This window comes from Ruminococcus flavefaciens 007c (assembly GCF_000571935.1).
GTDB classification, from domain to species: domain Bacteria; phylum Bacillota; class Clostridia; order Oscillospirales; family Ruminococcaceae; genus Ruminococcus; species Ruminococcus flavefaciens_F.
The window spans coordinates 57,672-115,342 of sequence record NZ_ATAX01000016.1 but is presented as its reverse complement, the minus strand read 5'-3'; the positions used below and the strand labels follow the sequence as shown (position 1 = coordinate 115,342).

Here is a 57,671-nt window from a genome sequence, read left to right as displayed (position 1 = left end):
CTGTAATCGTGCTTATCGTCAATATCGAAGAACTCCTGTATCTTTTCGGGTGGCATGGGTTTGCCGTAGAGGAAGCCCTGTGCGTAGTCACAGCCTGCCATACGCAGGATCGACTCCTGTACGTTGTTTTCGATACCCTCTGCGATAGTTTCTATCTTCTTTGACTTTGCTATTCTGATAACTGCCGAAACGATCTCATATGCGATATTGTCATGCTCGATGTCTGTTATGAAGGAGCGGTCGAGCTTCAGCAGAGTTATAGGGAGTATCTGCAGATAGCTCAGTGATGAGTAGCCTGTGCCGAAGTCGTCCATAGCGAGCTTTACTCCAAGATCACGAAGTTTGTTCATCTGATCTACGGCGAAGTCTATATCGCTGAGGGCGAGAGTCTCGGTGAGCTCCACCTCAAGCCACTGGGGATCCAGTCCCGAACGTGCCAGAGCTTCGAATACCTTTTCCTTCAGGTCGTTCTGATAGAAGTCGGATGAAGCAAAGTTGATGGACATAACGATAGGAGGAAAGCCCATTTTCTGCCAGAGTTTGTTCTGGCGGCAGCCCTCGTTGAGTACGAATTCGCTTATCCTGCCTATGAGGTGTGAGCTCTCGGCGATAGGTACGAAGACGTCGGGCTTTATTATGGTGCCGTCGGGTTTTATCCAGCGTATGAGCGCTTCCACGCCCATTATCCTGCCCGAAGCAAGGTCGATCTTGGGCTGGTAAAAGAGCTGTAGCTCGTTGTTGTCGATGGCAAGAGCCAGTGACTTTTCAAGCTCGGTATTGCCGATAATAGAGTCGTGCATACTCGGCTCATAGCCGCATACGCTGCCCTGAGTGCCGTCGCTGGACTTCAGTGCGAATTCGGCGTGCTCCATTACGTCGAGGAAGGAGTTTCCGTCCTCGGGCATTTTTGAATAGCCCGCCGAGCAGGACAGATTTATGGAGGCAAGCTCGTCCACAGCCAGCTTTGAGAACTCTTCCTGAATGGATTTTACGGTTCTCGTTGGCATTTCCTCATCGCCGTAGTCCCTGAGGAGGAGCGCGAAGTTGTCTCCGCTGATCCTTGCGGCAAGACCGCCTGGAGTAACGAATTTATAAAGGATATGTGCGAAATTCTTCAGTACATAGTTTCCGTTGCTGTAGCCGATAGTATCGTTGATGATGTGGAAGCGGTCGATGTCGAGGACTATGATCCAGAAGGAGTAGTTGAGCACCTTGCAGGAATCGTATATCTCCTGACCTGTTCCCACCAGCTTATTGCGGTTTGCGATGTCTGTGACCTCGTCGATATACGCAAGACGCTCGATGAGGATGTCCTTCTCATGCTCCTGTGTGACGTCGATAATGGCACCGCCGAAGAGGGGCAAGGTATTGCCTGTACCCGGGATAGACTTGAAGCGGTAGGAGAACCAGCGGTAAGAGCCGTCTGCGCTCTTGATCCTTATCTCGATATTCCTTATTTCCGAAAGATCCTTGCTGCGGATAGCGCCGTCAAACTGGATCCTGTCGTTGGGATGTATGAGCGAGCGGAACTCGTTAATATTGATTGAGCCCGTTTTCAGTCCAAGCATACGCATCAGCTCGGGAGAAGCACGGAACAACTTCCTGTCTGTACTCATAAGGAGTCCGATCTCGGCGAGCTCCATGGATGCGTGGAAAAAGTCGTTGGCGCTGGCAAGGTTTACCCTCATTTTCTTCAGCTCTGTGAGGTTGAATCCCGTACTGAGGTACACGGACTGTTTGCGGTACTTCTTTACGGGAGAGGTGCTCCATGCTATGGAGACCAGTGTGCCGTGGGGATTGCGGAAGCTTGATTCGTAGGAATTGCTGCCCGCAATTTTCATAAGGGCATTCTCGTCTGAAGAATTTATGCCGAAGGCTGTCCAGACAGCTTCCTTTTTATCCGAACGGTCAGCACTTATGCCCAGAAGATCCCTGAGCTTCTTGTTTATGAAAACATATGAGAAGTTATCCGACCAGATTATCATTTCGGTATTGAGATCCTCGATTATCTTAGTGATGTCCTTCTCGTCGATGGAAGTACGCTTGCTTTTATATATATAAGTAGAAATGGCAAGGATAAGTGTAGCGCATACCAGTGTACATACATATATAACAAGTGTTATCATTGCATATTGCGGCCTGAGTATACAGTAACCTATGACCAGAGAGCTTGCGGCAACTATGATAAGGGCAGCAGCAAGCGGATTGAAGTGACGTCTGAAGCCTGATCTTTTCTTCATAGAAACCGCCTCCCTTCTTATACAATTATCCAAAATTATTATAGCAAAAATAGCCTAAAAAGTCAATCGAAAATTAAAGAGCCCTAACAAATTTGATAAAATTGACGGAAAATAACAAGAAAATTTCACAGAATATACACTTTTATGTGATAAGATGTTATAATATAAAAGGAGTAAGGTTGACGACCGGCTTCATGTTTATTTATTATAAATATCAAGAAGATATTGAAATATCTTAACGGAGGTTTTTGTATGGCACATATTCTGGTTGTAGATGATGAAATAAATATAAGAAAAGTTGTACGCGAATATGCCGAATTTGAAGGCTTTGAGGTAACAGAGGCGGAGAACGGCATGGAAGCTGTGAATCTCTGTCATGACAATGATTACGACCTGATAATCATGGACGTAATGATGCCAAGACTGGACGGCTATTCCGCCTGCAAGGAGATACATAAATCAAAGAATATACCTGTTATCATGCTCTCTGCAAGAGGAGAGGAGTACGATAAGCTTTTCGGCTTTGAGATAGGCGTTGACGACTACGTTGTAAAGCCTTTTTCTCCAAAGGAGCTCATGGCAAGAGTCAAGGTGGTTCTCAAAAGGAATACAAGACAGGATGAACAGGTACAGCCCGATAAATATGAATTTGAGGGACTGGCAGTGGATATTGCCGGACGTGAGGTCTACGTAAACGGCGAAAAGGCTTCTATGACTCCCAAGGAATATGATCTGCTCTTCTATCTTGTAAAGAACAAGAATATCGCACTTTCACGTGACAAGCTCCTTGAAGAGGTATGGGGCTATGATTTCTTCGGCGATGACAGAACTGTTGATACACATATAAAAATGCTCCGCAACAGCCTCGGAGAGTACCGTAAATTTATCGTTACACTGAGAGGAATGGGATATAAGTTTGAAGCAGCAAATCAATAAGTTCCGTCACGTCGGGAACAGAATGCCGCTGAAATTCAAAGTGTGGCTGTATTTTATGCTGTTTATCGTGGCAGTATTCGGCCTTCTGTGGTTTTTTCAGATATTCTTTCTGGAAAATCTGTACGAGACAATGCGTGTATCTGCGTCAAGGAAAAGCATGGAGATCATTGACGATGCTTATGACAAGTACTGGCCGAATGACAAAGCTGCATTCTACAAGACTATGGACAGCGTTGCATCAAAGAATGATGTCTGCATAGAGGTTCTGGACAGGTACGGCAGAGAGATCAAGCCGAGCCATGTTCTGGGAGAATGTGTGCTCCACGGCAAGATGAATAAGAATCTGTACCTTATCAGCAAGATCAACGAGACAAATGACGGCGTTGTCAGCGGAACTATAATCAATCCGAAAACAAATGCGGATATGCTGGTATTCGGCTGTGTTCTTGGGGATACGTCTTCTCCTGACGGATATCTGCTCATAAATTCGGCTTTGGTGCCCGTAGGCGCTACCACTGACCTGATAAAGCGTCAGCTCCTGCTGATCACTGTGATACTGATACCTCTTGCATTTGCTATCTCGATATATCTTTCAAGGCGTCTGGCTCTTCCTATCGACAGAATAACTGCCTCGGCGGAAAACCTTGCAAAGGGCGATTTCAATACGAAATTTGACGGCAGGGGCTATCTGGAGACAAAACAGCTGGCAGATACCCTTACATATGCCGAAAAGGAGCTCTCAAAGGTGGATACCATGCAGAGAGACCTTATTGCCAATGTTTCCCATGATCTTAGGACACCGCTGACAATGCTGAAGGCATATGCGGAGATGATACGTGATCTTTCGGGAGATAATCCCGTTAAGCGCAATGAGCATCTTGAAATAATCATCAGCGAAACGGACAGACTTGCACTTCTTGTAAATGATATGCTGGATCTTTCCAAGCTGGAAAGCGGCAAACAGAAGCTCAATCCCTCTGAGTTCGGCATAAGCTCAAAGCTCAGCGAGATAATGGACCGCTTCAGGGGACTGTCCGAGAAGAACGGCTACAAGATAACCTTTACTCCCGATGAGGAACGCACCGTATACTGCGATGTGGTTAAGATAGAGCAGGTAATATATAACCTTATAAATAATGCTATCAACTACACGGGCAAGGATAAAAAGGTGTTTGTACGTCAGATCAATACGGAGGACGGCGTTATTGTGGAGGTGGAGGACACCGGCGACGGTATCGAGGAGGACAAGATAAAGCTCATCTTCGACAAGTATTACCGTTCCGAGAACCACAAACGCGAGGTTGTCGGCACAGGTCTGGGACTTTCCATCGTCAAGGCCGTGCTGAAAATGCATAATTATGACTACGGCGTGAGAAGTACTCTGGGAAAGGGGTCTACGTTCTGGTTCAAGATCAGTGATGTGAAAAAGCAGTGATAAAAGCAATATGGATAAATCGCAGCGGCAGGGAAGTACCTGAGTGCGTGACTGCGGTACAGGTTTTGACGGAACTGTTTCCGTTCCTTTGAACCTCATAAGAGTTATCCCAAAACCTGAAATGTAATAACAGGCGATAATTCGTAGGGGCGAATTTACAGAGAGTAGATTTTGGGTGGACAAACTCAAGATATATTATGCAATATCCATATAAAAGTACAAAAACTGTTGATAATATTGTTTACTGCCCGTTTAGATTTTTCACAAAAAATACATAATCCTATGCTATAATATAGTTGCTGAGGGAGAATATCCCGAAGCTGATTTTCATGGTAGTTTAATGTTTACCCCAACATTAAATTATTAAATCCCCAATAATCCCTATATCATGGCAGATGAGCTTCCTGAAAAGGAGGCTCATTTGTTTTGTGTACGTTTTTTTCCTGTATATGAGAAAATTCCTATTGACAAATATTGTCGAAGGGTGTATAATACATTCATAACCTTATCAAGAGCGGCGGAGGTAACAGGACCTGTGAAGCCGCAGCAACCCGACCTTTGAGTCGAAGGTGCTAATTCCTGCGGTTTTATCCGGAAGATGAGGAACGTTATGTTATCATGGCTTCTCGGATTGAGGAGCCTTTTATTTTTCAGGAGGTATTATTAATGAGTAAGTGCTTTTTTACATCCGAATCGGTTACTGAGGGACATCCCGATAAGATCTGTGACCAGATCTCCGATGCTGTTCTCGACGCTATCCTTGAGCAGGACAAGCTTGGACGCGTTGCCTGTGAGACTTGTGTGACCACAGGCATGGTGCTCTGTATGGGAGAGATCACAACATCGGCTGATATAGATATCCCGAAGATCGCTCGTCAGGTAGTTATTGATATCGGTTATGACAGAGCCAAGTACGGATTTGACGGCCACACCTGCGCTATTCTTACTTCCATTGATGAGCAGTCACCTGACATCGCTATGGGTGTAAATGAGGCTTTTGAATACAGAGAAGAAAACAGCGAGTCGGACGGTCTTTCCAATGGTGCGGGAGATCAGGGTATCATGTTCGGTTATGCCTGCAATGAGACTCCCGAGCTCATGCCCCTCCCTATCTCACTTGCTCACAAGCTCTCACTGAAGCTTACTGAGGTGCGCAAGGACGGTACTCTCCGTTACCTTCGTCCCGACGGTAAGTCACAGGTAACTGTTGAGTATGACAACGGCAAGCCGGTAAGAGTTGATGCAGTTGTTGTTTCTTCACAGCACTCTGCCGATGTATCTCTCGATCAGCTCCGCAAGGACATAGAGGAGTACGTTATCAAGGCTGTTATTCCCGCAGAACTCATGGACGGCAATACAAAGTTCTTCATCAATCCTACCGGACGTTTCGTTGTAGGCGGTCCTCAGGGAGACAGTGGCCTTACAGGACGTAAGATCATCGTTGATACATACGGCGGATATTCACGTCACGGCGGCGGAGCTTTCAGCGGAAAGGATCCTACGAAGGTTGACAGAAGCGCTGCTTATGCTGCAAGATATATTGCAAAGAACATTGTTGCTGCCGGTCTGGCTGACAAGTGTGAGGTACAGCTTTCATACGCTATCGGCGTTGCTAAGCCTATCTCGATCCTTGTTGATACCTTCGGCACAGGAAAGGTTGACGAGGAGAAGCTCTCAGATGCTGTTGCAAAGGTATTTGACCTTCGTCCCACAGCTATCATCGAGATGCTCGACCTCAGAAAGCCCCAGTACAGACAGCTTGCTGCATACGGTCATATGGGACGTGAGGATCTTGGCGTTGCCTGGGAGAAGACAGACAGGATCGACGCTCTTAAGGCTGCTCTTTCATAAGGAGGCTCATTATGACTGAGCTTGAGAACTATGCTGAGCTGAAGTTCACAAATGCCATGCTTCTCGATATTTTCAGCAGATATGCTACAAATTCCGAGCTGGCTGAATTCGTGGCTGATGACGGCTCTGTTGATATGAAATTCAAAATGATAAACGGAGTCATGGAGACTCCAAAGAGCTGCGAGCACGTGCTCAGTCTTATGTTTGCTCTCTTTGAGAGCAATCCCCAGTCTGCTGTGGGACGTATATATATGGCTCATCAGACGGAGATCCTCCGCGAGGTAGTATACCGCCTTTCGATGGTGCTTGAAAGCTTCAGCGACATCAGGCTGACAGTACATTCCGTGGCCCCTGATGAGGATGATCCCTCAAAGAAAAGGGCGACTCATACCGAATTCAAGCTCATTCAGAATAAGACTAAAACGGAGATAAAACAGTAAAATCAAAGCCCGAAGGCAGTTTGCGCTGCTTTCGGGCTTTTCGGTTTATTGTACATTGAACTTTTAATATTTCAATTCTTTCGAGAATACTTCCTTCTCTTATATAAATTATACAGGACCATTGTTAAAATGATACAAAAAAGCATATTAAAAATTCAAAACTGCATACGCTTATGCTTGACTTGATTTATTCACGGTGATATAATTACTATAGATAATTATGCGTACTTTGTACGGAATTGGAGGAGTAATATGAAATTCAGAAAACTTCTTGGCGGACTGATCTCCCTGACATTCTCTCTGTCAGCCTTTGCCGGTCTTGAAAATGTTGAACGGATAAAACCTTTGCAGGCTGAGGCAGCTCAGTCAGATTGGAAATTCGATTTCGGAGGCAGCGGAGCTGCCGGCGGGTTTACGGGAGTATCTGCCTCGGATGGATATAATTCTGGCAGAGGCTACGGCTTTGCACAGACATGGAACGTGGAAAATGTCAGCGCCGGAGGCAGCGGAGTGGTGGCAGATGCTGTAAAGTTCAAGGACGGCAGTTCGGGAAATACCTTCAATGTGGACCTTCCGAAGGGACTTTACGAGGTTAAGGTCACTACCGGAAATGCTCCGAGAACTACCATAAAGCTCGAGGGCATGGTTCAAATGATGAACCTCACAGGAAGAGGTGCTGTTGAGACTGTAAAGATTCCCGTTACTGACGGCCAGCTGAATATACAGGCTGTTGAGGGCATGAGCAACAGGGAACAGTCCATTGCCGCAGTTGAGATAACAAAGCTCAATGATACGGGAACTATGCCGCCTACGGTTTGGATATGCGGCGACTCCACCGTTGCCAATTACTATAACTGTGCGGATACCTCTCAGCACGGGTGGGGACAGTTCTTTGGCAGCCAGCTTCCCGCAGGAAGCTATGATGTCCGTAATATGGCTACCAGCGGACAGTACGCCAAGGGCTTTGTGGACGCCGGACAGTTTGCTCCTATTGAGACCTACGGCAAGGCAGGGGACTACTATATCATTTCTATCGGAATAAATGACGGAAATTACTCCAATAAGGAAGAATACTATGCGACAGTGACAGATATGGTCAAAAAGTGCAAGGCAAAGGGCATGGAGGTCGTACTTGTCAAGCAGCAGGGCAGACGCGGCGACCTTACCCGCAGTCCCTTGCTTACGGGACGATGGTTCGGCGATAAGCTGGATCAGGTCGGCAGCGAACAGAATGTCAGGGTCGTGGATCTCTTCACAAAGTGGCAGGATTTTGGACTATCTGTGGGATATGACGGTATGGCTTCATACTACGCCATAAAGGCTGACAACACAGGAGATGATCTTCATCAGAGCAAGATGGGCGCTCAGAAGATCGCCGAGATAATGCAGCAGGAGCTTCAAATAGGTGAAAGAGATTATATCCACCCAAAGGAAGATGTCAGCTATATGTTCAGGAACGTGAACAGCGGCCTTTATATGGAAGTGGCTGACGGCAGCACAGCAAGCGGCGCCAATGTTCAGCAGTGGGGAGCATCATCGTCTCAGCCCCATAATACATGGAAATGCGAACAGGCTACGGGAGATTACTTCTATATCAAGCCTTCGAACGCTGATCTTTACCTCTATGTGGACAACGGCAGCAAGGATAACGGTGCAAATATTGTAGTTGCCGACAAGAACGGCTACAGCGACCAGTTCTTCAGATTTCGCGACAACGGTGACGGCACAGTGAGCATTCTTACAAGAGCTACAAGGGACGCTTCCGCAGTGGAGGTCGCCAGCGCTTATACAAATAACGGTGCAAATATCCAGCAGTGGGAGGTAAACGGTCATAACTGCCAGAAATGGGAAATGATCGAGGTACAGGATGTTGTCGTTACCACCACTACCACTACTGCTACGGTCACCACAACTACAACTGTCACGACCACTGTGCAGTCTCAGGAGCCTGTTCTCGTTCGTTATCCCGGAGACGCAAATCTCAGTGATTCCGTAGATCTTTCGGACGCTATCCTCATTATGCAGGCGCTTGCAAATCCGAATAAATACGGCGTTGATGGAACGGATCCCATGCATATCACCAGACAGGGCTATTCCAACGGCGATGTTGACAAGGACGTTGTGGGACTTACAGCCAATGACGCTCTTTTCATACAGAGATACCTGATCGGTCTTGAGACTCTGCCTCCCAAGGAGTATGAGCAGCCTGCACAGACCACAACAGTCACGGAGACCACAACAGTTCCCGCGACTACAGTTTCCACCGAGCCTGTGAAGTATTTCGCAGCGGATCAGCAGTGGAACAAAGGAATTACAGAGACTGTCAATGCAGGCTATACAAGGCCGGACGGTTATGTGAACCTTGATAATACCATAGAAAGCAATATCTCCTTTACAGTCAATGTACCGCAGGACGGCAACTATATGACGCATATACGCTTTGCAAACGGTGTTGAAAGCGACCGTAAAATGAAGATATTCGTAAACAACGATATAGATATCTGCTGGATGCAGTCCTTCCCCGGAACAGGTTCATGGTCCGACTGGAAGGAATACGGAATAGTTCTTCCCCTTAAGGCAGGCACCAACAGTATAATGTTCCAGTCGGCTATGTCTGAGGGCGGACCGAATTTCGACTACATCGAGCTCATTCTTACGGACGAGCCCTATGCTGAGATATATGATCCTTCAAAGGAGCCACAGACCGTAAGCGGTCAGCATATGCTCTATATCGCAGGCGATTCAACTGTACAGAACTACAGTGCGAGATATGCTCCTCAGCAGGGCTGGGGTTATTATCTCCAGAACTACTTCAACAGCAATCTGACTGTTTCAAATCACTCAATAGCAGGAAGAAGCACCAAGAAGTTCTACAATGAGGGAAGATGGCAGACCATTGCCGACAGTCTCAAGTCGGGCGATTTCGTAATGATACAATTTGCCATAAACGATGCGGACAAGACGAATGAGGACAGATACTCTCCTTTGTGCGGTAATGTGGATAATCCCTCGTACGGCTCATACGAGTGGTATATGACAGAGTTCATCAAGTCTGCGAAGGAAAAGGGCGCAACTCCCATACTTGTTACTACTACCATCGGTATGAAGGCTTATTCAAATGGCAGATTCGTGAACACCTATACCGACTACAACTCTGCCTGCTACAATCTTGCAAGGAAGTACAGCATACCCTGTATAGACCTGAATACCCTTATGGTAAACCATTACAACTCCGTAGGATATGATACAGCCAAAAGCTATCACCTTATGGGAGCTGTTGCGGGTTCCACAGACGGTACTCATTTCTGTGAAAAGGGTGCGGATGTAGTTGCGGGACTTGTTGCGGGAGAGGTAAGAAATCAGAATATCAGCGGACTTGCCGCATATCTGAAGTAAACGATATAAAAACAAAGGCTTCACATTCGTGTGAAGCCTTTTCTTTTCGGGATATTCTCCCGTATTATTCGATGGTTACTTTCTTCATTACCTGAGGAGTCGTGGGCTTGTCGTTGTAGTCTGTGGGGCACTCTGCGATCTCGTCAACAACGTCCATTCCCTCTATTACCTTACCGAATGCAGCATAATTGCCGTCAAGGTGAGGAGCGTCCTCGTGCATAATGAAGAACTGTGAGCCAGCGGAATCAGGCATCATTGAACGAGCCATTGAGAGTACGCCTCTTGTGTGCTTGAGGTCGTTCTTTACGCCGTTTGCTGCGAATTCACCCTTGATCTGCCAGCCGGGACCGCCTGTGCCGGTGCCGTTGGGGCAGCCGCCCTGGATCATAAAGCCGGGGATAACTCTGTGGAAGGTGAGTCCGTCATAAAAGCCCTGCTTTACCAGTTTTTCGAAGTTTTCGCATGAGATAGGCGCAATATCGGGATAAAGCTCTATCTTGATCTTCTTTCCGTTTTCCATTTCGATGATTACCATGTTTTTTTCCTCCGTAAATTTATACTTGCAGCTTTGTCAGTCAATGACAAGCGTAACATCATATTTCGGCTCTACATATTCGTATGTAGTGGTCTGTACCTCAGAGCTTGGCGTTTCTCCCTTGCTTTTAGCGTATTCTTCAAGTATTGACAGGGTAGTAGTAGGCATATTTGCTTCTTCGGGAGAAGTAACGGGGATAGTCTCAACGACCTCTCCGAGCATATTTGTAACAGTTTCATACTCTATCTCTGTGGACTCCTCCGAGGATAATTCTTCTGAGTAGTAATCGGTATAATTATCCGTAAATGCCTGATCTGTAACAGGATGTGTGGTCACGAGATTGTTTCTGTTTTCGTTTTTTCTTGTCTCTGCAACGCTTTTGGCGCAGGATCTGCTTGCCATGAGCACCATTATAAGTGCTCCGAAGCCTATTGCGATAGCAACCAATGTGCTGAATTTCATAACATTCTCCCTTCGTCGGCATAAGCCGGGAACAGTTTACACATATTATAATCCAAACGGGACGAAATGTCAAGTGAGCCTCAGGCTGTTTTTATCAGCTTCAGACTGTAGATAGTGACGCTGGTATAGTCCTTGCCGCCCATGAACAGAGCAAATTCGCCGTCGGAAACATCATCGGGACAGATGAAATCAGCTTCGAAGGGAGTTTTTTCTCCCTTGGATACAAAAGTTCCCCTGAAGTAAATCCTTGAGCCGTCCTTGTTTCTTACCTCCACTGGAAGGCTGCTGCCCTCGGGAGCTGTGGCGCTGAAGGAGAGGTTATACTTTCCGTTCTTTTTCAGGCCGATGGGGGAGAGAACTGCCTGTACATCATTGGCATCACTGCCGCCTGTCACCACGTTTACCCAGAAGGAACGGTCATATTCCGAGAAGTATGTTGCTGCGTCGGCGCCAACCTTCTTGTCAAGAGCTGCGGTGAACTCTGCATCTGCCGAAACGTCGAGACCTACCTGGTCCGACTCTCTGCCGATCATACGGCATATCTTATCGGCAAGTACTGCTGCGGCCTTCTGCTGAGTAGTGTATGTGGGGTGCCAGTCGGAGCCGAGGCCATCGCTGTTCATATCCTGAGTTGCGGAGAGATAGGCGGTTATCCTGTCACCCATGCTAGAGGTTCTGCGGAATTGCTCCACTGCGTCTTCGATATATGGGAACATCTCCGAACAGCCCATAGTGCCGACAGTACAGATTATAGCTGCTTCGGGCTGAGCCTTATGTATCTTTGCAAGGAGTTCAACGTACTTTTCCGTGAACTCGGGGCCTCTCTTTTCGTAGTCCTTGCTCACATAGGTATTGTCGTTGGTTCCGAGATTAACCACGACCACGTCAGCGGGGCGGGAGCTGTGATTCCAATGCACCTTGAAGCTGCCCTGAGCCGCTGCATAGTCGTAGCAGTCGCCAAGAAGGCCGCTTGTATTCCTGCTGCCGTCTGAGGAGTATGCCGAGACGACTCCGTAGCCGCTGTAGCAGGCTGTACTGTATTCTGCGCCCAGCTTTTCGGCAGTAAGGTAAGCATAGGACTTCATAAAGTTTTCAGTGGAGGTCTTGAAGCCCTCATACTGATCCTTGCCCTCTACGCCGTATGCACAGGTTATGGAGTCTCCCACGAATTCAATATAAAGATCTTTTTCCGGAGTGGGTGCAATGGGAGTGACAGAGTCTGAATTAACCTTTATTGAGCTCACGCCCACAGCTCCGTTATTGGCTTCGGAGAGATGTATTACCTTTATTTCTGCGTCTATGGGAGTATCAATGTCAAAGACGGTGATCTCCTTTTCGCTTTCCGAGAGACATTCTGTCATTACAGGATCGTTATTTACAAGTATGGCATAGCGCGGACGATGGTCGGCGTCGTTCTTTTCTGAGCCGTCACCCTTGAGGGTTATAGTTACGGATCGTGCACGGCTTACGTTGAATTCTACTGCTCCGCCGCTCTGTACCAGCCATGCCGTGCCCTCCGAGAATACATTGCGGTTGACCATATTAACGTATTCCTCTGTGGGAGCGACAACTGTATCCTTGAATTCACCCGAGGAGAATGTGAAAGAGCGTCTCATGGCTACCATGTCGAATATGTCGCATACACTGTCGCTGTTGAGGTCAGCACTTCCCACGGCGGACTTGCCCAGCAGGAAGCTTCCCAGAGCATTAAGCTCCTCGGGGGTGTATCTTATAGCTGACGAAGAGGTATTTCCCGCGGCTGTAACAGCCAGTGCGGCCGTGAGGGCTGCCGCAATGCTTTTTTTCATATTCCCTTCTCCTTTACTATGTATTAATTCAATTATACAATGCGGCAAGTGGATAGTTCAATAACATTTTGTAAAATCGCGGCCGGGCGGAGCGGCTTGTTTAAAGATGAGGAATATTATTGTAGAATAGCGGTTACTGTTGACATATCATTAAAAAACGAACAGCTGCGTAAAGAGCATAAAATACAGGAGCATCGCATATGCTTTATCGGGAGGAGATATTATGCAGAGCAGAGATATGGATACAGAAAAATACAAGCAGGAGCTTATGAAGCTCTATGGCATGCGGAACGTTGCTGATAAGCCCGTAGAACAGAACAGACAGACCGCTGACGCTCCCGATGATACGGCATATTCCGAGTTTACTGATGAAAATGGCACTGAGGATTACAACAGCCGCTATCCCGAGCCGGATCTTTCGGGACTTGACACGGATGCGGGAACTGTCACAGAGGAGGACAGCGTGCCTCCTGAGTATTATTCTGAAGCATTTATAGACAGTGAAAAGGGCTATATACTGGTGAATGTGCGTACCGGAGAGGATTCCTCGGCGGTGTCGGGGGCTGCTGTGAGCGTAATTGCGGTAGTTGACGGGAAAAGACTCATCCTTGCTTCGGGACTCACCGACGAGAGCGGAGTTTCTCCGCGATTTGAGCTGCCTGTACCTGACAGCGTTCATTCCGGTACTCCCGATCCCTCTGAGAGACCTTACGCACTCTTTGATGTCACCGTTACCGCGGAGGGCTTTTTCAGGGCGAGAAGTGTTGATGTTCCTGTGTTTTCCGGCATAACCTCAGTCCAGAACTTCAACCTTATCCCCCTGCCGCTTATGATGAACAGCGCCGACGATACGGTGACATATTACAATGCTGAGCCGAGCTTCGGCAGCGGAAAGGAGTGAGATATGCTCACAGGCACTCCGTTTATACCCGAGACCATAACCGTACATCTGGGCTATCCCGATTCGGGAGCGCCCGATGTGACGGTGGGCTTTGCTTCATATGTGAAAAATGTGGCTTCCAGTGAGATATACCCCACATGGCCCGAAAATGCTCTCCGTGCAAATATTTATGCCATTGTTTCTTTTGCGCTGAACCGTATTTATACGGAATGGTACCGCTCAAGGGGCTATGATTTCGATATTACCGCGACAACTCAGTTTGACCAGAAGTTCATCAACGGCAGGGAGTATTTCGAGAATATCAGTTATCTTGTTGATGAGCTTTTCAACGACTATATAAGGAGGAGCGGAAGTATCGAGCCTCTTTTCACGTCCTTCTGCAACGGCACTACCACTACCTGTGCGGGACTTTCCCAGTGGGGGACTGTGAGTCTTGCCAACAGAGGGCTTACTCCGTATGAGATACTTCAGTATTACTACGGCGAGGATATAGACATAGTGAAGAACGCTCCCGTGCAGACAGCTATGCCTTCATATCCCGATATAGAGCTGAAGAACGGCTCCTTCGGCAACGAGGTGAAGTATATACAGGTGTGGCTCAATCGTATATCACGGAATTATCCTGCTATACCAAAGATACCTGCGGCAGACGGCGTGTTCGATACTCCCACTGAGGCTGCGGTGAGAAAGTTCCAGCAGGTGTTCGGCCTTGAAGTCACGGGAACAGTGGACGCTGCCACATGGTACAGGATAACCTATATCTATACCAGTGTGAAGCGGCTGGCTGAGCTTGATTCCGAGGGAGTACGTTTCGATGAGATCTCGCCTCAGTTTGCAGAGGATCTGCACATAGGTATGCAGTCGATAGAAGTGAGTATGCTGCAATACTACCTTGCGGTCATCGGAGCTTATTACGAAGCGGTTATACCCGTGGAAATAACAGGCTATTTCGGCGAGCAGACGGAGCGCTCGGTGAAGTCCTTCCAGAGGGTGTTCGGGCTCCCTCAGACGGGCATTGCCGACAGAGCAACAAGAAATGACCTTTACAGAGCTTATCAGGGTATAGTCGAGAGCGTTCCGCCTCAGTATACCTCCGTTGCACTGTATCCGGGCACAGTTCTCCGTGAGGGAGCCAGCGGAGACTCCGTGAAGATAATACAGCAGTACCTGACCTATATAAACAGGAGCTATTCCGATATACCTGCCGTAAGTGACACAGGCTATTTCGGACCTCTTACCAAGCAGTCCGTGACAGCTTTTCAGCGACAGTTCGGTATAGATCCTACGGGTATAGTCGGCGCTGTAACATGGGACAGCATAGCGGGAGTATATTCCGATTTACGCTATGGCTTTGACAAGCGTCCATATCAGAACCCCGGCTATACCATTAAGTAAAATGCGGAGCGCATGACGTAATGATTCTGCGTTTATCAGAGGGAGTGAGCTTATGCCATATACAGAGGAACAGAAAAAGGAACATATCCGTGAGCTGCGCACCATGCTCTACGGGATATCACTGTGCAACAGCAGGATACCGTATGTGCTGCCCTACGGCAGCTATGACAGCGAAACCCGCATGGCTGTGGAGGCTTTCCAGAGGGAGTACGGACTTCCTGTAACGGGAGATACCGACTCCGCCACATGGAACAGGATAGCATCGGTATACAGAAACTGTCTTGACGGAGCTCCTGCGGCCTATCATGCATTCCCGTCGCGGAGCTTCAGTACAGCAGAAGGTGACAGCGGTGAGCTGGTATACATTATACAGGCAATGCTCGGCAAGGCTGCCGAGTGGTATGACAATATGCCGAAAGTATCGGTATGCGGAGAGTTCAATGACAGTACGGCTGCTGCGGTAAGAACCTTTCAGGGCTTCTGTGGGCTTGACAAAAGCGGTTGTGTAGACTGTGCTACATGGAATATGCTGGTGCATTTTCTTGAGGCTAAGGGCTGAATTATGGCTGAAAATCGGGAGAAAACGGAATTTACAAAAAGTTCATACTGTAGATTTATCTTTGAATATACGTTAATTGGGTGAATGTGTACCTGTAATTTGTTGACAATAAGTATTGACAATTGGTGAAAGATGTTGTATTATGTGGAGTATAAGATCAACAGATCTTAAATTTATAAAGAAGGAACTGATACCAATGAACAAACATTTCAGAAAAATACTCTGCACTGCACTTTCTGCCGCTACATTATCTGCCTGTGTAGTAATGCCATCGGCTATCAACGATCCCGCTTCCCGATGCTCTGTTGTTAATTCCGTAGAAGCTAATGCAAAAACTATTGCTGTAAAATTCAAAATATTCACCAAGAGACAGGTTACAGCTAAAAGCGGTCTCAATATCAGAGAAGGCGCAGGTACGAATTATAGAGTGGTCGGAGCTCTTAATTACGGTGAGCAGATCATAACTATGGGTAATGACAACGGCTGGGGCTATATTCCCGGCAGAGGCTGGATATATCTTTATTACACAATAGAAATATAACAGATTAATACAGGATCAGAATAAGGCCGCAGTTTCGGCTTAAAATGTTATAGTAAAGGAATTGATATAAATGAAAAAAGCACTTAGAAAGATCTCCGCATTCGCTCTGGCAGTTGCTATTTTCGGTGCTGGTTCGGGAATAACAAAATATGATAAACCGCAGAAGAGCCCAAGGCTTTTAAAGGCTTATGCTCAGTGCCACGGCTGCAGCTACCACATGACCAGAAGAACGCTGTATTCAGGTCCCAACGGTGCATTGTATGAGAGATACTGTGCCCTCTGCGGACAGTCCTACGGTACATATTATCAGTCATATTGACAGAAAAGTTCCCCTTGTTATGAGGGGAGCTTTTTTATGCATTGTCGGATTTGACATTATTGTTATATTATGATATAATTATTTAAATGTTGTCTGTAAACAGATACCGGCATAAAAATAACGAAGGATTGATAATATGGACTATAAGGCACTTGCAGAACTTCTTTTTCCCGACGTAAAGGAAACTCCCGAGGATATAGAGGTGCGTTTCCCCGAAAGGCAGCTCCCGGAGGGCGCCTGCGTTACACGTATAGGACCGAGCCCAACGGGCTTCGTTCACCTGGGTAATCTCTATAATGCTATCATTGGAGAGCGTATCTCACACCAGTCTGATGGCGTTTTCTATCTGAGAATAGAGGATACCGACAATAAGCGCGAAGTTGAGGGCGCTGTTGAAACTGTGATCAACGCCATGAACTATTTCGGCGTTCACTTCGACGAGGGAGCTACAGCCGAGGGCGACAACGGCAGCTACGGTCCCTACCGACAGCGTCAGCGCAAGGATATATACCATGTATTCGCAAAGCTCCTCACAGAGAGAGGACTGGCTTATCCCTGCTTTATGACTGCAGAGGAAATAGAGGCTGTCCGCGAGCAGCAGACTGCCAACAAGGAAAATCCCGGAGTTTACGGCAAGTATGCAAAGTGCCGCGATCTTAGCATTGACGAGATAAAGGCCAATATTGCCGACGGCAAGGAGTGGGTCCTCCGTTTCAGAGGTCAGGAGACAGGTGAGAATATCGTTGTTGAGGACGCTATCCGCGGAAAGCTGGAAATGCCCCGCAACAATATGGACTTTGTGCTCCTCAAGAGCGACGGAATCCCCACATATCACTTCGCGCACGTTATCGACGATCACTTCATGCGCTCAACTCACGTTGTAAGAGGTGAGGAGTGGATCTCGTCTCTTCCCATGCACGTTGAGCTTTTCAATACTCTCGGATGGAAGCAGCCTATCTATTGCCATACAGCCACACTGATGAAGATGGACGGCGCAAGCAAGAGAAAGCTCTCAAAGCGCAAGGATCCCGAGCTTGCACTGGCTTACTACCAGCAGGAGGGTATCAGCAAGGACGCTATCTGGGAGTTTCTGCTCACTCTGCTCAATTCCAACTATGAGGAGTGGCGTATCGCAAATCCCGAGGCTGACTATCACGAATTTCCCTATACACTGGAGAAAATGTCTGTTTCTGGAGCTCTTGTGGATCTGGACAAACTCCGCGATATATCCAAGAACGTTATATGCCGTATGCCTGCACAGCAGGTCTATGACGGCTGGCTGGAATGGTGCAATGAGTACGACAAGGATTTTGCAGCACTCATAAACAAGTACCCAGAGAGAACTCTTGCAGCTCTCAATGTAGGCAGAGGCGGTGCAAAGCCGAGAAGAGACATTGAGACATGGAAGCAGGCCTGTGACTTCATGAGCTTCTATTATGATGAGAAGTTCACAGTATCAGATCCTATGCCCGAGGAGTGCGGCGAAGCTATAGTGAAGGAGTTCTTCGGCAAGTACCTTGCAAGCTATGATCATAACGACGACAGTGCCGCATGGTTCGATAAGGTAAAGGCTATCACCGAGGAAATGGGCTTTGCAGTAAAGCCCAAGGACTACAAGAAGAATCCCGACCAGTTCAAGGGAAGTATAGTCCACATCACAAATATGCTTCGTATAGCTCTCACGGGACACGCAAATGCTCCCGATATCTGGGAGGTCAGTCACGTTCTGGGCGAGGAGATCACACGCAAGCGCCTTCAGGCGTTCGCCTGATAAGCCATTAGCTTGTAGGGGCGGATATTATCCGCCCGCCAATAACTCACAAATTATATATGACCAATTGTAGGGAACGCCGCTCTTGGCGTTTCGTGGTAAACAATTATGTTTTGTAGGGGACGGCGTCCTCGACGTCCCACCCGAAATATAAACGAATAATGTTAAGAGGAAAATAAAATGTCAGACAATAAAGAAAAGAAAAATTTTGAGATACCCCGTCCTGTGTTCCCTAAAAGGGCAGTAGTCACAGGCGGTATGCCCTACGGCAATAAAGAGCTCCACTTCGGTCACGTTGGCGGTATGCTGGTATTTGCTGATACCTATGCTCGCTTCCTGAGAGACCGAATCGGCAAGGAGAACGTCATCTTCGTCAGCGGTACGGACTGCTACGGTTCGCCTATTGCAGAGGGCTGGCGCGTAAAGGTCAAGAACGGCGAGTTCGAGGGCTCCCTTGAAGACTTTGTACAGAGAAATCATAACAAGCAGAAGGAGACTCTTGCCGCTTACGGTATAGCTCCCAATCTGTTTGCAGCTTCGGGACTGGGCCGCTCCAAGGATATACACGCTTCTGTTACAGACCGTTTTATCAGCTCTCTCCATAAGAAGGGACAGCTGAATCAGATAACCACCATGCAGTTTTTCGATGAAAAAGCAGGTGTGTTCCTCAACGGCAGACAGGTAATCGGCAAGTGTCCTGTTGACGGCTGTACCTCCGAAAAGGGCTACGCAGACGAGTGTGACATGGGACATCAGTATATGCCCGAGAACCTCATAAATCCTGTCAGCACCCTTACAGGCGAAACTCCTACCATGAAGCCCGTTACTAACTGGTACTTCAAGCTCAGAGACTATGAGCAGCTCATGAAGGACTGGGTTGAGGAGCTGAAAAAGCGCAAGGATATCCGTCCTGTTGTATGGAAGACCATCGACGAGTTCTTAAAGAAGCCCGTCATCTACATAAAGCGTGAATTTGAGGAAAAGTACATGAGCCTGAAGGATAAGATGCCTGCTCATAACTACCTTGAAGAGCCTAAAAAGCCATCATTCACCATTGAGTTCGACAAGCTTTCCGACTGTGACGAAGCCTGCCGCGTACTTACCGAGAATGGCATTCGCTACAGAACAGGTAAGACCCTAGTTCCTTTCCGCCTTACAGGTAATATCGAGTGGGGAGTACCTGCTCCCGTTATGGACGGCGTTGACGGTCTTACCGTGTGGGTATGGCCGGAGTCGCTCTGGGCTCCTATCTCCTTCACAGAGACATACCTGGAATCTATCGGTCACGATAAGGAAGAATGGCGCGATTACTGGTGCAGCAAGGATTCTACCGTTTACCAGTTCATCGGTCAGGACAATATCTACTTCTACGGCATTGCCGAGCCTGCAATGTGGATGGCTCAGCAGGAGAGCGATACCAAGACCGCTTCACCTGCCGACGGTGAGCTTCAGCTCCCTGTTATCGTGGCTAACCACCATATCCTCTTCCTTGACAAGAAGGCTTCAAGCTCCGGCGCAGTAAAGCCGCCTATGGCTGACGACCTGCTCAATCACTATACTCCCGAGCAGCTCCGTATGCACTGGCTGGGACTCGGTCTGGGACAGCGTTCCGTAAGCTTTATGCCCAAGCCGTATAATCCCGACGCAAAGCCTGATGATGCAGATCCCGTAGTCAAGGACGGTCTGCTCCTTTCAAACGTTTTCAACCGTATGATACGTACCGCTTTCTATACCACTCAGAAGGAGCTGGACGGCGTTATGCCCAATAACGCTCCCGAGGAGAAGTTCCGTGAGGACGCAAAGAAGGCTGTGCTTGAATACGAGAGGCATATGTCCAAGTTCGCATTCCACCAGTGTACCTATGTTCTGGACAGCTATATCCGCAACGGCAGCAAGTACATGGCAAAGGCACTTACAGGTGAATATCCCGACAAGGAAGCTCTGAAACAGGCTCTTGCCAACCTGTTCTACATGATAAGGATAACAGGCGTGCTCCTGCACCCGATGGCTCCCTTCGGCACAGAGAAGCTACGCGAGTATCTGGAAGTCGACGAGCGTATCTGGTCATGGGATACTATTCTCGAACCGCTGACGTACTTCACAGGAGAGGATCACAAGCTGAAGTTCCTGCCTCCGAGAACGGACTTCTTTACCCGTCATGAGAGCCAGTTTGCTTCTGCTGAGGAATAAATCTGACAACTGAATGAAAAAAGCCCCTTATAAGGGGCTTTTTCTTTTATCTGCGTCTGAGTCCTCGCTTTTTCTCATCTTTGCGGATCTCCTCCGCCCAGTCCTCGCAGAGCTTTCCTGTTTTTCTCAGAGAGGTGACTGCACAGGCTGCTGAGCAGTACATGGCCTCAGTACCCATGGAGTCAGAGGTGTAGTTCACTGCATTGGCGGCTTTTATTCCAAGGTCTCCTGCGGCAGCAGCTGCGTCGATATTGGCGCCGAGAAATATGAACTCCCAGGCATACTTTTCCTGCTGACGGCTGATAAGCTGCTTTACTTCCTTGTATGAGTATCTGCGACTGGCATTTTCCATGCCGTCTGTGGTTATGACGAAAATAGTCTTTTCGGGAACGTCCTCTTCGCGGGCGTACTTATGGATATTGCCGATATGCTTTACAGCGTCGCCGACAGCGTCCAGTAGGGCAGTGCAGCCTGCGGGGACATAATCCTTGTCGGTCATGGGAGCAATCTTATCAAGTGGGACTCTGTCGTAAAGTACCTCTGAGCTGTCGCTGAAAAGCACAGCTGATACAAGAGCTTCACCTTCCTCGCCGCGCTGCTTCCTGATAAGTGAATTGAAGCCGCCTATGGTGTCTTTTGTAAGGTCTGCCATTGAACCGCTCTTGTCAAGGATGAATACCATTTCTGTAAGATTCTTTTTCATAAAAATACCTCCGTTCTGATGTTTCGGGAGCCTTTCCCTTTCTGTAATTACAGTATACATCAACACGGAGGAAGTGTGGTCGTTTCTGAAGCGACATTTTATGCGCCTATGAGAGTCTGGTCAAAGGCAAAGAGCGCTTCGTTTATCTCATAGATATTGTAGTTGTGGTTTTCGATGAAATATCTTATGATAAGATCAAATTTAAGGCTTCTTGAAAGGGCATAGCCTGCTTTTTCGAGAAGATCTTTGGTATCCGGGAGATCAAGCTCAAGTGCTATTGCAAAGGCAACAGCAGTCTGTTTCTTGGGCTTGTAGTTTTTGTCCGAGCGTATCTTTGAGAAGAGCTTGCGGTCGATATTTGCCTTTTTATATGTCTCCACGTCTGTCATGCCCTTGATGTCGATAAGTCTGAGCAGAAACTCCGAGAAGGTCTCGTCAGGCTTTTCAACAATATCCTGAAGACTGGCTGCGGGTAAGGTCGTGTTACCAACAAGTGAATAATTCTGAGCCTCGGCTGCCTCGAACATATCCTCGATATGCATCTCGGATACTGCGGCAGCGGCAGCGTGACCGCCCTTTCTTTTGCCGAATATAGCTATTTTTCGTTTGCGTGAATCGTCCTGCTCGACTGCGAACCTGTCGTTGATGTACTGCTGAATGACGCCGAATTTTTCAGTGCTTGCCACAAGGGCTTCACGGTCAAAGACAACCAGTGTCACATCCATATCGTTCTCGCTGAGAAACTCTGAAATAACCGATACGGCCACTTCGAGAGCCTTATCCTTGGGATAGCCGTAAACACCTGTGGATATGAGCGGGAAAGCGATGCTCTTGCACTTTTTTTCCTTTGCGATGGAGAGAGAGTTCCTGTAGCATGTTTTCAGGAGCTCGGGCTCACCCATGCTTCCGTCCTGCCATACGGGTCCGACGGTATGTATTATCCATTTGCAGTCCATGTCATAGCCCTTTGTGAGCTTTGCATCTCCCGGCTCACAGCCTCCGAGAAGTCTGCATTCCTCAAGGAGCTTAGGCCCCGCTGCACGGTGGATAGCACCGTCAACGCCTCCTCCGCCGAGGAGAGAGCTGTTAGCGGCATTGACTATTGCGTCCGCAGTTACTTTGGTAATATCGTTCCTGATAATAGTAAACGGCATATAAGCCACCTCCGAAAAACTGCCTGATTAATTACTGTATATATTATACGATATTTGAGCAGAAACGTCAAGAAAAATATTTCTTGCATTTTATAAGAATATATTATATAATAGTAATGCTAACGCGATTACGGGACGATGTTCCGAATAAGGAGAATGACATGATATATAATAATGTTTTGGAAGCTATTGGTCATACGCCGATGATCAAGCTCAACAAGATGAATAAGAAGGGCAGCGCTGATGTGCTGGTCAAGTTCGAAGGTCTGAACGTAGGGGGTTCAATAAAGACTCGTACTGCTTATAATATGATACGTCATGCCGAAAAGGAAGGCAAGATACACGAAGGGACCGTTATCGTAGAGCCTACAAGCGGAAATCAGGGCATCGGACTTGCTCTGGTAGGCGCAGTAAAGGGATATAAGACCATAATCATAATGCCTGATTCCGTCAGCGAGGAGCGCAGAAAGCTGGTAAATCACTACGGCGCAGAGGTCGTGCTCATACATGATGACGGCGATATAGGCAAGTGCATACAGGAGTGCCTTGATACCGCACTGAGAATGGCTGAGGAGAACGAGAATGTTTTCGTTCCGCAGCAGTTTTCGAATATCAATAATATAGGCGCTCATAAGTACCACACCGCTCTTGAGATACTTGAGCAGACCTCTGTCAGGATAGACGGATTCTGTTCGGGAATCGGCACAGGCGGTACCATAACAGGCATCGGAGAGACATTAAAGGCTCAGTATCCCGATATGGTTATATGGGCAGTGGAGCCTGAGAATGCTGCCATACTTGCAGGAGGAAATATCGGTACACATCTCCAGATGGGAATTGGCGACGGCATTATCCCGGATATACTCAATCAGAATATATATGACGATATTTACATAGTTACAGATGAGGAGGCAATACAGACCGCAAAGGATCTGGCTTCCAAGGAGGGCATCATGTGCGGTATCTCAAGCGGCACCAATGTTGCAGCAGCACTGAAGCTGGCAGAAAAGCTGGGCGAGGGAAAAACTGTTGTTACTATATTGCCTGATACTGCTGAGAGGTATTTCTCCACACCGCTCTTTGAAGAATAATAATAAACGCGAAAAGCGTTCAAGGAGGTTTATATCATGAGTAAAATTTACGATTTTCTGACAGAAGCAAAGTTTTTCTTCATCGCAACAAATGACGGAGATCAGCCAAAACTCAGACCGTTCGGTTCGCATATTGAAATGGACGGAAAGATAATGTTCGCCGTTGGCGATCAGAAGGCTGTTTACAAGCAAATGCTCGCAAATCCTCTTTGTGAGATAGCTGCCTGCAAGCCTGACGGTGTATGGCTTCGTTACACAGGAAAGATCGTTTTCGATGACGAGCCTGAGTATCTTGAAGCAATGTACGCTACAAGTCCGCTTCTAAAGGAGATATACAACGAGAAAACAGGCTTCAAGATGAAGATATTCCACCTTGAAGACGCTACTGCTTTTATCATGCCGCCTATCGGTGAGCCTGAGAAGTTACTGTGATAATTTGGCGCTGTCTGAATTGCTTCGGACAGCGTTTGTTTATCTTCAATTAGTTACAATTTGGTTATAAATTACGATTTTTATTGCTTTTTGACAAAAAATAATATATAATATATGGTATGAGATTATTTTTTCTATGAAAGGAAGAGATTTTACCATGAAAAAAATATTAAGCGTTTTGTCTGTCGGAGTAATTTTTGCTGCTTGTCTTACAGGCTGCGGAACACCAAAGAACACTGTTCACAATGCAAATGATCTTGAGGGGAAGATCATCGGTACACAGCTTGGTACTACCGGTTATATCTTTGCACAGGACGTTAAGGACGCCAAGGTGGAAGGGTATAATAAGGGTGCTGACGCTGTACAGGCACTCAAGCAGGGTAAGATCGATGCGGTTATCATAGACTCTGAGCCTGCAAACGAGTTCGTGAAGAAGAATAAGGGGCTTCAGATCCTTCCCGATGCTTTTGCCGAGGAAGAATACTCCATTGCCTACAAGAAGGGCAACGATGAGCTCGGCGAAAAGATCGACAAGGCTCTCACCGACCTAAAGGCCGATGGTACGATAGGAAGAATAATGAAGCACTGGATCGGCAGTAACCCCGATCAGAGATCTTACAAGATCGATGAAAAAATCGAGAGGACAGGCGTTCTGACAATGGCTACAAATGCTGAGTTCCCGCCTTATGAGAGCATGGATAACGGCCAGATCGTCGGTATCGATGTTGATATAATGAATGCCATATGCGATGAACTGGGCTATGCGCTGAAAATAGACAATATGGAATTCGATTCCATTATTGCTGCTGTAAATTCAGGCAAGGCTGATGTCGGTGTTGCAGGTATGTCAGTTACTCCCGAGCGTGAAGAGAATGTTTCGTTCACGCAGGGCTATGCTGTTTCAAAGCAGGTTATAATCGTCAGGGCAGACTGATACTTTTAAGGAGTGACTTTTTTGAGCGAATTTATGGATAAGCTTCACAGTACATTCGTTGAGGGCGACAGATGGAAGTACCTCACGAACGGTCTTAAAAATACGCTTATCATCACGTTTTTTGCTGTTATTCTTGGCATGGTGCTGGGCTTTCTTATAGCCATAGTACGTTCATCCCATGATAAAACAGGAAAAATGAAGATCCTCAATTTCTTTGCAAAAATATATCTTACGGTTATCAGAGGCACGCCTGTAATGGTACAGCTTCTTATAATCTACTATGTTATATTTGCATCTGTCCGTATAGACAAGATGTTTGTGGGAATACTTGCCTTCGGACTCAATTCCGCGGCATATGTTGCAGAGATAGTCCGTTCGGGAATAATGTCCATAGACAACGGTCAGTTCGAGGCGGGAGCAAGTCTAGGCCTCAATTACAGAAAGACCATGTTCTATATCATTATGCCCCAGGCCTTCAAGAATGTTCTTCCTGCTCTCGGAAACGAGTGTATAGTTCTTCTGAAGGAGACGTCCGTGGCAGGTTATATCGCTCTCGAGGATCTGACCAAGGGCGGCGATATTATCCGAAGCGTTACATATGAGGCCTTCCTGCCTCTTATTGCAGTTGCACTGATATACCTTGTGATAGTTATGTTCATGACATATCTTGTATCAAGGCTTGAAAGGAGGCTGGCTAAGAGTGATAGAGGTTAAAGGTCTGAAGAAATCCTTCGGAAAGCAGCATATTCTCAGGGGCATCACCACCACTATACAGAAGGGTGAGAAGGTAGTTGTCATCGGTCCGTCGGGCTCGGGCAAGAGTACCTTCCTACGCTGCCTCAACAGACTTGAAAAGCCTACCTCGGGAAGTATAATCTTTGAGGGCGAGGATCTTACAAGGGCTTCGGAGAAAAGACTTTATGAGATAAGGGAGAAAATGGGCATGGTTTTCCAACATTTTCACCTCTTTCCTCATCTCAGTATTATGAAAAACCTGACGCTTGCTCCTGTAAAGCTGGGACTTATGTCTCAGGAGGAAGCAAATAAGAGCGCAAGGGCAATGCTGAAAAAGGTAGGTCTGAGTGATAAGGCGGAGGCTTTCCCCAATCAGCTCTCGGGCGGTCAGAAGCAGCGTATCGCCATTGCGCGTGCATTGGTTATGAATCCCGATGTTATGCTCTTTGATGAGCCTACTTCAGCTCTCGATCCCGAGATGGTCGGAGAGGTTCTGAATCTTATGAAGCAGCTTGCCGACGAAGGTATGACCATGGTTGTCGTTACCCACGAAATGGGCTTTGCAAGGGAGGTCGCTTCAAGAGTCATATTCATTGACGAGGGCGTTATCGCTGAGGAGAATGATCCCTACAACTTCTTTAATAATCCTCAGAATCCGAGACTGAGGCAGTTCCTTTCAAAGGTGCTGTGATAAGGAAATATAACGTGTTCTGCTTTTGCGGATACAATATAAAGACACTTCCTGTAAGGGGAGTGCCTTTATTATTTTTGAAAAGGAGAGATAAAATGACGATCACAACCGACAGGCTTTTTCTTCGGGAGATGAGCATGGATGACTTTGAAGCACTGAAGGCGGTACTTTGTGACAGAGAGATAATGCAGCACTACCCCCGCAGCTTTGACGATGAGATGGTTCGCAGCTGGATAGAGCGCAATGTGCAGAGATACAGGATATTCGGCTTCGGACTGTGGGCGGTGTGTCTGAAGGAGACAGGAGAGATGATCGGAGACTGCGGACTGACAATGCAGCTTATAGGCAGTGTCATAAAACCCGAGATAGGTTATCACATACGCAGGGATATGCAGCGCAGGGGATATGCACGTGAAGCCGCTTCTGCCGTCAGGGACTGGACCTTTGAGAATACGCCCTTTCGTGAGATATATTCTTACATGAAGTATACAAATACTCCCTCCGCAATGACGGCGCAGTCATGGGGCTGTCGTTTTGCAGAGGAATTCAGTGACGAGGTCAATGAGAAGACGAGAGTATATGTCATAACGAGAAAAGACTGGGAAAATATGACCTGATATGCAAAAAAGCCTGAGAACGTCGATGTTCTCAGGCTTTATATGTTTTATCAGCTGTTGAAGCGCTTCAGGAACTGCTGTACCCGGTCGGAAGCATTCTCCCCGAAAAGCTGGTCGGGAGCTCCCATTTCAACTATATAGCCGTTTTCCATGAATATGACCTTGTCTGCAACGTCCCGTGCAAATGCCATTTCATGGGTAACTATGACCATTGTCATGCCCTCTGCGGCGAGCTCCTTTATAACCTTGAGTATCTCTCCTGTAAGCTCGGGATCAAGGGCGGAGGTAGGTTCGTCGAAAAAGAGTATCTCGGGATTAAGTGCAAGAGCTCTTGCTATTGAGACACGCTGCTGCTGTCCGCCCGAAAGCTCGCAGGGATAAGACTTGTCCTTGCTTTCGAGCCCCATTTTCTTCAGCAGAGCCATAGCTCTTTCCCTGGACTTGCTCTTGTCCTCCCTGAGGACGCATACGGGAGCTTCTGTTATATTTCTCAGAACGTTCATATGCGGAAACAGATTGAAGTTCTGGAACACAAGACCTGTTTTAAGTCTTATATCGCGGAGAGTCTTTGCGTCGGCATATACAGTTTTTCCTTTGGCGTTTTTTACGAGCATATCTGTACCGCATACGTTTATAACGCCGCTGTCAGCGCGTTCAAGCTGGTTTATGCAGCGAAGAAGTGTGGATTTGCCGCTTCCGGACGGGCCTATTATTGCAACGACCTCGCCCTTTTCCACGTCGAAGGAGATGTCCTTGAGCACTTCAAGGCTTCCGAAACTTTTGGAAAGATTTTTTACATCCAGCATAGCCATAGCTTTTCCTCCTTATTTGTAGTAGTTGAGCTTTTTCTCGATATAACCGAAAACAAGCGTGAGGACCATTGCGAAAACAAAATAAAACAGACCTGCCATGAACAGAGGCAGTAGTGAAGCATATGTGGGGACCTGCTTCTTGGCTATGTACATTATCTCCATGTATGGGATAGCGGAAGCAAGAGAGGTATCCTTGATAAGGGTTATTATCTCGTTGGAGCTTGCGGGGACCACGCGCTTTACGACCTGCGGTAGGATTATGCGGAAGAAGGTCTGGAGGCGGCTGAAGCCCAGAGCTCCTGCGGCTTCGTACTGTCCTTTGGGGATGGCTTCTATGCCTCCGCGGAATATTTCTGCGAAATATGCGGCATAATTGAGTACGAAGGCGATGAGCAGCATATTGAAGATGTATCCCGAGCTCCTTATATCTATGCCGTCGAGCAAATTTTTAAGGAATGAGGGGCAGCCGCTCCATTTTCTCAGGTACGGCACAGAATACTGCGCCACTATGAGCTGAAGGAGAAGGGGAGTGCCTCGCATGATGAGTATGTATATATTTGTGAGCCATGATACGGGCTTGAATCTGCACATTTTCAGCAGAGCCACGATCATTCCCAGTGGTATGGACCAAAGCAGAGTAAAGCCGAATATTTTCAGTGTCGGTGGGAGATATTCGAGCATGAGCCCGAAAAGGTTGCCGATCTGTTCCTTTGTCATATAAAACCACCCTTTAATTGATTGTTGTTTTGAGCTGTCAGGTCAGATCGAGAGTATTTATGCCGAGGTCAGCAAGTTCTGACATGAAGCGGCTGAATTCCTGACGCTGTTTATGTTTTGCGAACAGACCTGTGCCTTCAAATACTATCTTCAGCTCGATCAGAGGGGAACTGAAACGGAAATAAGGCGGATATGCCATTATATCCCTTTCTTTTTTGTCGAAGAGAGACCATGTAAATTCCGAAAGGTCGTTGAAAATTATCTTATCCTTGTTTATTACCTTTATATCCAGGGCTTTTTTGATATACGGAACCCATCGCCTGAATTCAAAACCGTCCTCTGGTTCGCCGATCTCGTAGCCGAGGGCAGCCGAAAGCTTTGCTTTGAGCTCGGGATACCATTTATCCCATATCTCGTCCGGCATTTCTCCCGATATCTGTATGCCTCCGGGCTCAGCGGAAGAGTACAGCTCGATATCCTGTCCCTGCCATGTAAGGCAGTTTTCACCCTTGCGGTAGTATTCCGATGATCTGTATACTTCATCGATCTTATCCCATATTTCAGCAGGGGCACAGCAGTCTATATTCAGGGAAACATCATGATACGCCATATTTGCCGCTCCGATCATAATTTTTTATGATTATATCATATCACTGTATATAAGTCAAGAATGATGAAAAAAGAGCGTTCCGTCGGAACGCTCTTAATATCCATGCTGATCGATCAAGCTCTTTCAACCTTGCCTGAACGCAGGCATCTTGAGCAAGCGTAGATATGACAAGGAGTACCCTTGACGATAGCCTTAACACGCTTTACGTTAGGCTTCCATGTTCTGTTGGAACGTCTGTGTGAGTGGGAGACCTTGATACCAAAGGTCACACCCTTTCCGCAGATATCACATTTTGCCATTAGGTTGCACCTCCTTAACTAACCTGTAAAAATACAACATGATTATTCTAACACATAATCAGAAAAAAAGCAAGTGTTTTTTGAAAAAAATCAAAAAAAATTTTTTAAAGAGCAAAATCACCTTTTTTTACTTGAAATATATGCCGCTTTGTAGTATAATATATATTGTATAACTATTGGAAGAATATTATTTTCTTTCGTGAAAGGCAGAATATGATAGGTACAGATTTCAGTGTGGATTTTCTTATGATGCTGGTCGCTCGTGCTGCGACTTTTCTTCTGGTCATACCGATCCATGAGTCGGCACACGGACTTATGGCAAAGTGGCTGGGTGATGATACTGCTCAGAAGGCAGGACGAATTACACTCAATCCATTTGCTCATCTTGAGCCCATAGGTCTTATAATGATGCTGGTCCTCGGCGTAGGCTGGGCTAAGCCCGTTCCCGTGGATCCTTCCAAATTCAAACATAAACGTCTTGGATACGCTCTTGTATCACTGGCAGGACCTGTTTCTAACCTTATAGCAGCATTTATCGGAGCTGCCATCGTTACTGTTGCCGCCTGCGTTGGTTATCATGTGGGAGTTGAAGAGCTCACTACGGATATGCTTTCTGATTTTGCCAATGCGGTATTTACTCTTCTGGTAGATTTCGTTCAGATTAATATTGTACTGGCTCTGTTCAATATGATACCTCTTCCGCCTATGGACGGCTTCAATTTCCTTCGTGCGTTCATGCCCTACAGCTTTGACCGCTGGGTATTCCGCAATCAGCGCATACTTACAGGAATATTCTTCGGTATAATCATGCTTTCGAGCTATGTATGGCAGGTAAGAGTGGCATTTGCCGTTGTGGAAAAACTGGTGGAAGTAGTGATCTGGATGTCTGTATCATGGATACCATTACTATTTAACATAAAATAAGACGAAAGGTCAGACCTATGAGCGCATTTTACAGATTATTGCTTATTCTGATAAGCAGGGGATTACTGATGGTCGCTGTTATGCCTGCGGCATCTTTTGTCAAGGCAGGCGTGGCGCATCTACTCGGTGACGATACTCCAAAGAGAAATGGCAGACTAAGCCTTGATTTCCGCCGCCATATGGATAAGCAGGGTATGCTGATAACCCTTATCATGGGCTTCGGATGGAGCAAGGAAATGAATTACGACGTTTCCAATCTGAAGCATATGAAGCGGGATATCACCATTATCTCACTTGCGGCTCCGCTGACATATTTTGTTTTGTTTGTGCTCCTTTACAATATTTCGGGAGCCGTATACGGACTTGCACCGTCATCGTACCTGCTTGCCAGCCTTTTCAGGGTAATCAGGGGAGCGGCTTATACGGGACTCTGCTTCGGAGTCATAGATCTTCTACCTTTGCCGCCTCTGGACGGCTTCCAGATATTCTATCAGTTCTCATGGCCAAAGTTCAGAAGATGGTATTTCAGCCGCTATCAGCAGATAATCTGCTGGTCGCAGTACATACTCTATGCAATATTCCTGCTGGCCATAATCACTGACGGTGAGCTTTCAATTATAAGCCTGCTGGCAGAGCTGTGGCGCTGGCTGATACTGGATCGCCTGATATTCTTCAATATGGACGCTTCAAGTATACCTTATAAGATACTGAGCGGAGTATTCGGCACAAACGGCTTATTCTATCTGGAGTGATACCGATATGGAAAGTATATCATTCAAGCTCGAGGTCTTTGAGGGACCTCTGGATCTTCTGCTGAGCCTTATAGCCAAGCATAAGCTCAATATATGCGATATTGAGATCTCAAAGCTGCTGGAGCAGTATCTGCTCTATATAGATCAGGCTCATGAGCAGAACCTTGAGCTGGCAGGAGAATTCCTGGAAATGGCTGCAAGGCTAATATATATCAAGACAGCTTCGCTTCTGCCACAGCCCGAGGAGGCAGAGCAGATGAAGCGAGAGCTGGAGGGAGCCCTTATAGAGTACTCTCTCTGTAAAATAGCAGCACAGACTCTGGCTGAAGCCTTCGTGGGCGGCGATATTTTCGTCAGGACCCCCATGAAGATAAAGGCGGACATGACTTATACCCTTGTCCATGAGCCTGAGAGACTTGCCATTGCTTACAGTGCAATATCGCTGAAAAATATAAAGTCGGAGCACGCAAAGCTTCATGTGGAAAACAAGATCAACTCCGTTGTGAAGCGGCGTATAGTCTCGGTAATGACCAAGGTAGTTCATATCCTCAGAGAGCTTTATGACTCGGGGGAGATGTACATGGACAAGCTTTATGAGGGCGTTACCGACCGTTCTGCAAGGGTCGCCACGTTCCTTGCAGTGCTGGAGCTCACCAGACACGGACGTATCACCATAAGTGAGGATAATATGAAGATATTCTTCAAGGGAAGAAAGAACGGAGTGAATAAGACTTGGAGATCAAAGACAAGCTCGGAGCAATAGAGGCAATACTCTTTGCAAGCGGCGAGCCTATTGAGATATACCGCCTCTCGGAGGCAAGCGGCGTTGATGCGGGAACACTCCCGTCAATGATAAGGCTGCTCAATGAGCGGTATGAGGACTGCGGCAGCGGGATCTGCATAAAGAAGCTGGACAGCAGCTTCCAGATGTGTACCCGTGAGGAGTTCGCACCGCAGGTAAGGGCAGCACTGGAGACAAAAAGGTCGGCACCGCTGTCAAATGCAGCTATGGAGGCACTTACCATAATAGCATACAATCAGCCCGTATCCAAGGGCTTTGTCGAGAATGTCCGCGGTATAGACAGTTCGTCGGTCATCAATAATCTGGTGGAAAAAGGCCTCGTTGAGGAGGCAGGACGCCTTGATGTTCCGGGAAAGCCCATAGTTTACAGGACTACATCTGTTTTCCTGAGAAGCTTCGGACTGAGCTCAGTTGCGGATCTTCCGCCCCTTCCCGGTCAGAGCGATCTGGTGCTTGAGACCGAGGAGGAATTTGTGGACAGAGAACTGGCGGAGGCGCAGAAGTCCGAATAAATCATCGAAAGGAGCGGCAGGAATGATCATACTAAAAATTCTGCTTTATATACTTCTTGCCGTGTTAGGCATAATACTTCTTGTCCTTATAACTCCTGCCGGAGGAGAATTCAGCTACATCGACGGTAAATTCAGCTATAAAGTGAAGCTTTGGATAATAAATATCATGGATTCCGAGGGCGGAGGACTTTACAGCTGGTGGAAAAAACGCAGGTCGAAGAAAAAGGAAAAGCCCGAAAAGCCGAAAAAGCCTAAGCCTGCAAAGGAAAAAAAGGCTAAGAAGAAAAAGGAGCGGGAAAAGTACGAATGGGAAAAGGAGCTTGACGATATTCCCGTAAATGATCCCGAAGAGGATATGCTTCCCGCGGAGCCTGCTGCAGAGAACGCTGAAAGCGTAACTGCCGAGGCTCAGACTTCTGTGAAAGAGGAAGATGAGCCCGATAAGAAGTCTAAAAAGAAGAAGGACGAGGAGTCCGATGATGACTTCTTTGATGACGATGAAGAGGAGCAGTTTGAAAATGAGGATAAAAAGTCCCTCGGTGATAAGGTCGAATTCATAGTAGGCATATGGGAGAGCGCTCAGCGCCCGCTGCTGAAGATATTCAAGGGCTTTAAGCTGAAGGATCTGTATATAGATTTTGTGATCGCTGATGACGACGCATATGACTGCGCATTGAAGTACGGAAGGTACTCGGTGCTCATATACAACGGTATCGCCTTTTTCAGTCAGCTTTTTACCGTAAGGCTGAAGACCATAGATGTCCGACCGCAGTTCGGTGTTTCCAGAGGACGCTGGGATGCTGCGGGAAAGCTTTCTTTCCGTCTCGGTACAGTAGTCATCGCGGGAGCATGGTTCCTGCTGACATATCTTTTCAGGACATTCATACCTGAAAAGCTCAGAAAACGTAAATTGAAAAAATCCGCCGCAAGGCAGAAGTGAGGTATAAACATGAGTGCAAACAATACACCTGTAAGTGATCTTTTAGGCATTTCTATTGAGAAGATCAAGGAAATGGCAGACGTTAACGCTATCATCGGAGAGCCTATAAAGCTTCCCGACGGTACTACCATAATTCCCGTATCTAAGGTCAGCTACGGCTTTGCTTCGGGCGGTTCGGATCTGCCATCAAAATACGATAAGGATCTCTTCGGAGGCGGTGCCGGAGCAGGAGTTTCGATCAAGCCCGAAGGCTTCCTCGTGATCTCTCCGGACGGTTCCGCAAAGATGGTGAATATGGAGGGAGCAAATGATCCCATCAGCAACGCTATCGAGAAGATGCCTGCTATCATCGACAAGGTAAGTGGCTTCATCAGCAAGAGAAAAGGCGGCAGCAGCGATGAGAACGTTTCAGGCGGCATAACAGACGATTCTGTGCCTCTCAACTGAGAATAAAAGCTGATATACGGGCATATCTTTTAGCAAAAACGTTTTTGCGGAGGTACGCCCATGAAAAGGCTCGTTTCTTTATATGCGGCAGTTGTACTGACAGCTGCCTGTGTTCGTCCGATAGTATCTTCCTGTGCCGGAAAGCCTGAAATTTCAGCTAAGGCGGCAGTTGTGATATCTGCCGATACTGGTGAGATAGTATTTGCCGAGAATGCTTCGGAGAAGCTCCCCATGGCAAGTACTACCAAGATAATGTCTGCTTTGCTCTGTATTGAGAGCGGCGGATTATATGACGAGTTCACTGTGGACAGCGAGGCTATAAAGGTGGAGGGCTCCTCCATGGGGCTCTGTGAAGGTGATAGGGTAACAAAGTATGCACTTTGCTGCGGTATGCTCCTTCCCTCCGGAAACGACGCTGCCAATGCTGCGGCGGTAAGGATAGCAGGAAGCATCGGTGGCTTTGCAGAGCTTATGAATGACCGCGCCCGTGAAATGGGACTTTCAAGGACCTATTTCGTCACTCCCTCCGGACTTGAGGGTGAAGGCCACGGCTCTTCCGCATATGACATGGCCATGCTTGCCCGCGAAGCGCTGAAAAACCATATATTCCGCGATATATGCTCTCAGAGCAGTATGAAGGTATGCTTCGGAGCTCCGCCCTATGACAGGTGGCTGAAGAATACCAATAAGCTCCTGACCATGTATGAGGGGGTATACGGCGTAAAGACAGGCTTTACAGATGAGGCGGGACGCTGTCTCGTTTCTGCCTGTGAGCGCAGCGGGAAGGATCTTATATGCGTGACTCTCAACGACAGAAACGACTGGGAGGATCATATATCCCTGTACGATTACAGCTTTGCAAGTGTAAGGACTATGGATGCAGAGCTTCCGAAGGATTTATCTGCGGAGATTGTTGGCGGCATCTCTGACAGTATAAGGCTTGTTCCCGAAAGGGACAGCATGACCGTTACAACGGCTGCGGGAAATAAGGACGATATTACTTTTACGGTGCTGAGAGCTCCTTTTCTCTATGCTCCGTTAAAAGCCGGGGATAAGGCTGCGGAGCTCCGTATAAGCTTTCTCGGACGTGAAGTGGAAACAGTTCCGTTGTTTGCTGCGGAGGATGTAGCCGCTGCACCCAAAAAGTCTGACAGCAGCCGGAAAAGTTTATTCGATAAAATCATTGACAGGATCGGGAGACTGTTCTCCCGTTAAGGATAGGATAACTGTGGAAAAAATAAGAATTCAGAAAATGATCGCCGATTGCGGCGTATGCTCCCGCAGAAAAGCAGAGGAGCTCATAACCCAGGGCAGGGTAAAGCTAAACGGCCACCCTGTAAAGCTTGGGGATAAGTGTGGTTTCAAGGACATAATCACCGTTGATGGTGAAAGGATATATATGCCGAAAAAGAAGAACTTCGTGTACCTTATGATGAACAAGCCCAGAGGCTATGTCACTACGGTGGCAGATGAGCTGGACAGACGCTGCGTAATGGATCTTCTTGAGGATGTTGACGAGCGTGTTTATCCCGTCGGACGGCTTGACAGAAATTCCGAGGGACTTCTTCTCTTTACCAACGACGGAGAATTTGCCAACAGCATAATGCATCCGAGCAGACATATCTCAAAGACCTACCGTGTAACTGTACGTCCCGACATAAACGACGATCAGCTTGTAAAGCTCTCGGAGGGCGTAGAGATCGACGGCAGAATGACTCTCCCTGCTTCTGTTATAGTAAAGGATAAGACTGAGGGAAGAGTAGTGCTCCTCATGACTATCAAGGAAGGCAGGAACCGTCAGATCAGAAAGATGTGCGAGGCTGTGGGACTGGAAGTTGCAAGGCTACGCCGTATCAGTATAGGCCCTCTGAAGCTGGGTATGCTCAAACCGGGTACCTACCGTGAGCTGACTGCCGATGAACTGCGTGCGATACGCAACGCTATCGGCAAGGAGAAGTGATATGCTGGAGATACAGGAGAGATTCGATACTGTCGGCTATGAAAAGCTTGCTTCTGAGGCTGACTGTGCTGAGCTTCATATTACAGAAGCTCTTGACAGGGACAGTGTTATCGGATTTATAGCCTATTCCTACGGTACGGAAAAGACTGTGGTATATGACTACGACTCAGGCGGAGATATAATGCTCTGTGACGGGCTCGTCCGTTCGGTAATGCTCAAAAGCGTCCTCAAGGGTATAAAGCATATGCTTTTTGACCTGAAGGAGGACGGAAAATTCGCTGATCTGAAAAAACTCGGTTTTATCAGAGGCGACAGCAGACAGTGCAACGATCTTGAAAGCTTCATGAATGGTTGCCAGAGCTGCAGGAACAAGAAAGATAATATGAAAGGATAGATTACGAGTGCCTATAAGGATTTCTTCAGAGCTTCCTGCATTCAGAACGCTCGGCGAAGAAAATATATTTGTCATGTCCAAGGAGAGAGCCGAGCATCAGGACATACGTCCGCTGAAGGTCATTATCCTCAATATAATGCCTAAAAAGATCGAAACGGAGAGCCAGCTTATGAGGCTTCTCAGTAATACTCCGCTTCAGGTCGATGTGGAGCTCCTTCAGATGGCATCCCATGTGTCGAGAAATACCTCCAGTCACCATCTTGATGCCTTTTACAAGACCTTTGACGAGATCTGCGATTACCGCTATGACGGCATGATAATCACCGGTGCTCCCGTGGAGCTCCTCGATTATGAGCAGGTGGATTACTGGAAAGAGATATGTACCATTATGGAATGGTCAAAGACTCATGTATTTTCTACCATATACATATGCTGGGCTGCACAGGCAGGACTTTACTATCACTACGGTATACCAAAGTATCCTCTTGAGAAGAAGATGTTCGGCATCTTCCCCCATAGGGCAGAGGTCAGCAACTGTCAGCTGCTTAGAGGGTTCGATGATGTGTTCTATGTGCCTCATTCGCGCAATACAGAGGTAAGACGGGAGGATATCGAGCGTATACCTCAGCTTGAGATACTGACATCGTCGGATATATCCGGAGTGCATATAGTCGCCAACAAGAACGGCAGACAGTATTTCATCACAGGTCATTCCGAGTATGACAGAGACACTATCGCCAATGAGTACAGGCGAGATGTTGAAAAGGGACTGGATATACAGATACCCTACAATTATTTCCCGAATGACGACCCGAATAATATGCCGGTCTTTTCATGGAGATGTACTGCCAATCTCATGTTTTCAAACTGGCTTAATTACTGCGTATACCAGAAAACACCGTATAATCTCGATGAGCTGGAGGTACGCAACTGGAACTGGCAGACAAGTCTATAATCAAGGGGTGTAAAAAATGAATGATATAAACGGAAATAACAATGGTTATAACGGCGGGGGCTATAATAACGGTTACGGAAATAACGGTTATAACAACGGCGGTTACGGAAATGGCTACAATAATGGTTATAACAACGGCTACGGAAATAACGGCTACAATAATGGTTATAACAACGGTTATGGCGGCGGCTACAATAACGGTTATAATAACGGCTATGACAACGGCTACGGTCAGCCTGCCGACGAGCGCGGAGGAGCAGGTCTTGCTATAGCTTCCTTTGTAATATCGCTGGTAAATATGATATTATGCTGTACTCTTCTCAGTATCGTAACTGTTCCGCTCTGTCTTATATTCTCAATAGCTTCTCTTGTAAAGAAGAGAAAGGGAACAGCATTTGCCATCATCGGTATCATAATTTCCCTGTTATCGGGACTGGCATTTGCTTATTACGGATTCTTCATATACAAGATAATGCCCGATGTTATGTACTTTGCAGAGCATCAGGAGCAGATCATCGAGGACTACGACAGAGACGGCACTATCCCTGAGAGGTATGAAAAGTACAGGGATCCTAAGTTCAATAAGTACTGGAAGCAGTACAACTGCGACAGCTTTGACGAGTTCTTCGAGAATGAGTTCATCAACAAGTACAGGACAAAGCCGCGTTCGGATGATGCGTATACCTCGACTCACGGAAGCGGTCATACCAATGATCTGTCACTGGGCTTCAGGCCTGCATTGATTATATGAATAAAACTCCCCGTGTCTTTACGACACGGGGAGTTCTTTTGTGATCAGTGACATATATTCCTCAGTGGACAGCAGACCGCTCCTGTTGTATCTGAATATCCCGTACAGGCAGTCAGGGGTACGAGTTATGAGATTGACGCCTTCGCGGCAGGTCAGAGTCATGAGTATGCCGCTGTCACGAAGTACGGGAAGGCTTTCGCGGCTAAGAGCTCCGAAGGGATAGGCGAATACAGCAGGAACGATACCGCAGTTGCGGTGGAGCTCGGTCCTGAGCAGTCCGATATCATTTTGCAGCAGATATGCGTACTCCTCTGAGGTTTCTCCGGAAAGCTTTGAACAGCCTTGTCTGCCGCTGTCGGAGTGCATATCATAGGTATGGCTGCCTATCTCTATTCTTCCCGAGGCAACCAGCTGTGAAATATCCTGCCATGTCAGATAGGAATAGCTGTCTGCATGGGGATCGGCAGCTGCATAATCATTGGTATATCTGCCAACAATAGATACAACGGCGCACATATCGTATTTTTCAAGCAGCGGCAGTGCAAGGGATAGATTATTGTAGAACCCGTCGTCAAAAGTGATAAGCACAGGCCTTGACGGGAGCTGACCTTGTCCGTGGGTATATTCTATGAGCTGCTGTGCGCTTACCGCGGTAAATTCGTTATCACTGAGCCATTTCAGGTCTGCTTCCAGCTGCTGCGGAGTTACTGAATATGCCGAGGGCGGCCTTCCGCAAACGCTGTGGTACATTATTACAGACAGGGGGACAGGCTTCTCGCCGCTGTTCTCTGCCGACACAGTCCTTATACCGAGAAATGCAGCCGCAATTATAAATATTACTGCCGCAGCAGCAAGGACTCCGAACATTTTTCTGCAGAGCCTGATACTTCCGTACATTGTCATCACCTCTGTATATACTATGTGAGATATTGTCGGAAAATGCCGTATTTTTCGGACATACCTGCTGCGGCAGGCGAATATACTTATCTCAGAGGAAAAAGCTGTGAGGTGAGTGTATGACACGTCGAAAACGCAGAAGGATAAAAGGTGCAGCAAGATGTTTTGCAGCCGTTATGCTGCCTGTTATGGTCGCATCTGCGGCAAAGGGAACGGTATATGTAAAAAGGGCGGTGAAAGGGGCGGACAGATTGCTTCTGAGCAGTACTGACAGTGCTGAGGCTCCTCACATAAGTACCGACAGCGAGATAGTGAGCCGAATAATCAGAGAGGATGAGCTTCTCGGCGGTGTTGTGCTTTCCGAGGGCTACGGAGCTGAGGACGAGAGCGGGAACAGCGAGCTCCTGAGACTTCCGTCTCCTCTTGATATGGAGGCAGATGATGCAGGTGAAAAGCCATACCCTCAGGTATGGAATACCGACGGAGAGATCGTCCGCGTGAATTACGGAAGGTACAGCGGCAGCTCCTTCTTTGACCTTGAAGGCGGAGGTCAGGTCAATAACAAGACTGATATACCCAACGAGACTCTTATCCGTGAGAGCGGATATCTGCCGAATTTTACCGTTGAGGATACAGATGAGCCGCTTGTTCTTATCTATCATACCCATACCACAGAGAGCTATGAGCCGTTTATCAGGGACAATTACGACAGCAGCTTCAATTACCGCACTACCGACAATACCAAAAACGTGGTAATGGTAGGGGATGCCATTCAGGCTGAGCTGGAGGCACAGGGCATAGGTGTGATTCATACGCCTGCCGTACATGATTATCCCTCCTATAACGGTTCCTACGGTAGAAGCCGTGAAACCATAATGCCCATCCTTGAGAAATACCCGAGTATTAAGGTCGTTCTTGATATACACAGGGATGCTATTTCAGCAGATGAGACCGCTTATCAGCCCTTTGTTGAGGAGAACGGCAGGGAGGCTTCGCAGGTGATGATAATTTCAGGCTGCGATGACGGGACTCTCGGTATGCCTGATTATATGGAAAACTTTCATTTTGCCTGCACTCTCCAGCAGAAGCTGGAATCCGATCATCCCGGACTCACCAGACCTGTATTGTTTGATTACAGACACTATAATCAGGATCTTACCAACGGTAGCCTGCTCATAGAAGTGGGCTCCCACGGAAATACTCTTGAACAGTCGCAGTACTCGGGACAGCTCATTGGCAGATCTCTGGGAGAACTGCTGAATTCCATGAAGAGGTGAAAAAATGCGCAGAAAAAAGAAAAAAGCCGCCCTCAGAGCAGCCTTCCTGTACCTGCTTCTGAGCTTCGGCTCATGGATGTTTATAAATTCCTATGCCAATTCCTATAACAGAATCAACAGTGAGAGCATAGTTCCCGCAGGACTTGTTATCAGTGACGGAAAAGCAGAGCTTGATATACTCGGACATCATTCTGAGTTCGGTACATCGGGCATAGCTCCGGCAAGCAAGGCTTACTGCGGAGCATATCTGCTCTCGCCTGACGAGATAAGGGCTGCGGCTTATGTCATATCATTATGTGTAAAGTTCTGATTGTCTTGTATAATAGAATGTATTTAGCTCACCTTTGTAAATAAGGTCTGCTCCCGGAAAGCTTCTGAAATCATCGGGAGTATAAAGGGAGAAGGCTTTTTCCAGAGGTATGCCTATCTTGTCCATAGTATAAGCAACGAACTGAGAACAGACAAAGCTGCGTTCACGTTTCCATTCAATATTGAAATAAACTGCCAGAAGTCCGAGAAGATTGTATGAAAAGACCTTCCTGTGGACTGCGAAATGGTTAATGATCTTATTGTATGCTTCTTTTTGTTCCGGTGAAACACTTATGCGATATATCTCACAGGGAATATTCTGAAACTGCCCCAGAGTACCCTGACCGACGGTCTCTTTATTGAAGGTTGCGGGGAGTGGAAACGGACGATATGTACGGCAGAAGCTATACATCTCCGAAAGCTGTATATCCCCTGAAAGAGAAACGTGATTATATGGCTTTTTTGTAAGAAATTTGAAGAATCGTGCGGGCTTTGTACCTGTCTGCGCAACTATCAGATAAATGTAGTCCCCCAAAACGTTCCCTCCTAATTTATTTTTTATAATTATATCACAAACGCTTGCAAATTTCAAGAGTTTTTGATATAATTATATAGTAGCTTTAAATATGCGCCTGTAGCTCAGGGGATAGAGCATCGGCCTCCGACGCCGTGTGCGCTGGTTCGATTCCAGTCAGGCGCTTTAAATGCCCCGTCAGGTCATGACGGGGCTAAGTTATTAGCTATCATTCGGTATCCTGCATTTAATATAAAGGAGATATTATGAACCTGAGACCTGTTATCAAGACGGCTGAGACAAGCCGCAAAAGCGGAAGGCAGGTATTGTATGTCCTTCTGCTCGTCCTTATTGCACTGTACTTGTTTTTTTCTTTTCTTGCCGGAAAAACAAAGAAGGAAACAGACCTTCCCGATATAGACACAGATGCTCTCGCAAGCAGCTATATAGAGGCGTTTTCAGAATTTAACGCAGGTACTTCGCAGAGTGAAGAGGACATGACCGCACAATTCAGTACAAACTGAATGTGTGATTGTAATATATAAGCTATAAAAGGGAGGTGCAGTAATGATCGACTTGTCCAATATAGAGAGGTACAAGGAAAACAACAGATTAGAGGCAAAAAAGGCAACAGGCGGACTGCCGGAAAGCCTGTGGGAGACCTATTCCGCCTTTGCCAATACTCTGGGCGGGATAATACTTCTCGGAGTAGAGGAGCGTGAGGACAAGTCCCTCCACCCTGTTGATTTGCCGGATCCCGAGTGGCTTCTCAGTGATTTCTGGGATATAATCAATGACAAACGCAAGGTGAGCAGAAATATACTTACTAACGATGATGTTCAGATAAAGCGCATAGAAGGCAAGCATATCATTGTAATAACCGTGCCAAAGCTAAAAAAAGGGGAAGAGCCGATTTATACAGGCGGAAGTGTATATACAGGAACATATAAGCGCAATGGTGACGGAGACTATAAATGCAGTGTGGAGGAAGTTGCTGAAATGTTAAGGCGAAAATGAATATATTACTGAGGGAGAGACTTGATAAAAAGTTTCTCCCTGAGTTTTTATAAACAGGTCAGAAAAATATATCACAAAGCGAGTGTAATATATGAATGCATTCAAAGGGGTGAAATGATGACAGACAAGGAGCTTCACCGTATAATGGAGCAGTCTCCCGAGGAGGGAAGACGAGCGCTGTTTGACGTGTACTGCGGATATGTCTATGCCATATGCGCCAATAAGCTTAAAGGCTGCGGTACAAGTGAGGACACGGACGAGTGCCTGAGCGATACGTTTGCGGCAGTATTCCGTTATCTCGACAGCCATACAGGAATGGACGGAGAGCTGAAAGGCATAATAGGTACAATAGCAAAGCGTACTGCTATAAGCTATTTCAGGCGGCTTTCTCCTAAAACGGATACAACGGTATCTATCGAGTCGGAGAGCGTAAGTGAGTTATCCTCGGATACGGGAGTTGAGGAAGATGCTGATAGATCGGCTCTTCGTGAGGCAGTGCTGGACTGTGTTAACAGCCTTGGCGAGCCTGATTCGTCTATCATCATTTACTTCTATTATTACGGAATGAAAACAAGACAGATAGCTTTGCTTGTAGGACTGAGCGACATTGCTGTGCAGAAAAGACTCAGCAGGTCGAGAAAAAAGCTCAGGAAACTGCTTAGCGGAGCAGGTATCACGGAGGAGGGATTTCAGTGAGTAAAGATGATATATTCAAGGTTGACAGCAACATAGCAGACAGACTCTCCAAGGAGCATCCCGTCCTCAAAGATGCGCAGAAAGAGAGGTTATATGCCATGAGTAAAAGAAAGTATGATATAAATGAAAAGAATGAAAATAACGCTGCTGAGGTATCGGGAGTTGAAGAATACCGCAAACCTAAATGTTACAAGGTCGTAAGTATTGCAGCAGCGGCTGTGCTTCTCGTTGCAGGTATAGGCGGCAGTATGGCATTTATAAGCCGCAGCGGCTGGACGCCTGCGATAGAGGTGGAGGAAAACATTACCGAAACTACCGAAGCAGTTACAGAGGAGGTAACAGAAGCTGTTGAGGAAACTGCTCCGGCAGAGGAAGTTGACGCTGATGCTATCGCTAAGGAGCTGACCGATGATTGGATGAAGTGCTTATTTGATATTCACGGAAGAACTCTTGAAGTAGACAGGTCGGCTGTTGTAACCAAAACAATAACTTCTTACGGCGGAGATGAGATAACAAGGGACTTTTATCGTGTTACCGATAAGAGATACCCTACATGGGAGGATCTGGAAAAACGCTGTTATGAGGTCTGTGATGCAGAACTTGGAAAAACAGTCCTTGATGCTTGCGCCTGTGCAAAGGAAGAGGATATGGATTACACGACTCTGATATTTACCACAGATGACGGATACTACGTTAATACAGAGACTTGTGATACCAGTGACAGGCTGTACAAATGGAATGACGACGAAGTAAAGGGCGAGTTTGACGAGAACGGAAATATAATCACCACAAGAAGCCATACAGATTTAGATGTTGCTCCTGATTATGTTTATGAAACAAAGTTCACTATCGTCAAGACTGAGAATGGCTGGCGTATAAGCGAAGCTAAAGAAAAGCTTTACGGAGTACCCGAAAGCGATAATTATGACCCGAACATAAATGAATAACAAAAAAGGGACTGTATAAAGCAGTCCCGATTTTTTATAAATCCGAATTAGTAATCAATGCTTCGCATTGATTATGCCATACCAGCTGTGATTATGGCCATCTTGTAAACTTCGTCAGCGTTGCAGCCTCTTGAAAGGTCATTGATAGGAGCGTTAAGTCCCTGAAGGATAGGTCCGTAAGCCTCGTAGCCGCCGAGTCTCTGAGCTATCTTGTAGCCGATATTACCTGCCTCGATAAGAGGGAAGATAAATGTGTTAGCCTGTCCTGCGACCTTTGAGTCAGGGCACTTTGTCTTAGCGACTTCTGCTGAAACAGCAGCGTCGAACTGGAACTCACCGTCGATAACGAGGTTAGGATCAATGTTTCTTGCTTCGATAACAGCGTCGTGGCTGAGCTGAACTGTGCCGCCCTTACCTGAGCCGTATGTGGAGAAGCTGAGAACAGCTACCTTAGGATCAATTCCGAAGAAATCAGCAGTTTTTGCAGTCTCAACAGCAACTTCAGCAAGCTTTCTTGCACCTGTGAGAACTACATTGCCCTCCTTGTCAACTGTATCCTCATAGCTGAGGTTGATAGCGCAGTCGCCCATAGCGATCTTTTCTTCCTTGCCGTCCTTCTCACGGAAAAGGATGAATGAAGAGCTAACGAGGTTTGAGCCCTTCTTTGTCTTGATGATCTGGAGAGCAGGTCTTACTGTATCTGCTGTGGAGTATGTAGCACCGCCGAGAAGAGCGTCTGCCTTTCCTGCCTTAACGAGCATAGTACCGAAATAGTTGGACTTAGCCAGAGCTGCACGGCACTCATCCTCAGTCATCTTGCCCTTTCTGAGCTCAAACATCTGAGCTACGAGAGCGTCCATTTCGGGATATGTAGCAGGATCAAGGATCTCAGCGCTGTCGATATTGAAGCCGCCGTTCTTTGCAGCAGCCTTTACCTCGTCAACGTTTCCGCAGAGGATAACGCCCATGAGGTTTTCCTTGATAAGTCTGTCAGCTGCGGAGAGGATACGGGGATCGCTTCCCTCAGTGAAGACGATGGTTTTCTTGCTGGATTTAAGGTTTGCTATAAGCTTGTCAAACATTCCCATTGTTAGAGACCTCCATAAAAAATATTTTTACTGTATAATTATATCACACTTGTTTTTTAAAGTCAATCCGTAATTATAGTTATAGGTGCATTATCACGAGTCGGGCAATCGGATACAAAACAGCTCTTCTCATATGAGAAGAGCTGTTTTTATAGTTTTATCTGTACTTATAGACTGTAGCAGCCTCAAAGCCGTCCAGGAGGGTAGTCATTCTTCCGAATGCCATGCCTGTGCCCTTGGCAACGCAGTTTATCGAGTCCTTTGCGATATTGCAGCTTATGCCGAGAGTACGCTTTATAAGCTGAGTAAGTCCGCCCAGCAGAGCGCCGCCGCCTGTGAGCAGGAGGCCGTTATCATAGATGTCTCCTACAAGCTCCGGGGGAGCGTCCTCGAGGACTTTTCTTATAGCCTCCATGATAGTGAAAGTATCGTCCTCAATGGCCTCAAAAAGCTCTGTTTCGCTGAGGAGCACCTGAGCGGGGAGTCCCTTGAGGAGACTTCTTCCCTTTACGAGGTAAGTCATCTCGTCACTGGGATCGTAGAGGTTGCAGAGCTCTATCTTTACCTTCTCGGCGGTTCTTTCACCTATGAGAAGCTTGTATTTGTTCTGCATATACTTTATTATGGAACGGTCTATGGAGTTTCCTGCCACCTTGACGGTATGGGAGGTGACAACGCCGTTCATGGAAACTATTGCAACATCTGTAGTACCGCCGCCAATATCAACGATCATATGTCCCTTTGCCTTGGTGATATTGACGCCTGCGCCTATCATAGCAGCAATAGGCTCCTGTATGAGGTATACCTGCCTTGAACCTGCGCTCTTTGCGGCATCTACCACGGCACGGCTCTCGATGTCGGTTATGAAAGACGGGATACATATAACTATACGCGGCTTCATGAGCTGTCTGCCTGTTACTTTGAGTATGAATTCGCGTATCATGCTGTGGGTGAGGTCGTCATCGGAGATCACGCCCTCGCTTATGGGACGCTTAACAGCGATATAGTCGGGATTTCTGCCTATCATTTCATAGGCTTCTTTACCGACGGCAAGCACTCTTTCCGTTCTTGTGTTGTATGCGATGACCGAGGGCTCGCTGAGCACAACGCCCTTGTTTCCCATGGTCATAACGATATTTGAGGTGCCCAGATCAATACCGATGTCTGTATTTGCCATTTTTATCTTCCTTTCTTACTGCCCGAAGGGAGAGCTTGTCTTAGATTTCCCTGAAAGCATATGGCGCAGGCAGGTGTAACGCCTTGTGCGCTTGTTGTTGTCTACCATTTTATTTATATGCTCCTCTGTACCTATGAGTATAAGGAGCTTTTTTGCTCTTGTGACCGCTGTATACAGGAGGTTCCTGTAGCACAGCTTATCGAAGCCGCCCATGATAGGGAGTATCACAGCTTCAAATTCGCAGCCCTGACTTTTATGTACGGTTACTGCGTAAGCCAAGTCCACCTGTGAAAGCAGATCAAAGGTATATGTAGCCTTCCTGCCGTCAAAGTCGATAACGGCAAGGGAGCTTCTGTTGTCGATGCTTATTATGCGGCCGATGTCGCCGTTGAAGATACCTGCGCCCTGTTCGCCGTCCTTTGACCATGTAATGTCGTAATTATTACGTGTCTGCATGACCTTGTCACCTTCGCGGTAGGTATAGACATAGCCCTTTTTCTCCTGTTTGTTTTTAGCAGGTGGGTTGAGCTCGTCCTGAAGCAGCTTGTTCAGCTCAACGGTACCCGTGACGCCTTTTTTTGAAGGGGTGAGTATCTGAATATCCTCGGTGGGGGAGTAGCCGTAAGCTTTGGGGAGCCTTGTCTTTGCCAGATCGACGATAAGCTTCAGTGCCTGCTGATAATCGGTGCGCTTGAAGAAGAAAAAGTCGCTGTCCTTACGGGTGAGGTCGGGGTATTCTCCTGCGACTATCTTATGGGCATTGGTGACTATGCAGCTTTTCTGAGCCTGACGGAAGATCTCCTTCAACTCTGTAACGGGAACTATCTTACTGTCGATAATATCTCCCAGAAGATTTCCTGCGCCTACTGACGGCAGCTGATCGCTGTCGCCCACCATAATGAGCCTGCACCCGAGGCGTACCGCCCTGAGCAGCTTCTCAAAAAGTACTACGTCTACCATTGACATCTCATCTATGATGAGCACATCGCAGTCCAGGGGATTATTCTCATTATGAGCAAATGTCAGTCTGTCTCCCGAGTCGTATACAACTTCAAGGAGACGGTGTATTGTCTTTGCCTCGCAGCCTGCCAGGTCGGACATACGCTTGGCGGCTCTTCCCGTAGGAGCTGCAAGCAGCACCTTCATGCCTTTTTTTTCGAATATAGAGATCATAGCGTTCAGGGTGGTGGTCTTACCTGTACCTGGACCGCCTGTCAGCACCATTAGTCCCCGTGAAACAGCGGTGGTTATAGCCTGCCGCTGTAGCTTTTCGTATTTTATGTTATGCTCTTCCTCTTCGATATCTATAAGGAGATCGTAATCGAAGTCCTCGGGAGAGGAGAAATCCCTGAGTACGTGTATCCTGTCTGCAATGAAGCTTTCCGCGTAGAAGTAATCGGGGAGATATACGAATTCTATCTCGTTCTTTACATATTCAAAGAGCTCGTTATCTTCGATAGCGGCGTTGTATGCGCTGTAAAAGTCGCTTTCGGTGATGCCGAGGGTGTCCTGAGTCTTTTTTGCCAGCACCTCCAGAGGCAGGCAGGTATGACCTATTCCGCCGTTGGCGCGGAGTATGTACTGTACTCCCGCTGTTATACGCTTGTTGTCATTGCGGGCTATGTGCATATCGTGAGCAATTGTATCTGCTTTTGCGAAATCGAGTTCAATATAGTCGCCGCAGAGCAGATAAGGATTGAGTCGAAGCAGCGTCATAGCGTCCGATCCGTATTTCCTGTAGGTATTCATGGCAAAGCGGGACTTTACCTCATACTGCGACAGAAAAGACATGAGATTTCTCAGGCAGAAAAGCTTCTGAGCCTCAGCGGCTATCTCATCGCATTTTTTAGGTGATATACCCTTTATCTCGGCCAGACGGAAGGGGGCATTCTCCATAATGTCGAGAGTCCTCTCACCGAATACGTCCACTATCTTTTTTGCAAGTCCGGGACCGATTCCTTTTACAGCTCCCGAGGCGAGGTACTTTTCGATGTTTACAACAGTTTCGGGGAGTTTCCTTTCGCAGTATACCGCACTGAACTGAGTGCCGAACCGCGGATGTGTGATATAGCTTCCCTCGAGTATAAGGCCTTCACCCTCCTCGATGTCGCCCAGCTCTCCCACAACGGTTATGAGCTCGCCGCCTGCGTCGAGGTCCAGAACGATATAGCCGTTATTTTCATTTTTGAACAGGACATCTTCCACAGTGCCCTCTATGTGAAGGACCTCATGCTCCACCGTTTTCACCTCTGCACATAAAAATACATCTTACATTATAACATAAAGTTGTATAAAAAGCAACAGCCGCGTGAAGAATTTTCCTTTTTGTAAGATAAATCTGTTATGAGAGGTGAATAAATCTTCTCATGGCGTCTTCAATATCCTCCTGAGCCAGCAGCTCGGCAGAGCGGAAATGAGAGCAGAATTCTCTGCAAAGCTCGATCTGCCCGTCACTTCCTCCGCAGTCAAGAAGGATAAGGGTTTCCACGCAGGAGCTTCCGTCCTCTATGAGAGTGCCTATGTATTCAAGGCGCCTTTCCAGCTCATCATCTTCTGCAAATATAGGCAGTACAGTGCAAAGAGGGTAGCTCTTTCCGCGGAGCCTTGAGCATATGAAAAAGCAGCATATCTCCAGAACGGCAATGAAGGCTACCACGGCAAGTGCGGTTATCTCGGCATTTTCCATAACATCACTCCTTTCTTGTTATTATATGCTTCGGAGCGGGAAAGAGTTACAGAAAAAGCTCTCAAAGGGGAGCAATATCGGGCTAAATCACGGCATAAAATTACCGAGCCCGTAATTTCAGGCTCGGTAAACCACTTTTTCTGCTAAGGGCAGCAGACTGAAGGAAGCTCAGTCTGCTTTTCTTATCATAATGTACTCGTATGTTTTTACAAATCCCAGCTTTTCCGCTATACAGGCAGAGCCCCTGTTTGACTGCTGGCATGACCATAGGGGACGTTTTTTCGGGAGTATTTCACTTATTAAAGCAGAAGCTGCTGCATAAGCAAGTCCGCGGTGACGGAAAGGCTCTGCTGTTTCAATGCCTATGTCACATTCCTCACTGCTGACGCCTGCTGTGAAAGCCCATGAAGCGGGTTCATCGCCGTGCATTATGCAGATACCCTTGCCGTATTTTCTGAATTGTTCGGGATCATCCCAGAAAAGGGAAGGAGTCACTCTGCCTTTCAGCCTGTCAAAGAGCCCGTTGTCAATGTCTTTTACGGAAAAGCCCTCAGGAAGAACGAATTTTGGGGCAGAGTCATGTGGATAGCTGTAATTATTTCGCGGTATGAGAGTTACGCCGCCCCATTCCGAAAACAGGCTGCAAATATGTGCATCAGCGAACATAAGCTTCATTCCGCTGTTTATTATCAGCTCATATATGCTTCGGAGCTGAGTTTCGCCGGGAGTACCCCATATATAAGAATAATTGTATTTGTGTCGGAATAACACACAGTTTGCGGAGCTGTATATCATACCGCTCTGAAATCCCTCTGCAACGGACAGCGGATATACCCTTCCGAAGGGAAGCTCCCTTGCATTCTTGATAAAATGGCTGTATTCCGATATTTGCAGTACTTTCATCATATCACCTCGATTATTATTGCAGAATATAATGCCGGGAAGCGGAGAGTTATCAACATCAAATTCGACAATATGTTTATAATTAAATATATCTGTTGAAAAAAACAGTAAAAATTGTAGAGGAGGCTTCCTGAAGAAAGCCTCTCTTGCTCATCTGTATTTTCTTGTATTGAGTATCCTTACGGAATTGAGGATAAGCAGCATTGCAGTACCGGAGTCAGCAAATACCGCCAGCCACATATTGGGATGTCCTAAAAGTCCCAGCAGAAGCACTGCCGCCTTGACCGCCAGTGCGAAGATTATGTTTTCATAGGATATGCGCAATGTCTTGTCGGCTATTCTTTTTGACCTTACAACAGCCTCGGGCTCTGAATTCATGAATACAGCATCAGCTGCTTCCAGTGCAAGATCTGAGCCGCTCTGCATAGCTCCGCCCACATCTGCACCGGCAAGGACCGGCCCGTCGTTGAAGCCGTCTCCCACAAACATTACAGCGCCGTTTTCTCCGCGGATACGCTCTATTTCCTCAAGCTTTCCGTCAGGGAGCAGATCACCGCTGAAGCTGTCAATACCCAGCTGCTTTGCTACTGCTTCGGCGTTTTCTGATTTATCGCCTGTAAGCATTGCAGTCCTGATACCCATAGCCTTCAGCTGTGAAACAGCTGCTGCGGATGACTTTTTAATAGTGTCTGAAACAATGATCCTGCCCTGTATGACGCCATCAACGGCTACATATACCACACTTCCGCAGACAGCAGCTTCGGGCACATTTATGCCGTTTTCGGCCATAAGCTTTTCATTGCCGCAAAGCACATTTTTCCCGCGAAGTATAGTCGAAACGCCTTTTCCTGCAAGCTCAGAGCTTTTTTCGGTATCATAAAGGCTGATATTCTTACCTATGCAGTAGTCCACGATACTTTCCGCCACAGGGTGAGTGGAGTTCTGCTCGCAGCTGCCGCATACGGCGAGCAGCTCTTCGTTGCTCATTCCGCCGCAGGAGCTTACTTCTGTAACGGTAAACACTCCGTTTGTAAGCGTACCTGTCTTATCGAAGGCTATGACCTTGACTTTTCCGAGAGCCTCCACAGCATTGCCACCCTTGAAGAGTATACCCAGCTTTGAAGCAGCGCCGATACCTGAAAAGTACGCAAGAGGCACGCTGAGCACCAGTGCGCAGGGACAGCTGATAACAAGGAAGGTAAGTGCGGAATATACCCACTTGCTCCATTCGCCCGTAATGACTGAAGGTGTAATTGCAGTCAGGAGGGCTATTGTAAGAACAATGGGAGTATATACCTTTGCAAAGCGCGTGATGAACCTGTCGATCTTTGGTTTTGAGGAGGATGCGTCTTCGACGGCTCTTGCGATCTTGGAGATCATAGAGTCTGATGCGGCAGCAGTTACACGGAGATTAAAGGTCTCTGAGAGGTTGATGCACCCCGATAGTACCTTGTCACCTTTGTTAACATTGACAGGAACGGGTTCACCGTTGATAGCTGAGGTATCTATTCTCGAACTGCCTGTCTCAACCACACCATCGGCAGCAATGCGTTCGCCGGGCTTTATGCGCAGAATGTCTCCGATCTCTATTTCGTCAGAACTAATCTTTTTGAATTCGCCGTCTATGAGGATATCGGCTTCCTCGACCTTGAGAGAAGCAACATCCGTGATAGCCTTTCGGCTCTTGGAAACAGCGTAGTCCTCAAAAAGCTCGCCTATGCGGAAAAACAATACAACTCCCACAGCCTCGGCGTATTCTCCGAGAGCAAAAGCGCCTGCGGTAGCAACTGTCATAAGGAAATTCTCGTCAAAGAAGTTCTTTCTGCTAAGGTTTTTGAATGTAGCGATAAGAACATTATATCCCAGAGTAAGATAAGCGCCTGCATACAGAGCGACGGTAAGAGGCTTGATATCCGTTAGTCTGCTGCTGATAACAGCAGCTGCAAAGAGTATAACCCCTGTGATAAGCGGAATTATCTCATTTCTGAGACTGCTTTTTTCGCTGTGTTCATGAGTGTGTCCGTGCTCACAGCCGCATTCATCGTGATGATGTTCATGCCCGTGGTCATGGACGCAGCTGCATTCATCGTGATGATGTTCGTGTCCGTGGTCATGTCCGTAGTTACATTCTTCATGATGGTGATGTTCATGCTCATGGCGTCTGCGTCTGCTGTGCTGCTTCTCCTCGATAGCAGTGATAACAACGCCTGCTTCAATAGAGTTTGCTGTCTGATTGATTTTAGCGATAAGCTCATCTGTGATGTCTCCGCTTATTCTGAACTTCTTTAAAGGAAAATTGAGAACTGCGGATTCTACGCCTTCAAGCTTGTTTATGGCTTCTTCTATTTTAGCGCCGCAGTGTGCGCAGTCAAGATTATCAACAGAAAAGTATCTTTCCATATACTCACTGTCCTTTCTTACAACATATGAACAACTGTTCATATGTTTAATATACCACATTATTCCGCATTTGTCAAGAGTTATGAGAAATTTTCTTGATTTTTTTTAGCCCGAATGATATAATTACAGTATCAGCGGCTTTTCAGAGTAAACTGAAAAGCCTTTATAAACGCTGTTTTATAATACTAACGATTTTGAAAAATTTTTTGAGATAATATCGTCTTTTTCGGCTTCTGAAATCACTTATTTATGAAAGCTTTCATAAAACGTATCCCCGTAAGAGCTTGCAGGTCAGGAAAATGGCCTGTATCGGGGAAAACGGAAAGGAGTGATAATATGGATGCCGAAACACATTATATAAGCGGAGGTGACGGAGCGATTTTTACTGTATTTTCCCATGAAAGGACAGCACCTGAAGCGGATAATACCGTGAATGAGCTTATAATAAGCTGCCCGACTTCAAAGGAGAGCCTCAGCAGACTTTACACCATGTTCAAGGACAACGTTTTTGCAGTGGCCTTCGGAATAACATCTGATTATCATTTATCGGAGGATTGTGTTACAGAGACCTTTGTCAGACTTACTCAGGTAAAACGTTTTTCAGCAAAAAAAGGAGATGGCAAAGGTTTTATCCTTACAATAGCGCGCAACGTTGCACTGGAGTTTCGCCGCAGATACAAAAGAGACCTTGCGGATAATATCATACAAAGCTACGGCGAGACTGAAAAGACTGTCGAGGACAGTATTTACATAAATCAGCTCCTGAAATATCTCAATGACGTACAGAGGCAGACAGTGATACTGAAATGCTGTGCCGAGCTTACGTTCAAGCAGATAGCAAAGGTAATGAAATGCCCGGAAACAACGGCAAAATCAAGGTATAAAAAAGCGATCATCATATTACAGGAAAAGGCAGGTGAAGATCAGTGAAAGATAAAAATATCAAAGGAGATCCCGAATTCGAGAAGAAGCTCAGGGAAAAAATGAAAGAGCTGTCTTCAAATGTAGATTGTTTCGATAAGATCTCCTCAAGAGCTTTTCCTGAAACAGATTCGGATTTTTCCGACAGCGAGTTTACCGTAAGCGACCTTGAGAACGTTACGGGCAAACGGAGGATAGTACCCATACTCAAATGGACAGCCGCTGCTACTGCAGTAGTGATATGTGTGGGTATACTTCCGAAAACGGTATTTGTGCAGGAGTTTCTTTCAAATATCCGCAGAAACGACGACGCACAATTCAGAAACATCGTTGCTGAGATAAAAAACGAGACCGGAAAGAATACCTACGAAGTCTATGATATGCCGCTGAAGCAGTATATAATTGCTGACGTACTTGTAACACCTTTTTTCAGCTGTCCCTTCAATGATATAGATAATGATACAAATGTCCGCATATTTGTGCGGAAGATAAACGATACACTTACAAATCAGGTATATGCGGTAGAGTATGCCGGGGATTACAGCAGCGAGAACTTCATAGCAGCAGCCGAGTCGGCTGCAAAATTTACTGAGGATGATATAAAGCAGCTGAAATACGATCACATATTCGGAAATAATGATGAGGCGATTAATGCTGTAAAAGGAAATTTCACCCCGGATAAATACGGCTTCCTTACAGATAAAGACGGCAAAAACGTATGTGTAGCTTCCTTTGATTTCGACTGTTTTTATAAAGACGACACATGTATAGCCGAACTGAATACCCAGGTCCTGTACTCTAAAGATGTTGAAAACACTGAAAAGTATCTTTATGATATTCTGACAACATCTCTGAACAACGGCGGGGATACTTATGATGTGATCCATTATGAGCTGCCTGTATCCGGAAAGATGTGGAAGCGTTCGTTAAGATTTGACGGAAGCAATGATATGCCGGCGGAAAGCGGTTCGGAATTCGTAAAGACCAACTTTTTTGGTAAGGAAGAAGCCGACGACCTCTTTGGTGTGAGATACTATGAGCCTTATGTACTTGCCAATTCTACAGTGTATATGACAAATGATATACACAGGATAAAGATAGGCAACGAAGCTTATATGGGGGATATATTTACTCCTGCCTTCCCAGACGCCAAAAGACGTATGAGGGTATATATTCCTTTCACAAATTTTATGATGTTCTCATCGCAGGCAGATCCCAAATTTGACGCCGTAATTGAAACTAATGACGGTGAGCATACAATAACGGTGCATAACAGCAGGCTCGAAGGAGATATGTCAGTTGAAGCAGTTTTTTCGGATGAAGAAATAGATAATATCATCAATGAACAGGCAGCTCAGCAGCAGAAAGCCTATATGGAGCAGAAAAGCATTCAGACAACGGTTGAAGGAAGTTTTAGTATTACTACAGAGACTGAAGTTGTAATAACCTATGAAAAATGAAATGCTTATGTAAGCTCGCTTACGAGATAATTTGAATTGCAAAAGAAAGTTCTGATACAGTCCTTCGTGAAAACGGAGGACTGTTTTTTTCAAAAAAAGTGCTGTCTGCGGTGAAGCAGACAGCTGAGTGAGAAATGGAATTGGGTGTATATTTCGACTGAGAAGCAGTCGGGGATCAGGCAGCGTTTTTTACTCTCCTGTGATGGATCACGGGTTTACCGAGGTTTTTCCTGAGAGTGTATTCAAATGCCGACATATTGAGTATGAGAGCTCCTATCCATGCGGAAGCCTCTGCGAAAGCAGTTGCCCTGAATCCCACAGTGCCAATGAGGAGCGCGATTACACCGATCCTGAGAGCCATTTCGGTAATTCCCGAGATCATGGGGATAAGGGGCTTGCCGAACCCCTGACAGCCGTTGCGGAATACGAAGAGGTAGTCTACTCCGAAAAGGAAAATGCCGCAGACGGGAAGATAGGTACCGGCAATAGCCACAGGCTCTGCGCCGCTGACCATTATCCTTGCAAGAGCTCCGGGGAAGAATACCATGACGGAGCCGAGAACCACATATGCGATAGTTGCAATGACAAGGCACACGCGGAGTCCTTCGCGGATACGGTCAAATCTCTTTGCACCGTAGTTCTGGCTGGTGAATGCGGACATTGCAAATCCGGCAGTGCAGGCAGGCTGCATAAAGAGATTGAGGAACTTGCTGCAAGCGGAGTAAGCGGTAGTATATGCAACGCCGAGGCCGTTTACGAAATACTGTATTACCATACAGCCCACAGCGGTTATGGAATTCATGAGAGCCATAGGAAGACCGTTTTTGAACAGTTCGCCGTAAAGAGCTGCATCAGGACGGAAATCCTCCCTTGTGATATTCAGTACGTCTATCCTGCGTATCCTTAGCAGGCATATGAAGGCTGAGACTATCTGAGAGAATATGGTAGCTATGGCAGCTCCCTCCACACCTGTTTTCAGAACGAAAATACAGAACAGATCCAGGCATATATTCACAGCTGTTGATATGATAATGGCGATGAAGGGAGTTTTGCTGTCACCGAGAGCTCTGAGTATGCATGAGCAGAGGTTATAGGCAATGGTCGCGGTAAGGCCGCCGAAAACAAAGTAGCCGTATACAAGTCCCTCGTGCATTATGGCCTCATCTGTACGCAGCAGATGAAGAGTTGGCTTCAGCAGCGCCGTGCTCAGCGCAGTGAGCAGCAGAGCTATTATGAAACACAGAGTAGCCGAAGAAGCCACAGCACGTCTGAGCTTTGAGTAGTCCCTGGCGCCGAAGCTCTGTGCGGTTATGACCGAGAAGCCGTTGGCAAGTCCCATGGAAAAACCGAATATAAGAAAAGTCAGTGACGACATATTTCCAACAGCTGCAAGGGCGTTATCGCCAAGTCCCTTGCCTACGATGGCGGTATCGGCGATACTGTACATCTGCTGGAGCATATTGGTGAGCAGCATGGGAAAATAGAATTTCAGAATAAGGCTTGAAACCTTTCCCTGCGTAAGATCGTTGGCCTTTGCCATAGTGATGCCTCCTTGTGAAGCGTATCTTTCATTTCTGTTTCTTTCATTGTGATTATTATATTTAAATCGCAGGGCAAATTATATCAGAAATATTGCTTTTCTGTCAAAAATAGGATATAATAGAAATACAACAATTTCCGGTCAGAAGCACAGGGGAGGTGCATATATGAAAACAGACAGAGACCTTAATTACAGGTTATATATACAGCGTACCGACGGCTTTACAAGGAGTCCCTATGACCGTGAACTAAGAGTATACAGAACCATACAGTCAGGGTATACCGAGGCAGTAAAGAGCAATTTCCGCAGGATAAGGAAGAATTTTTTTGAGGGAAAGGGAACGCTTTCTCCGGATCCTGTCCGCAATATAATGTACCATTTTGTGACGGCGGTAGGTCTTGTGGCAAGATTCTGCATAGAGGGCGGCATGGGACACGACACTGCCTACACCCTCAGCGATATTTACATACAGCGCGGAGACAGGCTCAATGACGTGGAAAAGATAATAGACCTCTTTGAGGAGATGCAGCTGGACTTTGCCGAGCGCATGAGAACTCTCAAAAAGGAAGACGTTACCTCCCTCCATGTGAGACGCTGTATAGACTATATTTACGAACATCTGCATGAAGAGCTCACACTGAACGTTCTTGCTGAACAGGTGGGGCTCAATCCCTCATATCTATCCAAGCTTTTTTCAAAGGAAAAGGGAATGAGCATAAAGACCTTTATCACGCGTGCAAAGGTGTCAACGGCTGAAAACCTGCTCAGAAGCTCTGATTTTTCATGCCTTGACATAGCTTTTGCACTGGGATTTTCTTCACAGAGCGCATTTATTAGCGTATTCAGAAAGATCAACGGCATAACGCCGAAAAAATACAGAGAGCTGCATTATATGGATGTAATTGAAGGGAACAGAGCGAAATGAGTAATAAAAAAACATCTGAAAAGAAAAATGAATTTGTATTCGGACTTGCAGTCACGGTGATACTCACACTGACAGCAATAATAGGAGCAGTATTCCATGAACCGTGGTATGAGGAGGCTCAGCCTTACCTTGTGGGACGTGACGCCTCATGGCATGACGTTGTATTCCTTATTCCCCACTATGAGGGACATCCGCCGCTCTGGCATATGCTCATAAAGTTTGCTTCGGTATTCGGAGCTCCCTATGAACTGACGATAAAGGCGGTACAGTTCATATTTTTTGAGGCAATGATAATAATGCTTGAGCTGAAGTCACCCTTCAGCCGCATAACAAAGGCGCTGCTGCCACTGAGCTTTTTCATTGTCTATCATTACTGCGTACTTTCAAGACCGTACGCTATGCTGATGTTTGCCTGTCTGCTCTGTGCGGCGGCATATAATAAAAGGAAAGAGAAGCCCCTTCCTTATATACTTGCGCTTATCTTTCTGTGTCTTTGCCATTCTTACGGAATAGCCTTTGCAGGCGGAATAGCAGCTGCGGACATAATCGGCGGTATCGCTGCACGTAAGAACATAAAGAAGGGTATTTCCGACATATTTGCCAACAGGAAGCTTTCTGCTGGATATATCGTTCTCCTTGCAGCGGCTGCGGTGATATTGGCGGATATAGCGCCGAAGCATGACACCATGGCAATGCACCTTGAAAAGACTTACAGCTATCCCGTAGTACTGCTTTTATGTATATTCTTTATACCCTCAGAGGTATTCGTTACCTCTTTTTCCTCCGACGCTACGAGCATACAGAACGAGCTCAACTCTGTGGTAGAGCTTATCGGAGCAGGCGCGGTTTCACTGATAATATGGAGCGTCATATTCATAGTGTGCAGGAAGCGTAAAATGCTTG

Annotated in this window: 58 protein-coding genes, 1 tRNA gene and 1 riboswitch (2 of these 60 cut by a window edge); of the genes, 40 read left to right on the top strand and 19 right to left on the bottom strand. The window is 46.8% G+C overall.

Annotation, left to right across the window (positions count from 1 at the left end):
- Positions 1–2,240, bottom strand: the 5' portion of a protein-coding gene (locus tag RF007C_RS16335) for a putative bifunctional diguanylate cyclase/phosphodiesterase (RefSeq protein ID WP_051456519.1). The gene continues 22 nt to the left of window position 1, outside the view; the window shows 2,240 of its 2,262 coding nt (coding positions 1–2,240); the start codon lies at positions 2,238–2,240; its stop codon lies beyond the left edge, outside the window.
- A 252-nt stretch (positions 2,241–2,492) separates the two neighbouring features.
- Between RF007C_RS16335 and RF007C_RS04875 the strand changes: the two genes are divergently transcribed.
- The 5 genes from RF007C_RS04875 to RF007C_RS04855 all read left to right on the top strand — a co-directional run bounded on the left by RF007C_RS04875 (position 2,493) and on the right by RF007C_RS04855 (position 10,298).
- Complete coding sequence (locus RF007C_RS04875; RefSeq protein ID WP_019678072.1) at positions 2,493–3,176, top strand: response regulator transcription factor; 684 nt, start codon at positions 2,493–2,495, stop codon at positions 3,174–3,176.
- A gap of 22 nt (positions 3,177–3,198) precedes the next feature.
- The gene (locus RF007C_RS04870; RefSeq protein ID WP_037297953.1) at positions 3,199–4,611 is read left to right on the top strand and encodes a sensor histidine kinase; all 1,413 of its coding nucleotides are present in this window, start codon (positions 3,199–3,201) and stop codon (positions 4,609–4,611) included.
- 502 nt (positions 4,612–5,113) lie between these two features.
- Positions 5,114–5,216: riboswitch (SAM riboswitch) on the top strand.
- Positions 5,217–5,277: 61 nt separating this feature from the next.
- Positions 5,278–6,462: a methionine adenosyltransferase gene (metK, locus tag RF007C_RS04865; protein WP_037297738.1), complete on the top strand. Its 1,185-nt coding sequence runs from the start codon at positions 5,278–5,280 to the stop codon at positions 6,460–6,462.
- A gap of 11 nt (positions 6,463–6,473) precedes the next feature.
- Positions 6,474–6,902, top strand: a complete 429-nt coding sequence (locus RF007C_RS04860; protein ID WP_037297735.1) for a hypothetical protein — start codon at positions 6,474–6,476, stop codon at positions 6,900–6,902.
- A 252-nt stretch (positions 6,903–7,154) separates the two neighbouring features.
- Positions 7,155–10,298, top strand: coding sequence for a GDSL-type esterase/lipase family protein (locus RF007C_RS04855; protein WP_037297732.1), 3,144 nt, complete (start codon positions 7,155–7,157; stop codon positions 10,296–10,298).
- Between the two features lie 64 nt (positions 10,299–10,362).
- Here RF007C_RS04855 and RF007C_RS04850 read toward each other — a convergent pair whose 3' ends face one another.
- The 3 genes from RF007C_RS04850 to RF007C_RS04840 all read right to left on the bottom strand — a co-directional run bounded on the left by RF007C_RS04850 (position 10,363) and on the right by RF007C_RS04840 (position 13,103).
- Positions 10,363–10,833 carry a peptidylprolyl isomerase gene (locus tag RF007C_RS04850; protein WP_019678068.1) on the bottom strand — a complete coding sequence of 157 codons (471 nt, stop codon included), beginning with the start codon at positions 10,831–10,833 and terminating at the stop codon, positions 10,363–10,365.
- Positions 10,834–10,869: 36 nt separating this feature from the next.
- Positions 10,870–11,295, bottom strand: coding sequence for a hypothetical protein (locus RF007C_RS04845; RefSeq protein ID WP_037297729.1), 426 nt, complete (start codon positions 11,293–11,295; stop codon positions 10,870–10,872).
- Positions 11,296–11,375: 80 nt separating this feature from the next.
- Entirely contained in the window at positions 11,376–13,103 is a 1,728-nt protein-coding gene (locus RF007C_RS04840) for a GDSL-type esterase/lipase family protein (protein ID WP_037297726.1), read from the bottom strand.
- 223 nt (positions 13,104–13,326) lie between these two features.
- Here RF007C_RS04840 and RF007C_RS04835 point away from each other — a divergent pair, with 223 nt between their 5' ends.
- The 7 genes from RF007C_RS04835 (at position 13,327) to RF007C_RS04805 (ending at position 20,779) form a co-directional block, all read left to right on the top strand.
- Positions 13,327–14,004 (top strand): carboxypeptidase-like regulatory domain-containing protein, encoded by a 678-nt coding sequence (locus RF007C_RS04835; protein WP_242836272.1) that lies wholly within the window; start codon positions 13,327–13,329, stop codon positions 14,002–14,004.
- 3 nt (positions 14,005–14,007) lie between these two features.
- Positions 14,008–15,399, top strand: a complete 1,392-nt coding sequence (locus RF007C_RS04830) for a peptidoglycan-binding protein (protein ID WP_037297721.1) — start codon at positions 14,008–14,010, stop codon at positions 15,397–15,399.
- 52 nt (positions 15,400–15,451) lie between these two features.
- Complete coding sequence (locus RF007C_RS04825) at positions 15,452–15,958, top strand: peptidoglycan-binding domain-containing protein (protein WP_037297718.1); 507 nt, start codon at positions 15,452–15,454, stop codon at positions 15,956–15,958.
- A gap of 196 nt (positions 15,959–16,154) precedes the next feature.
- Positions 16,155–16,499, top strand: a complete 345-nt coding sequence (locus RF007C_RS04820; RefSeq protein ID WP_173908603.1) for an SH3 domain-containing protein — start codon at positions 16,155–16,157, stop codon at positions 16,497–16,499.
- Between the two features lie 70 nt (positions 16,500–16,569).
- Positions 16,570–16,818, top strand: coding sequence for a hypothetical protein (locus RF007C_RS04815; protein ID WP_019678061.1), 249 nt, complete (start codon positions 16,570–16,572; stop codon positions 16,816–16,818).
- 136 nt (positions 16,819–16,954) lie between these two features.
- Positions 16,955–18,589, top strand: coding sequence for a glutamate--tRNA ligase (locus RF007C_RS04810; RefSeq protein ID WP_037297713.1), 1,635 nt, complete (start codon positions 16,955–16,957; stop codon positions 18,587–18,589).
- Between the two features lie 180 nt (positions 18,590–18,769).
- The gene (locus RF007C_RS04805; RefSeq protein WP_051456518.1) at positions 18,770–20,779 is read left to right on the top strand and encodes a class I tRNA ligase family protein; all 2,010 of its coding nucleotides are present in this window, start codon (positions 18,770–18,772) and stop codon (positions 20,777–20,779) included.
- 46 nt (positions 20,780–20,825) lie between these two features.
- Here RF007C_RS04805 and RF007C_RS04800 read toward each other — a convergent pair whose 3' ends face one another.
- Positions 20,826–21,482, bottom strand: a complete 657-nt coding sequence (locus RF007C_RS04800) for a vWA domain-containing protein (RefSeq protein ID WP_037297710.1) — start codon at positions 21,480–21,482, stop codon at positions 20,826–20,828.
- Between the two features lie 98 nt (positions 21,483–21,580).
- Entirely contained in the window at positions 21,581–22,636 is a 1,056-nt protein-coding gene (locus tag RF007C_RS04795; RefSeq protein ID WP_037297707.1) for an O-acetyl-ADP-ribose deacetylase, read from the bottom strand.
- Positions 22,637–22,797: 161 nt separating this feature from the next.
- Between RF007C_RS04795 and cysK the strand changes: the two genes are divergently transcribed.
- The 6 genes from cysK (at position 22,798) to RF007C_RS04765 (ending at position 27,136) form a co-directional block, all read left to right on the top strand.
- Entirely contained in the window at positions 22,798–23,727 is a 930-nt protein-coding gene (gene cysK, locus RF007C_RS04790; protein ID WP_037297704.1) for a cysteine synthase A, read from the top strand.
- A gap of 36 nt (positions 23,728–23,763) precedes the next feature.
- A complete protein-coding gene (locus RF007C_RS04785; RefSeq protein ID WP_019678055.1) occupies positions 23,764–24,159 on the top strand; it encodes a pyridoxamine 5'-phosphate oxidase family protein in 396 nt (131 codons plus the stop codon).
- A gap of 157 nt (positions 24,160–24,316) precedes the next feature.
- Positions 24,317–25,093 carry a transporter substrate-binding domain-containing protein gene (locus RF007C_RS17990; protein ID WP_019678054.1) on the top strand — a complete coding sequence of 259 codons (777 nt, stop codon included), beginning with the start codon at positions 24,317–24,319 and terminating at the stop codon, positions 25,091–25,093.
- Positions 25,094–25,126: 33 nt separating this feature from the next.
- Positions 25,127–25,807, top strand: coding sequence for an amino acid ABC transporter permease (locus RF007C_RS17985; RefSeq protein ID WP_037291239.1), 681 nt, complete (start codon positions 25,127–25,129; stop codon positions 25,805–25,807).
- A complete protein-coding gene (locus tag RF007C_RS04770; RefSeq protein ID WP_019678052.1) occupies positions 25,794–26,519 on the top strand; it encodes an amino acid ABC transporter ATP-binding protein in 726 nt (241 codons plus the stop codon). Before RF007C_RS17985 ends, RF007C_RS04770 begins: the two co-directional genes overlap by 14 nt.
- A gap of 95 nt (positions 26,520–26,614) precedes the next feature.
- Positions 26,615–27,136, top strand: coding sequence for a GNAT family N-acetyltransferase (locus RF007C_RS04765; RefSeq protein ID WP_019678051.1), 522 nt, complete (start codon positions 26,615–26,617; stop codon positions 27,134–27,136).
- Positions 27,137–27,186: 50 nt separating this feature from the next.
- Here RF007C_RS04765 and RF007C_RS04760 read toward each other — a convergent pair whose 3' ends face one another.
- The 4 genes from RF007C_RS04760 to rpmB all read right to left on the bottom strand — a co-directional run bounded on the left by RF007C_RS04760 (position 27,187) and on the right by rpmB (position 29,574).
- The gene (locus RF007C_RS04760; RefSeq protein ID WP_019678050.1) at positions 27,187–27,948 is read right to left on the bottom strand and encodes an amino acid ABC transporter ATP-binding protein; all 762 of its coding nucleotides are present in this window, start codon (positions 27,946–27,948) and stop codon (positions 27,187–27,189) included.
- 12 nt (positions 27,949–27,960) lie between these two features.
- On the bottom strand, positions 27,961–28,665 hold the full coding sequence (locus RF007C_RS04755) for an amino acid ABC transporter permease (RefSeq protein ID WP_051456517.1): 705 nt from the start codon (positions 28,663–28,665) through the stop codon (positions 27,961–27,963).
- Between the two features lie 37 nt (positions 28,666–28,702).
- On the bottom strand, positions 28,703–29,275 hold the full coding sequence (locus RF007C_RS04750; RefSeq protein WP_037297703.1) for a hypothetical protein: 573 nt from the start codon (positions 29,273–29,275) through the stop codon (positions 28,703–28,705).
- A 113-nt stretch (positions 29,276–29,388) separates the two neighbouring features.
- Positions 29,389–29,574 carry a 50S ribosomal protein L28 gene (gene rpmB, locus RF007C_RS04745; RefSeq protein ID WP_019678047.1) on the bottom strand — a complete coding sequence of 62 codons (186 nt, stop codon included), beginning with the start codon at positions 29,572–29,574 and terminating at the stop codon, positions 29,389–29,391.
- A gap of 213 nt (positions 29,575–29,787) precedes the next feature.
- Between rpmB and RF007C_RS04740 the strand changes: the two genes are divergently transcribed.
- From RF007C_RS04740 to RF007C_RS17705, 11 genes are all read left to right on the top strand, one after another.
- Positions 29,788–30,498: a site-2 protease family protein gene (locus RF007C_RS04740; RefSeq protein ID WP_019678046.1), complete on the top strand. Its 711-nt coding sequence runs from the start codon at positions 29,788–29,790 to the stop codon at positions 30,496–30,498.
- 68 nt (positions 30,499–30,566) lie between these two features.
- A complete protein-coding gene (locus RF007C_RS04735) occupies positions 30,567–31,250 on the top strand; it encodes a site-2 protease family protein (RefSeq protein WP_037297702.1) in 684 nt (227 codons plus the stop codon).
- Positions 31,251–31,257: 7 nt separating this feature from the next.
- Entirely contained in the window at positions 31,258–32,013 is a 756-nt protein-coding gene (locus tag RF007C_RS04730; protein WP_037297699.1) for a segregation and condensation protein A, read from the top strand.
- Positions 31,983–32,564, top strand: coding sequence for an SMC-Scp complex subunit ScpB (scpB, locus tag RF007C_RS04725; RefSeq protein ID WP_037297697.1), 582 nt, complete (start codon positions 31,983–31,985; stop codon positions 32,562–32,564). Before RF007C_RS04730 ends, scpB begins: the two co-directional genes overlap by 31 nt.
- 22 nt (positions 32,565–32,586) lie before the next feature.
- Positions 32,587–33,504 carry a hypothetical protein gene (locus tag RF007C_RS04720; RefSeq protein ID WP_037297694.1) on the top strand — a complete coding sequence of 306 codons (918 nt, stop codon included), beginning with the start codon at positions 32,587–32,589 and terminating at the stop codon, positions 33,502–33,504.
- Between the two features lie 9 nt (positions 33,505–33,513).
- The gene (locus RF007C_RS04715) at positions 33,514–33,951 is read left to right on the top strand and encodes a GerW family sporulation protein (protein ID WP_019678042.1); all 438 of its coding nucleotides are present in this window, start codon (positions 33,514–33,516) and stop codon (positions 33,949–33,951) included.
- Between the two features lie 60 nt (positions 33,952–34,011).
- Entirely contained in the window at positions 34,012–35,166 is a 1,155-nt protein-coding gene (locus tag RF007C_RS04710) for a D-alanyl-D-alanine carboxypeptidase family protein (protein WP_019678041.1), read from the top strand.
- Between the two features lie 13 nt (positions 35,167–35,179).
- Positions 35,180–35,911, top strand: coding sequence for a pseudouridine synthase (locus RF007C_RS04705; RefSeq protein WP_019678040.1), 732 nt, complete (start codon positions 35,180–35,182; stop codon positions 35,909–35,911).
- A 1-nt stretch (position 35,912) separates the two neighbouring features.
- A complete protein-coding gene (locus RF007C_RS04700) occupies positions 35,913–36,305 on the top strand; it encodes a hypothetical protein (RefSeq protein WP_037297691.1) in 393 nt (130 codons plus the stop codon).
- A gap of 7 nt (positions 36,306–36,312) precedes the next feature.
- Positions 36,313–37,260, top strand: a complete 948-nt coding sequence (gene metA / locus RF007C_RS04695) for a homoserine O-acetyltransferase MetA (protein WP_019678038.1) — start codon at positions 36,313–36,315, stop codon at positions 37,258–37,260.
- A 16-nt stretch (positions 37,261–37,276) separates the two neighbouring features.
- Entirely contained in the window at positions 37,277–38,011 is a 735-nt protein-coding gene (locus tag RF007C_RS17705; protein WP_193385748.1) for a hypothetical protein, read from the top strand.
- 18 nt (positions 38,012–38,029) lie between these two features.
- On the opposite strand, the gene RF007C_RS04685 is transcribed toward RF007C_RS17705, so the two are convergent.
- Positions 38,030–38,908 (bottom strand): polysaccharide deacetylase family protein, encoded by an 879-nt coding sequence (locus tag RF007C_RS04685; protein ID WP_037297689.1) that lies wholly within the window; start codon positions 38,906–38,908, stop codon positions 38,030–38,032.
- A 119-nt stretch (positions 38,909–39,027) separates the two neighbouring features.
- Here RF007C_RS04685 and spoIIP point away from each other — a divergent pair, with 119 nt between their 5' ends.
- Together spoIIP and RF007C_RS04675 are read left to right on the top strand one after the other, a co-directional pair.
- On the top strand, positions 39,028–40,185 hold the full coding sequence (gene spoIIP / locus RF007C_RS04680) for a stage II sporulation protein P (protein ID WP_051456516.1): 1,158 nt from the start codon (positions 39,028–39,030) through the stop codon (positions 40,183–40,185).
- A 4-nt stretch (positions 40,186–40,189) separates the two neighbouring features.
- Complete coding sequence (locus tag RF007C_RS04675) at positions 40,190–40,495, top strand: hypothetical protein (RefSeq protein WP_037297686.1); 306 nt, start codon at positions 40,190–40,192, stop codon at positions 40,493–40,495.
- Here the strand turns inward: RF007C_RS04675 and RF007C_RS04670 are convergent.
- Positions 40,478–41,029: a hypothetical protein gene (locus tag RF007C_RS04670; protein ID WP_019678034.1), complete on the bottom strand. Its 552-nt coding sequence runs from the start codon at positions 41,027–41,029 to the stop codon at positions 40,478–40,480. The genes RF007C_RS04675 and RF007C_RS04670 overlap by 18 nt on opposite strands.
- A gap of 93 nt (positions 41,030–41,122) precedes the next feature.
- Here RF007C_RS04670 and RF007C_RS04665 point away from each other — a divergent pair.
- The 5 genes from RF007C_RS04665 to RF007C_RS04645 all read left to right on the top strand — a co-directional run bounded on the left by RF007C_RS04665 (position 41,123) and on the right by RF007C_RS04645 (position 43,668).
- A tRNA-Arg gene (locus RF007C_RS04665) sits at positions 41,123–41,194 on the top strand.
- Between the two features lie 80 nt (positions 41,195–41,274).
- Positions 41,275–41,532 carry a hypothetical protein gene (locus tag RF007C_RS04660; protein WP_037297684.1) on the top strand — a complete coding sequence of 86 codons (258 nt, stop codon included), beginning with the start codon at positions 41,275–41,277 and terminating at the stop codon, positions 41,530–41,532.
- A 43-nt stretch (positions 41,533–41,575) separates the two neighbouring features.
- A complete protein-coding gene (locus RF007C_RS04655; protein WP_037297681.1) occupies positions 41,576–42,025 on the top strand; it encodes an AlbA family DNA-binding domain-containing protein in 450 nt (149 codons plus the stop codon).
- A 117-nt stretch (positions 42,026–42,142) separates the two neighbouring features.
- The gene (locus tag RF007C_RS04650; protein WP_037297679.1) at positions 42,143–42,721 is read left to right on the top strand and encodes an RNA polymerase sigma factor; all 579 of its coding nucleotides are present in this window, start codon (positions 42,143–42,145) and stop codon (positions 42,719–42,721) included.
- Entirely contained in the window at positions 42,718–43,668 is a 951-nt protein-coding gene (locus tag RF007C_RS04645) for a hypothetical protein (protein ID WP_037297676.1), read from the top strand. Before RF007C_RS04650 ends, RF007C_RS04645 begins: the two co-directional genes overlap by 4 nt.
- Positions 43,669–43,739: 71 nt before the next feature.
- Here the strand turns inward: RF007C_RS04645 and pta are convergent, their stop codons facing one another.
- From pta to RF007C_RS04615, 6 genes are all read right to left on the bottom strand, one after another.
- A complete protein-coding gene (gene pta, locus RF007C_RS04640) occupies positions 43,740–44,756 on the bottom strand; it encodes a phosphate acetyltransferase (RefSeq protein ID WP_019678029.1) in 1,017 nt (338 codons plus the stop codon).
- Positions 44,757–44,913: 157 nt separating this feature from the next.
- Positions 44,914–45,933 carry a rod shape-determining protein gene (locus RF007C_RS04635; protein WP_037297674.1) on the bottom strand — a complete coding sequence of 340 codons (1,020 nt, stop codon included), beginning with the start codon at positions 45,931–45,933 and terminating at the stop codon, positions 44,914–44,916.
- 15 nt (positions 45,934–45,948) lie between these two features.
- Entirely contained in the window at positions 45,949–48,171 is a 2,223-nt protein-coding gene (gene recD2, locus RF007C_RS04630; protein WP_037297672.1) for an SF1B family DNA helicase RecD2, read from the bottom strand.
- 103 nt (positions 48,172–48,274) lie between these two features.
- On the bottom strand, positions 48,275–48,619 hold the full coding sequence (locus tag RF007C_RS04625) for a hypothetical protein (RefSeq protein WP_037297669.1): 345 nt from the start codon (positions 48,617–48,619) through the stop codon (positions 48,275–48,277).
- A 168-nt stretch (positions 48,620–48,787) separates the two neighbouring features.
- A complete protein-coding gene (locus RF007C_RS04620) occupies positions 48,788–49,522 on the bottom strand; it encodes a GNAT family N-acetyltransferase (protein WP_037297666.1) in 735 nt (244 codons plus the stop codon).
- Positions 49,523–49,672: 150 nt separating this feature from the next.
- Entirely contained in the window at positions 49,673–51,922 is a 2,250-nt protein-coding gene (locus tag RF007C_RS04615; protein WP_037297664.1) for a heavy metal translocating P-type ATPase, read from the bottom strand.
- A 336-nt stretch (positions 51,923–52,258) separates the two neighbouring features.
- On the opposite strand from RF007C_RS04615, the gene RF007C_RS04610 reads away from it, so the two are divergent.
- Both RF007C_RS04610 and RF007C_RS04605 read left to right on the top strand, forming a co-directional pair.
- A complete protein-coding gene (locus RF007C_RS04610; RefSeq protein WP_037297662.1) occupies positions 52,259–52,852 on the top strand; it encodes an RNA polymerase sigma factor in 594 nt (197 codons plus the stop codon).
- Positions 52,849–54,303, top strand: coding sequence for a hypothetical protein (locus RF007C_RS04605; protein ID WP_037297661.1), 1,455 nt, complete (start codon positions 52,849–52,851; stop codon positions 54,301–54,303). The genes RF007C_RS04610 and RF007C_RS04605 overlap by 4 nt, the downstream gene beginning before the upstream one ends.
- Before the next feature lie 175 nt (positions 54,304–54,478).
- On the opposite strand, the gene RF007C_RS04600 is transcribed toward RF007C_RS04605, so the two are convergent.
- Positions 54,479–55,843, bottom strand: a complete 1,365-nt coding sequence (locus RF007C_RS04600) for an MATE family efflux transporter (protein ID WP_037297659.1) — start codon at positions 55,841–55,843, stop codon at positions 54,479–54,481.
- Positions 55,844–56,009: 166 nt separating this feature from the next.
- On the opposite strand from RF007C_RS04600, the gene RF007C_RS04595 reads away from it, so the two are divergent.
- Together RF007C_RS04595 and RF007C_RS04590 are read left to right on the top strand one after the other, a co-directional pair.
- Positions 56,010–56,768 (top strand): helix-turn-helix transcriptional regulator, encoded by a 759-nt coding sequence (locus RF007C_RS04595; RefSeq protein ID WP_037297658.1) that lies wholly within the window; start codon positions 56,010–56,012, stop codon positions 56,766–56,768.
- On the top strand, positions 56,765–57,671 hold the 5' portion of the coding sequence (locus RF007C_RS04590; RefSeq protein WP_037297656.1) for a hypothetical protein. The gene runs 737 nt beyond the window's last position; 907 of the gene's 1,644 nt are visible here — the first part of the coding sequence; the start codon lies at positions 56,765–56,767; the stop codon falls past the right edge of the window. The genes RF007C_RS04595 and RF007C_RS04590 overlap by 4 nt, the downstream gene beginning before the upstream one ends.

What these genes read in the sequence shown, in the direction of transcription:
- RF007C_RS04660 (WP_037297684.1), top strand. Translation starts at nt 41,275, where the DNA reads ATGAACCTGAGACCTGTTATCAAGACGGCTGAGACAAGCCGCAAAAGC.
- RF007C_RS04850 (WP_019678068.1), bottom strand. Translation starts at nt 10,833, where the DNA reads ATGGTAATCATCGAAATGGAAAACGGAAAGAAGATCAAGATAGAGCTT.
- RF007C_RS04875 (WP_019678072.1), top strand. Translation starts at nt 2,493, where the DNA reads ATGGCACATATTCTGGTTGTAGATGATGAAATAAATATAAGAAAAGTT.
- RF007C_RS17990 (WP_019678054.1), top strand. Translation starts at nt 24,317, where the DNA reads ATGAAAAAAATATTAAGCGTTTTGTCTGTCGGAGTAATTTTTGCTGCT.
- RF007C_RS04835 (WP_242836272.1), top strand. Translation starts at nt 13,327, where the DNA reads ATGCAGAGCAGAGATATGGATACAGAAAAATACAAGCAGGAGCTTATG.
- RF007C_RS04855 (WP_037297732.1), top strand. Translation starts at nt 7,155, where the DNA reads ATGAAATTCAGAAAACTTCTTGGCGGACTGATCTCCCTGACATTCTCT.
- RF007C_RS04610 (WP_037297662.1), top strand. Translation starts at nt 52,259, where the DNA reads ATGGATGCCGAAACACATTATATAAGCGGAGGTGACGGAGCGATTTTT.
- RF007C_RS04830 (WP_037297721.1), top strand. Translation starts at nt 14,008, where the DNA reads ATGCTCACAGGCACTCCGTTTATACCCGAGACCATAACCGTACATCTG.
- RF007C_RS04805 (WP_051456518.1), top strand. Translation starts at nt 18,770, where the DNA reads ATGTCAGACAATAAAGAAAAGAAAAATTTTGAGATACCCCGTCCTGTG.
- cysK (WP_037297704.1), top strand. Translation starts at nt 22,798, where the DNA reads ATGATATATAATAATGTTTTGGAAGCTATTGGTCATACGCCGATGATC.
- RF007C_RS04870 (WP_037297953.1), top strand. Translation starts at nt 3,199, where the DNA reads ATGCCGCTGAAATTCAAAGTGTGGCTGTATTTTATGCTGTTTATCGTG.
- RF007C_RS04860 (WP_037297735.1), top strand. Translation starts at nt 6,474, where the DNA reads ATGACTGAGCTTGAGAACTATGCTGAGCTGAAGTTCACAAATGCCATG.
- RF007C_RS17985 (WP_037291239.1), top strand. Translation starts at nt 25,127, where the DNA reads ATGGATAAGCTTCACAGTACATTCGTTGAGGGCGACAGATGGAAGTAC.
- RF007C_RS04750 (WP_037297703.1), bottom strand. Translation starts at nt 29,275, where the DNA reads ATGGCGTATCATGATGTTTCCCTGAATATAGACTGCTGTGCCCCTGCT.
- RF007C_RS04620 (WP_037297666.1), bottom strand. Translation starts at nt 49,522, where the DNA reads ATGAAAGTACTGCAAATATCGGAATACAGCCATTTTATCAAGAATGCA.
- RF007C_RS04650 (WP_037297679.1), top strand. Translation starts at nt 42,143, where the DNA reads ATGACAGACAAGGAGCTTCACCGTATAATGGAGCAGTCTCCCGAGGAG.
- RF007C_RS04815 (WP_019678061.1), top strand. Translation starts at nt 16,570, where the DNA reads ATGAAAAAAGCACTTAGAAAGATCTCCGCATTCGCTCTGGCAGTTGCT.
- pta (WP_019678029.1), bottom strand. Translation starts at nt 44,756, where the DNA reads ATGGGAATGTTTGACAAGCTTATAGCAAACCTTAAATCCAGCAAGAAA.
- RF007C_RS04600 (WP_037297659.1), bottom strand. Translation starts at nt 55,843, where the DNA reads ATGGCAAAGGCCAACGATCTTACGCAGGGAAAGGTTTCAAGCCTTATT.
- RF007C_RS04735 (WP_037297702.1), top strand. Translation starts at nt 30,567, where the DNA reads ATGGTCGCTGTTATGCCTGCGGCATCTTTTGTCAAGGCAGGCGTGGCG.
- RF007C_RS04810 (WP_037297713.1), top strand. Translation starts at nt 16,955, where the DNA reads ATGGACTATAAGGCACTTGCAGAACTTCTTTTTCCCGACGTAAAGGAA.
- spoIIP (WP_051456516.1), top strand. Translation starts at nt 39,028, where the DNA reads ATGACACGTCGAAAACGCAGAAGGATAAAAGGTGCAGCAAGATGTTTT.
- RF007C_RS04800 (WP_037297710.1), bottom strand. Translation starts at nt 21,482, where the DNA reads ATGAAAAAGAATCTTACAGAAATGGTATTCATCCTTGACAAGAGCGGT.
- RF007C_RS04755 (WP_051456517.1), bottom strand. Translation starts at nt 28,665, where the DNA reads ATGACAAAGGAACAGATCGGCAACCTTTTCGGGCTCATGCTCGAATAT.
- RF007C_RS04710 (WP_019678041.1), top strand. Translation starts at nt 34,012, where the DNA reads ATGAAAAGGCTCGTTTCTTTATATGCGGCAGTTGTACTGACAGCTGCC.
- RF007C_RS04720 (WP_037297694.1), top strand. Translation starts at nt 32,587, where the DNA reads ATGATCATACTAAAAATTCTGCTTTATATACTTCTTGCCGTGTTAGGC.
- RF007C_RS04760 (WP_019678050.1), bottom strand. Translation starts at nt 27,948, where the DNA reads ATGGCTATGCTGGATGTAAAAAATCTTTCCAAAAGTTTCGGAAGCCTT.
- RF007C_RS04845 (WP_037297729.1), bottom strand. Translation starts at nt 11,295, where the DNA reads ATGAAATTCAGCACATTGGTTGCTATCGCAATAGGCTTCGGAGCACTT.
- RF007C_RS04615 (WP_037297664.1), bottom strand. Translation starts at nt 51,922, where the DNA reads ATGGAAAGATACTTTTCTGTTGATAATCTTGACTGCGCACACTGCGGC.
- RF007C_RS04635 (WP_037297674.1), bottom strand. Translation starts at nt 45,933, where the DNA reads ATGGCAAATACAGACATCGGTATTGATCTGGGCACCTCAAATATCGTT.
- RF007C_RS04795 (WP_037297707.1), bottom strand. Translation starts at nt 22,636, where the DNA reads ATGCCGTTTACTATTATCAGGAACGATATTACCAAAGTAACTGCGGAC.
- RF007C_RS04655 (WP_037297681.1), top strand. Translation starts at nt 41,576, where the DNA reads ATGATCGACTTGTCCAATATAGAGAGGTACAAGGAAAACAACAGATTA.
- RF007C_RS04840 (WP_037297726.1), bottom strand. Translation starts at nt 13,103, where the DNA reads ATGAAAAAAAGCATTGCGGCAGCCCTCACGGCCGCACTGGCTGTTACA.
- rpmB (WP_019678047.1), bottom strand. Translation starts at nt 29,574, where the DNA reads ATGGCAAAATGTGATATCTGCGGAAAGGGTGTGACCTTTGGTATCAAG.
- RF007C_RS04740 (WP_019678046.1), top strand. Translation starts at nt 29,788, where the DNA reads ATGATAGGTACAGATTTCAGTGTGGATTTTCTTATGATGCTGGTCGCT.
- RF007C_RS04820 (WP_173908603.1), top strand. Translation starts at nt 16,155, where the DNA reads ATGAACAAACATTTCAGAAAAATACTCTGCACTGCACTTTCTGCCGCT.
- RF007C_RS04675 (WP_037297686.1), top strand. Translation starts at nt 40,190, where the DNA reads ATGCGCAGAAAAAAGAAAAAAGCCGCCCTCAGAGCAGCCTTCCTGTAC.
- RF007C_RS04715 (WP_019678042.1), top strand. Translation starts at nt 33,514, where the DNA reads ATGAGTGCAAACAATACACCTGTAAGTGATCTTTTAGGCATTTCTATT.
- RF007C_RS17705 (WP_193385748.1), top strand. Translation starts at nt 37,277, where the DNA reads ATGAATGATATAAACGGAAATAACAATGGTTATAACGGCGGGGGCTAT.
- RF007C_RS04625 (WP_037297669.1), bottom strand. Translation starts at nt 48,619, where the DNA reads ATGGAAAATGCCGAGATAACCGCACTTGCCGTGGTAGCCTTCATTGCC.
- RF007C_RS04785 (WP_019678055.1), top strand. Translation starts at nt 23,764, where the DNA reads ATGAGTAAAATTTACGATTTTCTGACAGAAGCAAAGTTTTTCTTCATC.
- RF007C_RS04700 (WP_037297691.1), top strand. Translation starts at nt 35,913, where the DNA reads ATGCTGGAGATACAGGAGAGATTCGATACTGTCGGCTATGAAAAGCTT.
- RF007C_RS04685 (WP_037297689.1), bottom strand. Translation starts at nt 38,908, where the DNA reads ATGTACGGAAGTATCAGGCTCTGCAGAAAAATGTTCGGAGTCCTTGCT.
- metK (WP_037297738.1), top strand. Translation starts at nt 5,278, where the DNA reads ATGAGTAAGTGCTTTTTTACATCCGAATCGGTTACTGAGGGACATCCC.
- RF007C_RS04595 (WP_037297658.1), top strand. Translation starts at nt 56,010, where the DNA reads ATGAAAACAGACAGAGACCTTAATTACAGGTTATATATACAGCGTACC.
- RF007C_RS04825 (WP_037297718.1), top strand. Translation starts at nt 15,452, where the DNA reads ATGCCATATACAGAGGAACAGAAAAAGGAACATATCCGTGAGCTGCGC.
- RF007C_RS04730 (WP_037297699.1), top strand. Translation starts at nt 31,258, where the DNA reads ATGGAAAGTATATCATTCAAGCTCGAGGTCTTTGAGGGACCTCTGGAT.
- RF007C_RS04765 (WP_019678051.1), top strand. Translation starts at nt 26,615, where the DNA reads ATGACGATCACAACCGACAGGCTTTTTCTTCGGGAGATGAGCATGGAT.